At 41.2% G+C, this 48,885-nt stretch carries 46 protein-coding genes, 3 pseudogenes and 1 riboswitch (1 of these 50 running past the window's edge); of the genes and pseudogenes, 42 read left to right on the forward strand and 7 right to left on the reverse strand.

Going from position 1 to position 48,885, the window contains the following annotated elements:
- From HP552_RS26625 to HP552_RS26670, 10 genes and pseudogenes are all read left to right on the forward strand, one after another.
- A protein-coding gene (locus tag HP552_RS26625; protein WP_175398362.1) for a (2Fe-2S)-binding protein crosses the window boundary here: on the forward strand, window positions 1-650 show its 3' portion. The gene continues 127 nt to the left of window position 1, outside the view; only the last 650 of its 777 coding nucleotides appear in the window; its start codon lies beyond the left edge, outside the window; it ends in the stop codon at window positions 648-650.
- Window positions 651-695: 45 nt separating this feature from the next.
- Window positions 696-2,417, forward strand: coding sequence for a helix-turn-helix domain-containing protein (locus tag HP552_RS26630; RefSeq protein ID WP_175398363.1), 1,722 nt, complete (start codon window positions 696-698; stop codon window positions 2,415-2,417).
- A gap of 432 nt (window positions 2,418-2,849) precedes the next feature.
- Window positions 2,850-4,658, forward strand: coding sequence for a serine hydrolase domain-containing protein (locus tag HP552_RS26635; protein ID WP_175398364.1), 1,809 nt, complete (start codon window positions 2,850-2,852; stop codon window positions 4,656-4,658).
- A 45-nt stretch (window positions 4,659-4,703) separates the two neighbouring features.
- Complete coding sequence (locus HP552_RS26640) at window positions 4,704-6,515, forward strand: serine hydrolase domain-containing protein (protein ID WP_175398365.1); 1,812 nt, start codon at window positions 4,704-4,706, stop codon at window positions 6,513-6,515.
- 132 nt (window positions 6,516-6,647) lie between these two features.
- Window positions 6,648-6,851, forward strand: coding sequence for a hypothetical protein (locus HP552_RS26645; protein ID WP_175398366.1), 204 nt, complete (start codon window positions 6,648-6,650; stop codon window positions 6,849-6,851).
- 306 nt (window positions 6,852-7,157) lie between these two features.
- A complete protein-coding gene (gene xerA / locus HP552_RS26650) occupies window positions 7,158-8,273 on the forward strand; it encodes a site-specific tyrosine recombinase/integron integrase (protein WP_246311059.1) in 1,116 nt (371 codons plus the stop codon).
- A gap of 163 nt (window positions 8,274-8,436) precedes the next feature.
- Window positions 8,437-9,519, forward strand: a complete 1,083-nt coding sequence (locus tag HP552_RS26655; protein WP_175398367.1) for a hypothetical protein — start codon at window positions 8,437-8,439, stop codon at window positions 9,517-9,519.
- A gap of 239 nt (window positions 9,520-9,758) precedes the next feature.
- Window positions 9,759-10,244, forward strand: a complete 486-nt coding sequence (locus tag HP552_RS26660) for a DUF6756 family protein (RefSeq protein WP_175398368.1) — start codon at window positions 9,759-9,761, stop codon at window positions 10,242-10,244.
- A 258-nt stretch (window positions 10,245-10,502) separates the two neighbouring features.
- A complete protein-coding gene (locus HP552_RS26665; protein ID WP_175398369.1) occupies window positions 10,503-10,994 on the forward strand; it encodes a barstar family protein in 492 nt (163 codons plus the stop codon).
- Between the two features lie 86 nt (window positions 10,995-11,080).
- Window positions 11,081-11,185: pseudogene (locus HP552_RS26670) on the forward strand (IS30 family transposase); the annotation flags it as partial.
- Window positions 11,186-11,363: 178 nt separating this feature from the next.
- Here HP552_RS26670 and HP552_RS26675 read toward each other — a convergent pair.
- Window positions 11,364-12,062 (reverse strand): CAP domain-containing protein, encoded by a 699-nt coding sequence (locus tag HP552_RS26675; protein WP_175398370.1) that lies wholly within the window; start codon window positions 12,060-12,062, stop codon window positions 11,364-11,366.
- Between the two features lie 716 nt (window positions 12,063-12,778).
- On the opposite strand from HP552_RS26675, the gene HP552_RS26680 reads away from it, so the two are divergent.
- The 18 genes and pseudogenes from HP552_RS26680 to HP552_RS26765 all read left to right on the forward strand — a co-directional run bounded on the left by HP552_RS26680 (window position 12,779) and on the right by HP552_RS26765 (window position 29,110).
- On the forward strand, window positions 12,779-13,162 hold the full coding sequence (locus HP552_RS26680; RefSeq protein ID WP_076290123.1) for a nuclear transport factor 2 family protein: 384 nt from the start codon (window positions 12,779-12,781) through the stop codon (window positions 13,160-13,162).
- Between the two features lie 191 nt (window positions 13,163-13,353).
- Complete coding sequence (locus tag HP552_RS26685) at window positions 13,354-14,106, forward strand: nucleotidyltransferase domain-containing protein (RefSeq protein WP_175398371.1); 753 nt, start codon at window positions 13,354-13,356, stop codon at window positions 14,104-14,106.
- A gap of 363 nt (window positions 14,107-14,469) precedes the next feature.
- On the forward strand, window positions 14,470-15,999 hold the full coding sequence (locus HP552_RS26690) for a PucR family transcriptional regulator (RefSeq protein ID WP_376768989.1): 1,530 nt from the start codon (window positions 14,470-14,472) through the stop codon (window positions 15,997-15,999).
- Between the two features lie 130 nt (window positions 16,000-16,129).
- Window positions 16,130-17,395, forward strand: coding sequence for a cytosine permease (locus HP552_RS26695; protein WP_175398372.1), 1,266 nt, complete (start codon window positions 16,130-16,132; stop codon window positions 17,393-17,395).
- Window positions 17,396-18,499 (forward strand): S-methyl thiohydantoin desulfurase family protein, encoded by a 1,104-nt coding sequence (locus HP552_RS26700; protein ID WP_175398373.1) that lies wholly within the window; start codon window positions 17,396-17,398, stop codon window positions 18,497-18,499.
- Window positions 18,492-20,042: a hydantoinase/oxoprolinase family protein gene (locus HP552_RS26705; protein WP_175398374.1), complete on the forward strand. Its 1,551-nt coding sequence runs from the start codon at window positions 18,492-18,494 to the stop codon at window positions 20,040-20,042. Before HP552_RS26700 ends, HP552_RS26705 begins: the two co-directional genes overlap by 8 nt.
- A 308-nt stretch (window positions 20,043-20,350) precedes the next feature.
- Window positions 20,351-21,355: an RES family NAD+ phosphorylase gene (locus tag HP552_RS26710; RefSeq protein WP_175398375.1), complete on the forward strand. Its 1,005-nt coding sequence runs from the start codon at window positions 20,351-20,353 to the stop codon at window positions 21,353-21,355.
- Window positions 21,356-21,591: 236 nt separating this feature from the next.
- Complete coding sequence (locus HP552_RS26715; protein WP_175398376.1) at window positions 21,592-22,023, forward strand: hypothetical protein; 432 nt, start codon at window positions 21,592-21,594, stop codon at window positions 22,021-22,023.
- A 238-nt stretch (window positions 22,024-22,261) separates the two neighbouring features.
- The gene (locus tag HP552_RS26720; protein ID WP_175398377.1) at window positions 22,262-22,642 is read left to right on the forward strand and encodes a hypothetical protein; all 381 of its coding nucleotides are present in this window, start codon (window positions 22,262-22,264) and stop codon (window positions 22,640-22,642) included.
- Window positions 22,643-22,843: 201 nt separating this feature from the next.
- Entirely contained in the window at window positions 22,844-23,065 is a 222-nt protein-coding gene (locus tag HP552_RS26725; protein WP_175398378.1) for a hypothetical protein, read from the forward strand.
- Window positions 23,066-23,450: 385 nt separating this feature from the next.
- Window positions 23,451-23,681 (forward strand): pentapeptide repeat-containing protein, encoded by a 231-nt coding sequence (locus HP552_RS26730; protein ID WP_175398379.1) that lies wholly within the window; start codon window positions 23,451-23,453, stop codon window positions 23,679-23,681.
- A gap of 304 nt (window positions 23,682-23,985) precedes the next feature.
- A complete protein-coding gene (locus HP552_RS26735) occupies window positions 23,986-24,429 on the forward strand; it encodes a PM0498 family protein (protein ID WP_175398380.1) in 444 nt (147 codons plus the stop codon).
- Window positions 24,430-24,583: 154 nt separating this feature from the next.
- On the forward strand, window positions 24,584-25,237 hold the full coding sequence (locus tag HP552_RS26740; protein ID WP_175398381.1) for a lysozyme inhibitor LprI family protein: 654 nt from the start codon (window positions 24,584-24,586) through the stop codon (window positions 25,235-25,237).
- Between the two features lie 235 nt (window positions 25,238-25,472).
- Window positions 25,473-26,015, forward strand: a complete 543-nt coding sequence (locus HP552_RS26745) for a GrpB family protein (RefSeq protein ID WP_175398382.1) — start codon at window positions 25,473-25,475, stop codon at window positions 26,013-26,015.
- A 214-nt stretch (window positions 26,016-26,229) separates the two neighbouring features.
- A complete protein-coding gene (locus HP552_RS26750; protein ID WP_175398383.1) occupies window positions 26,230-26,823 on the forward strand; it encodes a hypothetical protein in 594 nt (197 codons plus the stop codon).
- A gap of 165 nt (window positions 26,824-26,988) precedes the next feature.
- A pseudogene (locus tag HP552_RS26755) lies at window positions 26,989-27,509 on the forward strand (phosphotransferase-like protein).
- A 143-nt stretch (window positions 27,510-27,652) separates the two neighbouring features.
- A complete protein-coding gene (locus HP552_RS26760) occupies window positions 27,653-28,528 on the forward strand; it encodes an acetamidase/formamidase family protein (protein ID WP_312884349.1) in 876 nt (291 codons plus the stop codon).
- Window positions 28,529-28,840: 312 nt separating this feature from the next.
- Window positions 28,841-29,110, forward strand: coding sequence for a hypothetical protein (locus HP552_RS26765; protein ID WP_175398384.1), 270 nt, complete (start codon window positions 28,841-28,843; stop codon window positions 29,108-29,110).
- Between the two features lie 149 nt (window positions 29,111-29,259).
- Here the strand turns inward: HP552_RS26765 and HP552_RS26770 are convergent, their stop codons facing one another.
- The 3 genes from HP552_RS26770 to HP552_RS26780 all read right to left on the reverse strand — a co-directional run bounded on the left by HP552_RS26770 (window position 29,260) and on the right by HP552_RS26780 (window position 35,080).
- Window positions 29,260-30,939: a type 2 periplasmic-binding domain-containing protein gene (locus tag HP552_RS26770; RefSeq protein ID WP_175398385.1), complete on the reverse strand. Its 1,680-nt coding sequence runs from the start codon at window positions 30,937-30,939 to the stop codon at window positions 29,260-29,262.
- A 328-nt stretch (window positions 30,940-31,267) separates the two neighbouring features.
- On the reverse strand, window positions 31,268-32,875 hold the full coding sequence (locus tag HP552_RS26775) for a response regulator transcription factor (RefSeq protein WP_175398386.1): 1,608 nt from the start codon (window positions 32,873-32,875) through the stop codon (window positions 31,268-31,270).
- A 390-nt stretch (window positions 32,876-33,265) separates the two neighbouring features.
- Window positions 33,266-35,080 carry a cache domain-containing sensor histidine kinase gene (locus HP552_RS26780; RefSeq protein ID WP_175398387.1) on the reverse strand — a complete coding sequence of 605 codons (1,815 nt, stop codon included), beginning with the start codon at window positions 35,078-35,080 and terminating at the stop codon, window positions 33,266-33,268.
- A gap of 278 nt (window positions 35,081-35,358) precedes the next feature.
- Between HP552_RS26780 and HP552_RS26785 the strand changes: the two genes are divergently transcribed.
- Window positions 35,359-36,216, forward strand: coding sequence for an ABC transporter permease (locus HP552_RS26785; protein ID WP_236146791.1), 858 nt, complete (start codon window positions 35,359-35,361; stop codon window positions 36,214-36,216).
- 18 nt (window positions 36,217-36,234) lie between these two features.
- Complete coding sequence (locus tag HP552_RS26790; protein WP_127539550.1) at window positions 36,235-37,107, forward strand: carbohydrate ABC transporter permease; 873 nt, start codon at window positions 36,235-36,237, stop codon at window positions 37,105-37,107.
- 238 nt (window positions 37,108-37,345) lie between these two features.
- Here the strand turns inward: HP552_RS26790 and HP552_RS26795 are convergent, their stop codons facing one another.
- Both HP552_RS26795 and HP552_RS26800 read right to left on the reverse strand, forming a co-directional pair.
- Window positions 37,346-37,984: a hypothetical protein gene (locus HP552_RS26795; protein WP_175398388.1), complete on the reverse strand. Its 639-nt coding sequence runs from the start codon at window positions 37,982-37,984 to the stop codon at window positions 37,346-37,348.
- Window positions 37,985-38,135: 151 nt separating this feature from the next.
- On the reverse strand, window positions 38,136-39,515 hold the full coding sequence (locus HP552_RS26800; RefSeq protein ID WP_175398389.1) for a hypothetical protein: 1,380 nt from the start codon (window positions 39,513-39,515) through the stop codon (window positions 38,136-38,138).
- 911 nt (window positions 39,516-40,426) lie between these two features.
- On the opposite strand from HP552_RS26800, the gene HP552_RS26805 reads away from it, so the two are divergent.
- Window positions 40,427-41,068, forward strand: a complete 642-nt coding sequence (locus HP552_RS26805) for a FusB/FusC family EF-G-binding protein (RefSeq protein ID WP_175398390.1) — start codon at window positions 40,427-40,429, stop codon at window positions 41,066-41,068.
- Between the two features lie 144 nt (window positions 41,069-41,212).
- Here HP552_RS26805 and HP552_RS26810 read toward each other — a convergent pair whose 3' ends face one another.
- Window positions 41,213-41,818, reverse strand: coding sequence for an NAD(P)H oxidoreductase (locus HP552_RS26810; RefSeq protein WP_175398391.1), 606 nt, complete (start codon window positions 41,816-41,818; stop codon window positions 41,213-41,215).
- Window positions 41,819-42,062: 244 nt separating this feature from the next.
- On the opposite strand from HP552_RS26810, the gene HP552_RS26815 reads away from it, so the two are divergent.
- The 11 genes and pseudogenes from HP552_RS26815 (at window position 42,063) to HP552_RS26865 (ending at window position 48,438) form a co-directional block, all read left to right on the forward strand.
- A complete protein-coding gene (locus tag HP552_RS26815; RefSeq protein ID WP_175398392.1) occupies window positions 42,063-42,446 on the forward strand; it encodes a winged helix-turn-helix transcriptional regulator in 384 nt (127 codons plus the stop codon).
- Window positions 42,447-42,504: 58 nt separating this feature from the next.
- Window positions 42,505-43,116 carry a hypothetical protein gene (locus HP552_RS26820; RefSeq protein WP_175398393.1) on the forward strand — a complete coding sequence of 204 codons (612 nt, stop codon included), beginning with the start codon at window positions 42,505-42,507 and terminating at the stop codon, window positions 43,114-43,116.
- Between the two features lie 109 nt (window positions 43,117-43,225).
- Window positions 43,226-43,360, forward strand: coding sequence for a VOC family protein (locus HP552_RS35840; protein WP_376768992.1), 135 nt, complete (start codon window positions 43,226-43,228; stop codon window positions 43,358-43,360).
- Window positions 43,361-43,391: 31 nt separating this feature from the next.
- Complete coding sequence (locus tag HP552_RS26825) at window positions 43,392-43,772, forward strand: DUF5071 domain-containing protein (RefSeq protein ID WP_175398394.1); 381 nt, start codon at window positions 43,392-43,394, stop codon at window positions 43,770-43,772.
- A 138-nt stretch (window positions 43,773-43,910) separates the two neighbouring features.
- Window positions 43,911-44,475: pseudogene (locus HP552_RS26830) on the forward strand (class I SAM-dependent methyltransferase).
- A 127-nt stretch (window positions 44,476-44,602) separates the two neighbouring features.
- Window positions 44,603-44,998, forward strand: a complete 396-nt coding sequence (locus tag HP552_RS26835) for a contact-dependent growth inhibition system immunity protein (protein ID WP_175398395.1) — start codon at window positions 44,603-44,605, stop codon at window positions 44,996-44,998.
- 89 nt (window positions 44,999-45,087) lie between these two features.
- A complete protein-coding gene (locus HP552_RS26840) occupies window positions 45,088-45,633 on the forward strand; it encodes a GNAT family N-acetyltransferase (RefSeq protein ID WP_175398396.1) in 546 nt (181 codons plus the stop codon).
- Between the two features lie 67 nt (window positions 45,634-45,700).
- On the forward strand, window positions 45,701-46,123 hold the full coding sequence (locus tag HP552_RS26845; RefSeq protein ID WP_175398397.1) for an NUDIX hydrolase: 423 nt from the start codon (window positions 45,701-45,703) through the stop codon (window positions 46,121-46,123).
- A gap of 306 nt (window positions 46,124-46,429) precedes the next feature.
- The gene (locus HP552_RS26850) at window positions 46,430-46,912 is read left to right on the forward strand and encodes a hypothetical protein (RefSeq protein WP_175398398.1); all 483 of its coding nucleotides are present in this window, start codon (window positions 46,430-46,432) and stop codon (window positions 46,910-46,912) included.
- Between the two features lie 359 nt (window positions 46,913-47,271).
- Window positions 47,272-47,478: a DUF5316 family protein gene (locus tag HP552_RS26855; protein WP_175398399.1), complete on the forward strand. Its 207-nt coding sequence runs from the start codon at window positions 47,272-47,274 to the stop codon at window positions 47,476-47,478.
- 218 nt (window positions 47,479-47,696) lie between these two features.
- A riboswitch (ZMP/ZTP riboswitch) is annotated at window positions 47,697-47,776 on the forward strand.
- Window positions 47,777-48,159: 383 nt separating this feature from the next.
- Complete coding sequence (locus HP552_RS26865) at window positions 48,160-48,438, forward strand: hypothetical protein (RefSeq protein WP_175398401.1); 279 nt, start codon at window positions 48,160-48,162, stop codon at window positions 48,436-48,438.
- Window positions 48,439-48,885 lie beyond the last annotated feature (447 nt).

Genomic DNA, 48,885 nt, shown 5'->3' on the forward strand with positions numbered 1-48,885 from the left:
GCCGAGAATACATCAGTTGGTTACAAGAGTATATCGATGCGCCTGACATGAAGGTGGCCGCTTCAATGTTAGCCAAGCGGATTGGCTATCTGTGGACAGCTCCACTGGTGACCGCGATGACTTTTCATCATCGGCATGTATCTTTTCAGCTGGAGAACAGCTTCCTCTATCATCCAGCGCTCTCAGCTAATGAGGGCGGTACACGATTTCCTTTTCTAGCGGTGAACGGGCTTCAGGCAGAAGCACTGACGGGGGACAGGGAACTGTGGCGGGAAAAGGTGCTAGAGGAGATGTTTGCGGTACAGCTTACACCGCTGTTAAAGACACTTGCTGCGATTGCGCCTCTTTCGATGAGTATTCTCTGGGAGAATATCATGGTCCGCATTGGCTCGCTGTATACGCCTGATGCAGACGATGCTGGGCAGGAAAGCCAGCACATCCGGACTGATTTTTCATATCTGACGCTAGGTGCGCCAGGGCAGGTGTTCGGTGTAAAACGTAATCCGTTTATCCGATTTACAGAAAATAAGGGCAACGTTCCTGTTGCGAAAAACAAGCGCATCACGTGCTGCTTTTATTATCAGATGTCGGGGGAATATTGCAGAAAATGTCCGAAAATTGACAATGAGAATGAATCTCAATTAAAATGACAGCAGCAACAACCTTACCTTTGCTATTGTCAGGAGATGAGAGAAATGCCGCTGCAAGAACAGACAAGTCTATGGAGCGATACGACGGTCAAGATGCTTGACGTGCATAGTGGTACGTTGCAGCCAGGCAGTATTCTTAGCGAAACCGAATTAACATCGAATCTGTTGCTGCTGGCAGGCGGCGGAGAAGGGGAGCTTGCAATGAATGGTGAAGTTCGCCACATTGGAGCTTCTTTTGCTGCTCATGTGATTCAGGGATCTTCCTTTACGCTGACTGCCAGCTCAGGCAACATGGATTATATCGTGATCATGTATAAGGCAACCTCCATAGAGATAGTCTCCCTTGTTTTGCCTTCGCATCGCAAGCACCCGCTGCGCACTTCGTTTGTTCAGAACGCAGGTCCACAAGCAGAATGGGTTCAGATGGCAGAAAAGATCGCAGCGAAATGGAGTCGGGGCGAAGGGCTGGAACGTTTTCACGCCAATGCGCTGCTGCAGGGGATGCTCTACGAACTAATTATGGAGTATGAACGTGGTCAAGGTGGAGCAGAGTCCGACATGGTGGATGTTGTCGCAGCGTATATAGCGGGGCATTATCGTCAGAATCTGGAGCTCAAAGAGCTGGCTGCACTTGCTGGATGCAGCGTAAGACAGCTGCAGCGACGGTTCAAACAAGAGAAGCAGCTCGGACCGATGGAGTATGTCATCCAGCTGCGTATGGAGAGTGCATCGCGGATGCTGCGTCATACGGATGCTCCCATCGGCGAAATTGCTGACCGAATGGGCTATCGTGACATGTATTATTTCAGCAGGGCGTTTAAGAAATATCATGGAGTTCCGCCGCAGTTCTATAGGCAAACTGCTGCTTCGAGAGCCAGCGCTCTCTCTGTGTATTCCTTGCCGCAGAATCGCATGGCATCTTGGTATGAGTCGTCACATGGCCCCGTAATTTGCCATATGCGAGGTCAATATAATGTCACCATGTCACCAAGGCGTATCGCCGTACTCGATGTTCAATATGCGGATCATTTGCTCGCGCTTGGGATGTCCCCGGCAGGAAGTGTAGGAGCGGGAAATGCAGCGTTCCATTTCCCTCAATACATTCGGGCAAGACTTCAGGATACCGAATTGCTCGGAACGTATGAGTACCCCAATCTGCCAGCTGTGGAACGACTGTCTCCGGATCTGATTATATGTACCGAGGTGCATGAACCACACTATGAACGGTTAAGCCGGATCGCTCCGGTTCTCATGTTTAAGCGCAATGAGAGCTGGCAAACCATTCTGAGCCTGTTTGGTGAATTGACAGGCAAGCGAGCAGAGGCCAAGCGGATACTTGCGGATTATCATCGACGAACTGCATTGCTGTCAGAAGAACTTGCTCCAGTACTGGCGGGTAAGAGCGTGGCATTGATTCGTCCGTTTGAGTCCATGGTTCGGGTACATACGGCCTCTCACCGTACAGGTGCTGTGCTGTACCGCGACCTGGGTCTGCCTGCCCCGTTATTTGTAGCCGATCCTTCCGACACGGCTTATCATATTTCAGTCGATAGACTGCCGGCTGTACATGCCAGCCACTACTTTTTGCTTAGCAGCGAAATCATGCAGGAGGGAATGTCAGCGACAGAGCAAAGTGTCTGGGGCATGCTGGATACGAATGAGCGACAGCATATATACTCGGTAGATGCCGCGACATGGATTGGTTGTTATGGACCCACAGGCATCAATGGCATTATCGATCAGATCGCTCAGGCTTTGTTGGCGTGAGAGGTGGTTTATTTTTGAGGAGAAACACATCCCGCTTGTAGGGCTGTCCCTTAAGGCATCAATGTTAAGAAATAGTTATATAACAGAAACAGCATCTATATTCCGAAAGGATCGGAAGGCCTACTTATTCCCTATTTGGGATGATGAAGGGCCTTCCTTTTTGTTCTTCAGAGATTCAGAGAAAACAATCTGATTAGAATTTACGGTCATCCAAGAATGGATGAGGATACATTACGAAAACGCTTTATTTTGTAATAAAATTACTGTTATACTAAATGAAAGATTCAAGTGATACATATTTCTAAAAATGTTTTAGTCAGCTTAATAATCGTGATGAAATTCACAAAGAACTACTTTATAGACTTACATAGAATTAAGGTTTGAGGAAGGTGGTTAGGTTCGATCTTATTTGATGTTAAAGGAGAGTTGCTGATGCAGAATAATCGTCAGAAAGTTCGTAGTTTTCACACGGTAAACAAAGTAATCGCTTGTATTCTGTCACTTGTATTCGTCCTTGTCGCATGTGCGGTACCTGTCTATGCTGAAGAAGAACAGATTCAGACTACACCATCCAGGATTCCTTTAACAGAGTTAGAGGACACGATTGATTCTTATGTGGCTACGAATCAGAAAAATACCGCTGCTGTTTCAATTGTGGCTATCAAGAATGGTGAAACGATTTTTAATAAGGCCTATGGCTATGCAGATATTGAACAACAGAGAAAGGCGGATAGCTCTACTGTTTTTGAATGGGGTTCAGTCACTAAACTGTTGGTCTGGACGAGTGTCATGCAGCTTGTCGAGCAGGGAAAGCTTGATTTGGATACCGATATTAAGGAATATCTGCCGAAAGGATTTTTAAAGAAGCTGGAATATGATGCCCCCATTACGCTATTAGACCTCATGAATCACCAAGCGGGTTGGGAAGATAAAATGATAGATTTATGGTATCTATCCGAGAATCAAGTTATGGATCTAGGAGAAACGTTGCAAAAATTCGAACCTAAACAGATCTATGAACCGAGGAGCGTATTGGCTTATTCAAACTATGGTGTTGCTATGGCTGCCTACATTGTAGAAGTGCAAAGCGGACAACCTTTTTACGAATATGTTAATGAACATATATTCAAACCACTCGATATGAAAGAAACTACAATTCATCCGTCACATCAAGATCGACCAGACCTCATGCTGAGAAGAGATCAGGTTCAAGGGTATACGGCTAATGTGGAACTCATCCCCAAGACCAAAGTTTATATGAACATATATCCTGCAGGAGGTGCCATGGGCACAGCAGAAGATGCAGCAAAATTTCTTGCGGCCCTGATGCCGATCAATCATGGTCATTTATTATTCAAGAACAAAGAAACCTTAAAGGAAATGCTGTCAACCAGTCTATATTATGATGGAACTTCTATCCCTCGAATCGCTCATGGTTTCATTGAGGTAGAGTACTGGACACCTGCACTGGAACACGGTGGAAATACATTGGGTTTTTCGAATAAATTGGTTTTTGACCCCAAATCTAATTTTGGATTAGTTGTGATGACCAACCAGTTTGAAGAAGAGGTTTATTGTTTTGGTCTTGTCCAGAAATTGTTCGGAAATAATTACAGAACTAGCACTGTTACCTCTGGAAACGATGGATATTATCTCACTACACGACGTTCCGGTTCTGGATTTACTAAGTTCTATGCGTATCTTTTAATGGAAAAGTACTCCACATTTGAGCTTAGTAACTTCACCAATGTTGTTGAGAAGGATGGTATCGTTGAGAAAGTCTCTTTTACATACAATGATTATGTACGTGTAAAAAGTTCAACGTTGCTCTTGATCATTGCCACCTTCATAGCTCTTGCAGTAGCCACTGTTTTCAATTTGAGAGCTATTATTGGCTATATGTTCCGGTTATCCAAATACAAATCAAAAAAATGGGAAAGACCCGGGACAGGGTTTGATAAATATCATGTTGCCATTAATGTTGCTGGTCTGGCATTCGTGCTGAATAATGCAGTTCTATACATGAGAGCAGTGAGTTTAGACTCCTCCTATTCTTCATTACGTATCCATCTTATCTTCAATCTAATATATGTGATTCTAGCTTTAGCATATCTTGTCTTGCTCATCTACAAACTTTGGAAGATAAGTTACAGCAAGAAGAGGAAGGCTGTATACATCATGTCTGGCGTGTCAGCTTTACTATTTGCTGCTTTCATTGTGGGATGGGAGTTATATTTTTAGAACCCAAGAAAGCCGGATTTATATAATGCTGAAGGAGAGTAGCTGATGCAGAAAAATGGCCAAAAAGATCGCAGCTATCACACGGTAAACAAAGTAATCGCTTGTGTTCTGTCACTCGTATTCGTCATTATCGCATGTGCGGTACCTGCCTACGCCGAAGAACAACAGGTTGAGACTACACCATCCAGGATTTCTTTATCCGAGTTAGAGGAAACGATTGATTCTTATGTTGCGTCGTATGAGAAGTATACGGCTGCCGTTTCGGTTGTGGCTGTCAAAGATGGCGAATTCATAGTGAATAAGGCATATGGCTTTGCGGATATTGAGAATCAGCGAAAGGCGGAACCATCCACTGTTTTTGAATGGGCTTCCATCTCTAAACTGTTGGTCTATACGAGTGTGATGCAGCTTGTTGAACAAGGGAAGCTTGATCTGGATACGGATATAAGAGAATATCTGCCAGAAGGATTTTTCAAAAAGCTCAAATACGATGAACCGATTACCCTATTGAACCTGATGCATCACAATGCGGGTTGGGAAGATCAAACAGTTACCGAAGTGTATTATTACGACGAGAATGAAGATTATGATTTAGGAGAAACGCTGCGTAAAAATGAGCCGAAACAGATATACAAACCGAATAGCGTCGTCGGTTATTCGAACTATGGCGTTGGTCTAGGCGGTTACATCGTGGAATTGGTAAGTGGCCAACCTTATTATGAATATGTTAATCAACATATTTTTGAACCGCTTCATATGAACGACACTACGGTTCATCCAACGGGGCAGGATCGCCCAGACCTCGTGCAAAGAAGGAATGAGATTGAAGGGTATACGAAAAATTTGGAACTCATCCCTGAGAACAGAGTATACGTAACGTTCTATCCTACAGGTGCAGCTATGGGGACAGCAGAAGATTTAGGGAAATTCCTTGCAGCGCTGATGCCTGTTGATGATAGCCATGTATTATTTGCTAAGAGGGATACACTAGACGAAATGTTGTCAACCAGTCTGTATTATGACGAGACTTCGATTCCTCGATTTGCGCATGGATTTGCTCAGATGGAATATTGGGTACCTACACTGCTTCATGAGGGGAATTTAAAAGGCTTTTCAAGCAAAGTTGTCTTTGATCCAGTATCCAAATTTGGAATGGTGGTCATGACAAACATTGCGTTTGAGGAAGTCTATTATTATGGACTTATTAGCAAGATTTTCGGTAACAGCACATACGTTAATTCGGTTACTTCTGAGGGAGGAGGATATTTTCAATCCGCAAGGCGGCCCGCCTCTAGATTTACCGATTTATTTAGGCAGCTGGATATAACCAAATTTTCAAAAGCGGAGTTAAGTAGTCTTTATAATGTGGTCGAGCATAATGGCGTTGTTGAGAAAATTTCCTACACTCCTTACATGGATTACTTGCCTGTATCGAGTCTAAAGGTGAACTTGATTGCAATATCTCTTATTCCCGTTGCGCTAGCTATCATTTACAGCTTAGGTGCTTTGATCGGTTACATAATCCGGATGCTTCTTTACAAGCTTAAAAAACGAGGAAATCCTCCAACCCATTTTGATAAATATTATCTAGCCATTAATTTCGTAGGTGGGCTGCTCCTTCTTAATCTTTTTATTATCTTTACCAGACTTCCAAGTTATCCTGCTTATTCTTCATTACGCATCAATTTAGGGTTTAACCTGCTATATGTAGTTTTGGCAGTGGCGTACCTTGGCCTGCTCATTTACAAACTGCGGAAGAGCAGTTACGGCAAAAAGCAAAAGGTGATGTATATCCTGTCCGGCATCTCGGCTTTCATCTTGGCTGCTTTTGTTGTGGGATGGGATTTGTATGTTTAGAAAAGTAGGAATGGATAAATGGATGACTTAAGCATATGGAGAGATGCCATGGTTAGACTTCGTAATGCTGATCTCAGGGTGCGAGATGTAAAAAGCGAGCTATTCATAGATCAGAGATAAGGAGGCCACAGAATGGGAATTAAAATGCTGTTTGGCGTGGGGTTAGTCTTCGATACACCGGAATTCGGAACCATCGTTATGGGGGCCAATGAAGAGTTGGATGAACAACTTCCGTCAACAATCAAAGAGATGATCGGTGACCAGATTATCATAAAAAAATGGACGGGGAAGAGCAAGTGTATGGAGTCATTTCTATTCAAATTAATCATTCTATAGCCGGCAAAAAGAATATCGGTATATGTTTGGGGAAAGAGATATCCCCCGACGAAATATCTGCTGGTTCAATCGTCTACTGTTATTCATCAGGACAAATTGATCAGTAGTGCAGGCTTGAGTAGATGCTATGGAGTAGAGGTTTGTCATTGAACTTGCTATGCTCATCTCTACTTTTACAACATCATAAATGTTCCGAAAGCATCGGAAGGTCATCTGATTCCCTATTGGGGATGAAGAGATCCTTCCTTTTTTTATTTCTCAGAATTTCGGAGAAAACATAACTATGCAAATAAGGGAGAGTTTCCGATGAATGAACATGCTAAATATGAAGAGAAGATTACTATAACGAAAGGTTCCACAGACTCACTGCACATTCGCATCCCATACAACCCAGCATATATTCAGCGTATTCGCCAGATTACGGGCAGACAGTGGGAATCCAAATTGAAAGTATGGATCATCCCCTACACTATCGCTGCTGTTCAGGAGTTCATAAATCAGTTCGATCCAAATGATGTTCAGATTCCCCCGGAGTTGTGGGTTGAGAATGAAGAACTGCAGCAATGGAAAGCTAGTAAGGGAAACAACCAGTGGAGCAAAGAACCGTTACAGAAGGCGCTAAAGTTACGAGGATACAGCCGCAAAACGATTAAAGCGTATTGTAATCAGGTCGAACGTTTTCTGAGTAGCTTTCCACTTAAAAGTATGGATGTGACTACATCCAATGTTCAGACGTATTGTTTAGGTTTGCTTGAGCAAGGGATCTCCCATTCAAGTGTGAATCAGACGATTAGCGCGCTCCGCTTCTATTGCAAACATGTGCTCCTTCAACCTACAGATATCCAGTATATTCGTCCCAAGAAGCAGACCAAGCTTCCACAAGTGCTGTCCGAACAGGAAATTGCTCAATTACTCAAATCCGTAACCAACCCTAAACATAAGGCCATATTGTTTCTGACCTATTCTTCCGGGCTTCGTGTAGGCGAAGTTGTGCGTCTGCGTTGCAGCGATCTGGATATTGAAAGGAAAACAATCATCGTGAGACAGGGGAAGGGGCAAAAGGATCGGAGGACGCTTCTTTCAAATCTCGCCTGGGATATCGTGCAGAAATACATAGCTGAATATAGACCCAATCGTTGGCTGTTTCCGGGGCAATCTTCTGAACGACATCTTACCGAGCGGAGCGTGCAGAAGGTGTTTGAAGAAGCAAGGCGACGTTCAGGAATTGAGAAAAAGGTAAGTATTCATGCTCTGAGACACTCCTTCGCCACTCATTTACTAGAAAACGGGACAGATCTACGATACATTCAGGAGCTACTCGGTCATACGAGTGCACGAACAACTCAGCGTTATACGCATGTTAGCACGAAAAATATCCAGCGTATTCAAAGCCCGCTGGATCGGATGGATTTGGGAGAATAGGGCTACTCTAATTTTCCCTTTTTCTCCAAACTTTTCTTCGCAAATGTAACATTTTGGGTTATCATATACGTAGTTCGGATAACGTACAGGATGTGTGGTATTCACAAAAGTACATAAATTAGATGTTAGGCGAAATTAACTTAAATTCATTAAAGGAGAACATATGAAAGACTTAAAAGAATATTGGGTGTTCTTTCCACTGAAAGGGATTGACATAAGCGCAAAGGATATTGAGATTGAATCGCCGCTCTTCGGAGACGCAACGATTATTTCTAAGAAGAATATAAAACAAATTGTAGAAAAACTTAGGTCAGATAAAGAGAGTAACTTTTCCAATCATTTAGATGAAATTTCATATATGCTTAAAAACATCACCTTTAAAGAAAGTTTTCATTCATTTCTGTGTGTTAAACGGAAGGGTAGTTTGTCAGGTGATAAATATGATCAGATAGCGAGTTTGAAGAGTCATGCGAAAGATAGAGCATACGAGATTACAGCACTTTTAACTTTATTGATTTGGGCAAGTAACTCAATTAATCATTTTGTTGGATTGAGTGAACAGTTTTTACGCAAAACAGAGGTTGCTACTCTTTTTGATTTCAATGAAAAATCTATTTCAATTTCATTTACCGGGGATTCATCGAATATTATATCTGGCAGGCTCGGATTAAATAATGGCAAGGAAGATTTAATAGTCTTTACAAGAGCTGACCTAAATAGTCTTTTGAATGAAGACAGATATAGAACTTTAACAGAGATAGTAATAAATAGAAAGAATAAAACTGTTATCCAGGCTTGCATTAAGATCGTTGAAGCAATTCATTCTTTAAATACATCTACGAAACTATTAGATGCCATAACAGCAATAGAAGTTCTATTATTGGAGCAAGGTGAGAATTACGATAAATTTAAGAAGCGAATTGAAATATTGATAGGCAAAGACAATGTAGGTAGATTTCGAATTGATGAATTATTAAAGGCAAGAAATTTCTACGTTCACCGTGGAGATAGTGTTTCAAATCCTAACGATGCATACGATGCAATAAAATTATCATTCGTATGTTTAATTGCAATCTCTAATATCTCGGATAACTTCAAAGGGAAGCAGTCAATAGTTAAATATCTAGATTTTATTAATGAGTCAGAGAAAGTACAAAGTTATTTTGAGGAAGATGATGTGAAAATACTAAAGAATTTAAATAAGCATAAATTGATTGAACTTAATTTGTATGAAATCCTTAAATGAGAAGTATATTCATGGAAGAAGTTAAAATCGCCTAACACCATATTCACGCTTAGGGGCATTCACCCCTCGGTCTGCCCGATGAGATTGACAGGGAAGTGGATTCAGGCAGACACACCTGCGAGCCTAAGTCCTGTCGGACCCGGCAACTTTGCTGCCTTAAGCCTCTCGGCGTCGTGAATACACGAACGTTATATGAAATACGAGCACAGCCAATACAATAATGACATTAGGAGATTTCAATGAGCTTAAACCAGATATCTGTAAGATATGAAATCGATGAACTATGTAAAAGAAATAATATTACTAAAGAATTTCTATCTGAAGTTAATAAATACCAGTGGGAAAGTATCTTATATAACATTGAAGAACGTTTTCTAACTAAAGCTCACTACTCTCATAACCTTCATTGGGGATGGAACAGATTTAGGGAACCTAACTATGCTTCAGCCTTAAAACCATATAAATGCTTTACAGAAATAATTGAAGATGAGTATATTTGGTTTTTAGCTGAAGATGTGTACGACAAGATATGGATATATGAAGGAAATAGCAAATTCATATTTGAACAAGTCATTCCTGAACTTTGTCAGCTGCGTGAATACTACTTAGTATCGAAAAAGTATCATTGGATTGTTTGTGAAGATCATCATAGGATTTTACATTTTCAAGGAAATGATGTTGTTGAACGAATGATAAGATTTGAAAAGAAATATAAAACAAAATGATCTTTTGAGTGTAAATCATAATATAGTCTATTCGTCGAGGATGGCAGTTTAATTATCGGACATTGCGATAATATTGCTGGATTATTAGAAACGAACATTAGTGAAACTACGGATGAGGATTACTACGATCTCAGTTTTATTAATTTTCATTTCGCTGACTTTAAACAGATTTGCTCAAACCGAAAGTATCCCATAAGTAATTTATACATACTTATTTTAGATCATTGTGGTAATAAGATAGGTAATTATTATTTTGTATTGAATACTCAGAAAGCATTCACCTCTTCAGATTTAAAAGATGGGCGAGATGTTAATATTGCTGGTTATCTTCCAATTGCTCTTTCTATGGAAATTCTAAGACTCTGGGATCTTGGTAGAGAGTTAAAACAAAAAAATATTTGGTCTCAATTTACTAACCACCAACGCGAGATCTGGATGGAGATAATCAGAAATCGCGATAATTGTTGTAAAATCTCCAGTAATATTCAGGACATAACTAATCAAACGTACTATGTTGATGGTCGACATATCACAGATAAGATTTCTTTTTATTTTGCGCTGGGTGAATCCATCAATGGCCCTGGAGGTTATTTTGGCGGATGTCTGGACAGCTTGTCAGATTGCTTGTGCGGAGGTTTTGGTGTGAAACCACCTTTTACGATTGAAATCAATGGATTTGCTAATAAATGCGAAATAATTGAGAATATTTTAGAATTGCTTAACGAACATAATGTTAAAATCAAACTTTAAAACTAAAAATGATTTTTTGAAAGTTGATCGAAGAAGACACCGACATCTTATAACAAAATATTCAAGCAGTAGCTCCTTTCGAGCCAGCATTGGAGCGTTCGCTTCATTTAATCAACCATCGCCCTCGGAAATGTCCGGGCTGGAAAACTGCTCACGAATCTTTCACAGAGGAACCGTCGCACTTGGTTTGACAATCAGCCACATAAAAACGGTAGGTGAAATTAATGCAAATAAGATGAAGGTGGATAATGCTTACAATTTTATTCGGTTCGAGGAAACAAAACTGTGGCGTATGCAGGATCTGTAAGTATCAAAAACCCGACATAAATTGCGGGTTTTTGATACTTTATTGTTGGGAGATGAAAGGCGCTACCCAGTAAATTCCTGGACCCATGTGTTGTTATAATAAGCAATACCGATATGAGTATAACTATTATTCAGTATATTTGCTTTGTGGCCAGGGCTATTCATCCACTCCTTCATAACCTGGGCAGGGGTGGTTTGCCCTTTTGCAATGTTTTCTCCAGCGGTATTATATGTGATCCCGAATTCCTTCATCATATCGAAGGGGGATCCATGTGTTGGCGAATTATGATCAAAGTAACTGTTGTTGTACATGTCCTGTGCCTTGACCATAGCCACATTTGACAATTCTTCATTCCTACTCAAGGAACTTAAGGCCCTTTCTTGATTGACCAGATCCAGCACCTGCTGCTCAAAATCTGTTTTATCCGTAGTATTTTTTTTATCTTCCTGTACTTGTCCTGTTGGCTCCTTTTTTTCAGGATTTCCTGCAGGTGCCTGGTTTACTGGATTTCCATCCGGTGTTCGAATCAGATCCAACAAATCCAATGGAATTCCATTTTGGGCTTCTTTTGTTGTAATAGATCTCTCTTGCCAAGATGTAGCTGTTGATGATGCCTGTGTGAGGACAGGGTTTGGTGCAGCAGCATGATCATGAATTGAAATTTGTTTTTGCTCAGGAGTCACTTGTTTTTGCATCATATTGTTATGGGACGAACAGCCTGCCACCAATAATAATATTGTTAAAACGAAAAACTTTGCCATTTGCCAACCTCCTAAATCCGTTAGTTAATGAAGTTCCCGGATTTATGTTTTCCTGTATGCCATTTACTTATTCCTAATATGGTTCTCTCCTTATCCAGTACTTTTTTATGATCGATACCATTTAGATCGCCTTGTCTTTTTTTGTGTTTCGAGGAAAGCAGAGCGTGTTGCGAATGGTTATGGATAAAGAAGGCCATATCGGGTCATAAATGCATCACGGGATGAATGTTATCTATTTCAATGGGATTCCTGATGATTGGAGTATTTCGATGGATAATTGGGAGAATCTACTCAAACTAATTCACTCATTCATTATTGCCGCGAGATACAGTGTACTTTTTGAAGTCCTGCTTAACTAAACGCCTCCGTTGGTGGGATAGACAATTTTATAGGTTATAAACCATATGCTGCATCATATAAAAAAAACTGAAAGCTAGTATTTGATAATTCGATGAAGTCAGCAACTGCGTTTAACACAGTATTCAAGCTGCGGGGCTATCGCCCCTTGATTGACAGATGTATAATCATGGAAGAAATCTCAGTCAACAAACGCCCCAGCCTAAGATAAGAGCGGAATCAGGCGACAACCACTGAGAGGCAAGTCCTGACGGACCCAGTCGCTACGCTCCTTTAACCCTCTCGGATTCGTGAATACAGCAACGTTATCTGAAATCAGGACAAATATGTAATATCAAAATCTAGGAGTTTGATTCGACATGGAGAACTCAAATTTAAAAGATCTTATTGAAAAATACCTGAGCGCATATAATACGTTTAACATTGATGGAATGATAGGAGTTTTGAATGAAAATATTCATTTTCGAAACATTTCTAAAGGTGAAGTGAATTCGGAAACAAAGGGGATTCAGGAATTTCGCACATTAGCAGAGCAGTCAATTCAGGTATTTTCTCAAAGGCGTCAAGTAATAAAGAACATTATTTTCGCAGGAGATAAAGCAGAGGTTGACATTGATTATGAGGGAATATTGTCCAGTGATCTCCCTAATGGAATGAAGGCAGGAGAAACATTAAAACTTCAAGGGAAATCAATATTTCAAATGAAAGATAAGAAGTTAATACTGATTGAAGATCATAGTTGAAACATTATTGAAAGTTATTCATAGATTACCCTGAAATCAGATAACAATATATTCATTCATCGAGCATACGCCCTCGGTCCGGCAGAAGCATTTCAGGGAAGCAGAGGCTGCCGGACATATTTGGCATACGCCAAGCGTCGTGAATGCGGGAACGTTAGCCGAAGTAAGTTCTTAGTTTAGGAGGAGTCTATATGATACTTGAAAAAGTTATAAATAGAATTGAAATACAAAGTGAATATAAGGATTTGGTTGATAAGTATATAGGTCAGATCCTTACCGAATTTAAAGGTAAGATTCATAGCGTTTATATGTGTGGCTCGATTCCAAAAGGTACCGCTAAACCTTTTAAGTCAGATGCGGACTTTACTATTGTCTGTGTAAATCCCAAAGATATTGATTACGAAAGATTGACAATTATTAAAGACAGGCTTTTGAAAGAATATCCCTTCGTCACTAAGATTGATACGATCATTTGCTCGATTGACGATGTATTAAGTAAACCGAATGAGTGGGGTTTTTGGGTTAAGATCATTTGTGTTTGCGTATATGGTGATGATATTGGTGAAAAAGTACCACCGATCGTTATTTCTCCAGCGTTCATTCTAGACTTAAATACAGAGACCAAGGAAGAAGTAGATCGTGTACGTCGTTCACTTTCTACTGCTAGTGATCACACGATGCAAACTAGATATATTAAAGGGTATTCGAAGAGATTAATTCGTGCATTATACTCTTTGGTTATAGTAGATACAGGTGTATGGCAAGATGACATTATTGAGATGAAGAATGACATAATAAACTATTGCGAGATTGACCCCGCTTTAGTTGAGTATCTGTATGCTTGTTACTTGGATAGTGATGTACTAGTTGAAGAGTTTCTGGGAATTGCAGATGAAGTATATAGCTATTTTGAGAATGCCTTAAATACTATGAGAAAATCATAAAGCAGTTTAAAAATTGCGATATCAGTACGGCTCGATACTCGACTCAGTATCTTAGTGGACTAAGCCGAGTATGCACTAAATTTCATAGTTGGCCAGGAACTCACTTGGTTACTTATCATAGCGAGGGTTATACTAGTATATAATGTTAGCTATCTTAGGCTGCTTCGTTATGCCGCGCATCATAGCCTGGTTTTAACAAGCTCCTATGAAGAGAAGCTCCTTCTGGATGAAATGATCTATTATAGATACAGATTACGTACAGATTGAACAATAGGAGCAGCTTGAATCGAACAAAAAAGTGGTGGTTGAATTGGGGTAACCGTTAAAGATTTACTGCAGCTTCCTTCATTTAGAGGAGCACAGGTGGTCACTGGAACAAGTAGGCTTCATCAGACCGTTTCCTCTTTATCTGTGTTGGAAGTGGCGGATGTCAATTTCTTCTCGCAAATTATCCAAACGGTTCAAGAAGAATGGTATGCTGAAGAGCTGGTCATCAGCTCTTTTTATTCGATTAAGGACAGCGTGGAGCAGCAATGTAAAACAGTTCAATACTTGCATGACCTTGGTGAAATGGGATTGATTTTGTACTATGTTGGCATTGTATTGCCGGATATAGCCGATGAAGTGCTTGAGCTGGCAGAATCGCTGAATTTTATTATCATTTGCATGCCGAGAAACGATTACTCGCTTAGGTATAATGAAGTCATTTATGAAGCCATGGAGGCAATCGTAAGCAATCAGAAGGTGAATGAGCATTTCGTGAATGAATCACTGGAAAAGGTCTCGCTGCTGCCGGAACATTTGCGGAGCGTGGAAATCACCCTTAAACTGCTGTCGGACCGGATGAAAGCGAACATCGTTCTGACAAACAGCAACCTGGATATCATCAATCGTGTCATGTGGCCGCGCAATTCATCGCTTGATGTGACGAGTCTGATCCGGTCCATGGCGCCTTCCATTTTGAACGGCAGAATGGGAGAAGATGAGCTGGATTCGTCCTGCTTTGTTGAATACAAACGGGTTCATCAAAAAAACGGGGAAGTCCTTTACCTGTTTCTCATTAAAGAGAATACAAAGCTGCCTCCGAAGACGATGGATCAAATCAGCGAAGTTGTGCAAGTGGCCATCAATTTGTGGGGAGATAAGCACAATGAGGTCAGCGAGTACGCTTTGGTTAAAGCCATCGTGAATGATGAAAGCGAAAAAATGCGCAGATTGGCCAGTTTGCTCCATATTGACGTTTCCGGGATTCAAATGATGTGGCTCGTGTACATTCGGGATTTGTCGGAGGAAAGAAGGGTAAGGGAAGACTTAAAAGTGCATCTCTTGCAATATTATAAAACCGCGGTCATTCAAACGATCGATCACTGCGTTGTCGTGTTGCTAGGGAATTGTTCCTCTAAATACAATGAGTTTGAAATCGCAGCGGATTATATCGAAACGACGAGCCTCATCGCTGACATATCAAGCATCGTTTATTCTCCGAGAATGCGCAACACACAGGACGTACGTCGAATGTATCAGCTCGTAAACGGAGTCTCTAAAGAGGTTCACCGCATTTATCATAACCGCAAACTATATACCGCGGCTGAAGTTCGTTCCATGAAACGAGCCATAGACCTCAGTAAACAAGGGGAAGAAATCGCTGAAGAATGCTTGTCTGTCATGGAGCCAATTATGGACGACCCTGACGCGTTGAAAACCCTGATGACTTTTCTGCTGGATGCGAAGGGGAATATGGATGATTGCAGCAAGCTGTTGTTCGTCCACAAAAATACGGTAAAATATCGCATTAAAAAAATTTGCGAGCTCATCGGATATGATGTGACCATCAATTCCGAATCGTACGATGTTTATACCGCCTGCATGGTCTACCGTCTCATTCATGACTAAAAAGTTCCGATGTTTTGTCCAATAAGACAAAAACATCGGATTTTTTTTTGTTTTCTGAAAAAGACGCTGACCTACTTCATCTTTTACAATAAGAAAACAATATTCGAACGAACAGGATTGGGGGGATCATATGAAAGCCGTTAAAGAGCATCAATCCTGGTTCAGTCTCGGGATCATCTGGGCTGGCGCAGTCATCAGCATCCCGAGTTTGTTGGTAGGGAATACGCTGATTGCTGGCATGGGAGTATCGAATGTATTGCTTGTCACGTTAGCAGGTTACTCCATTATTGTGCTGCTCATGATTTTGCAGGGGATTCAAAGCACGGATTTGGGAAGGCCGACGGTTCAGGTCGCAGGTCAGGTGTTTGGCAAAACAGGGTCTCGAACGATTTTGTCCATTATCCTCGCTATTGCGTGTCTTGGATGGTTCGGGATCCAGGCGAATGTATGCGGGGAAGCTTTGGCCAATCTGCTAGCCGAGATCGGTATTAATATTCCTGTACCGCTGGCATCACTCATCTGCGGTCTCGTGATGGTCGTTTCGGCCATGTACGGCATTAAAGTGCTGCGGGTGATCAGTTATATTGCCGTCCCTTTATTAATCGGAATCAGCGTGTACGGTCTGATCGAAGCATTGACTGGGGACTCTCTGCAGATCATCCAAAATTATAAGCCTGCGGCCGTTATGAATTTTACCGACGGACTGGCAGTAACCCTAGGTTCATTTGCGCTGGGGGCAGTCATCGCGGGAGATTATTCGCAATTTTCGAGAAAACGGTCTGATGTCCTGAAAGCCGCTCTATTCGGGATTGTCCCGGCAGGCTTGCTGATGATCGGTGCAGGAGCCGTCCTGACGATCGCTTACCAAGCCAGCGATATCACAGCAACCTTTTTGAGCATCATGACGCCGTTTGTTGGCGGTGTGATTTTGATCTTGGCTACATGGAAAACGAATCTTGTGAATGTGATTTCAGGTGGTTTTGCCTTAATTAACGTGTTCAACGTTTCGAAGGAGAAAGAAAAGTGGGCTGTCGGCATTGCGGGAACCCTTGGGACCGTACTCGCTGTCCTTGGCATACTTAACTATTTTACTCCGATCATGTCCATTCTGTCGGCTATGATTCCGCCAGTGGCAGGCGTGATGATTGCTTCCTATTGGGTGCTTGGCAAAGGGGATAAGAGATGCTGGCAAGAGGTTGAGGGTGTGAACGTGTTGGGCGTTGTCTCATGGCTTGTGGGCGCGATCATAGCCTGCACGCCTGTCGTGTTATCCTTGTTCCCCAGCCTGCCGCAGGTACCCAATCAGCCGTTGACCGGAATTGTCATTTCTTTTGTCATATATTATATCGGCTATCGTTTATTTGCTCAGAAGACTGTTATATTGGAGGAATCATAAATGAGATATTTAGATGAAACAGCTGTTGAACATATTGCCGTCGGAGCAGCATTTCTGGGAACGGGTGGAGGGGGAGACCCTTATATCGGAAAATTGATGGCTCTCTCGGCCATTAAGAAGTTTGGGCCTGTCAAACTACATTCCGTGGACGAGATTGGGGATGAGGACTTTTTCATTCCAGCTGCGATGATGGGGGCACCTTCCGTATTAGTGGAGAAATTCCCTCGTGGTGACGAGTTTGTGAAGGTTTTTCAGAAATTAGCGAATTATTTAGGAAAAGACAAGATTGCGGGTACGTTTCCGATGGAAGCGGGGGGCGTCAATTCTATGATTCCTATTGTTGTTGCGGCACAGCTGGGATTGCCTCTGATCGACTGTGACGGTATGGGCCGGGCATTCCCGGAGCTTCAGATGGTGACGTTTAACCTGGACGGCATTCCAGCGACGCCGATGGCCATAACGGATGAGAAAGGGAATATTGGCATCTTTGAGACCATTGACAACAAATGGACAGAACGGCTCGCCAGGGTAGCTACAGTCGAAATGGGGGCCAGTTCTTTAGTCAGCCTGTATCCGGCAACGGGTGCGCAAATGAAGCAGAGTGGTGTCCATCATATCGTAACCCTGTCCGAACAGATCGGAGCAATCATTACCTCGAAGAACCGAGATGCCAAGGACAAGCTTCAAGAGCTGTTGAAACGGGTATCCGGCTATGAGCTATTTCAAGGAAAAATTGTGGATGTTATCCGTGAAACCAAGGGCGGATTTAATCTCGGCTGCATGCATCTTGAAGGCATTGAGGCGTTTAAAGCCGGGGAGATGAAGGTTCATTTTCAAAATGAAAACCTGATTGCTGAAAAAAACGGTCAGGTGGTAGCGATGACCCCCGATTTGATCTGTCTGGTTGATTACGAAACCTTGTTGCCTGTGACCACAGAGAGCCTGAAATACGGTAAACGCGTACGGGTTATTGGATTGCCCGCTCATGAGAAGTGGAGAACGGATAAGGGAATCCAGACGGCAGGTCCAAGATACTTCGGCTATGATTACGATTATGTACCACTTGAGGAAATGGTGAAAAAGGCGGTGGCTGAGAATGTATAGAATCGGGATCGATGTAGGCGGCACCAACACAGATGCCATCATTTTGAATGAGGATCATCAGTTGATCCATGCGGTGAAATCCCCAACAAGCCTGGATATTCGCACAGGGATTGAAACCTCGCTCCGGCAGCTGCTGCAGGGGGCGAATATTGATAAAAATCAAATCACACATGCCATGTTAGGCACAACACAATGCACCAATGCCATTGTTGAACGAAAAAAGCTGGCCCAAGTCGGTGTCATTCGTCTGGGGTACCCGGCAACGGCTTCCGTTGCTCCGTACACGTCCTGGCCTGAGGATATGGTTCTGAAGCTGTCGGGTAAATATGCTCTCGTACAGGGCGGATACGAATACGATGGCCAATTGCTTGGAGAAGTCGATGAAGGCGAAATCACAGCACTCCTGGAGGAGTGGCGCGGTAGTATTGAATCCATAGCGGTCATCGGCGTATTTTCATCCCTTAAAAATGACCAGGAGTTCCACGTTCGCGATCTCATCCATCAAATGTACGGACCCGAATTTCCTGTTTCCTGTTCTTCATTAATTGGTTCGGTTGGTTTAATTGAACGGGAAAATGCGACCATCCTCAATGCGGCATTGTGCAAGGTCATTGAAACGACAACCGAGGGGTTTGTGCAGGCACTAGAAGAAGAAGGCATATTGGATGCAGCGGTGTTTTTATGCCAAAATGACGGTACCTTAATGTCAGTAGATTACGCTAAACAGTTTCCGATCCTGACCATTGCCTGTGGACCTACGAACAGCATACGCGGTGCCTCTTATTTGGCAAAGATCAAAGATACGATGGTTCTCGACGTGGGCGGCACGACATCGGACATCGGCGTTTTGCAGGACGGATTCCCGAGGGAATCATCGGTTGCAGTCGAGGTGGGCGATATCCGCACGAATTTCCGCATGCCGGATATTATCTCAGTGGGTCTGGGCGGCGGTAGCATCGTGCGCTCGGAGAATGGCAAAATTACAGTTGGCCCGGACAGCGTAGGATACAGGATTGGACAAGAGGCGCTTGTCTTTGGCGGGAATACGCTCACGACAACGGACATCGCCGTTCGTCTGGGTCTTGCAGATGTCGGGGATCAGAGCCTGGTAGCGCATCTGGATGAAGACTTTGCTAAACAGGTGCAGGACGAAATTGCAGCTATCATTGAACAGACCATTGATAAAATGAAGACATCTTCAGGTGATGTCGAGCTTGTGTTGGTAGGCGGAGGCAGTGTCGTGATTCCGGACACCATACGCGGGGTATCCCATATGATTAAGCCTAAGAACGGGGGCGTGGCTAATGCCATTGGTGCGTGTATTGCCCAAATCAGCGGACAATATGAGCAGATTTACATCTATTCTACAGAGCCCCGTGAGGCAGCATTAAGAGATGCTCGGGAAAAAGCCGTGAAACAGGCGGTACTTGCTGGTGCCGATCCGGCGACGGTTGAGCTCGTGGAAGTGGAGGAAACCCCGCTCGCTTATCATCCAGGAAATGCGACGAGGCTTCGAGTGAAAGTCGTAGGAAACATGAAGTAGAAGAGGGCTTCACATGAGTTTATACAACTTGTGTGGGGCTCTTTTTTGTTATCGATGAGGCGCAAGTTGATGAGCGGAAAAGAATGAGCAGCGAAGCAAAGCCCGCTGGATCATATGGACATGGGAAATACGTATTATGCTAACATCCCCTTTTTCACAGAATTTCCTTTCGTAAATGTAATATTTTGGGTTATTATATACGTAGTTCGGATAATGGATAGGATGAGTGGCAATTCACGAAGTACATTAATTAGATGTTAGATGAAACACTACGGAATAGATTATAAGAAAAGAGGATATTGATAGAGATGTATGAGTATTTACCAACTTTAAATAAAACAGCAGAAAAGTATCGTACTAAAGCACAAAGAGAACTAAAATACTGCGTTACTTGTCAGCCTTATGATGGTGGCAGTTATGTTTGGATAATGGGAGAAGAAACAACTGTAGAAGAGATTTTTGACAGTATTGATTGTCCAGAAAGATATAGAGATGATATTGTAGAACATCTCGGATGCCCTAATTGTGGAAATAGTTCGTTTGATCGTTATGATACTGTTGGTACAGAGGACAACTATAGAATACGGGTTGAAAGTCATTACAACAAGGCACTCAGTAAATATAATAATAAGATCCAAAGCTTTAGAGAGCATCTTGAACAATTCCCCTCATTAGCAGGATCCCATCCTCTAGGTAGAAAAATTTTTAAAGAAATAAGAGAAAAGAAAGTAGACTCGATAAATGTTGGAGTTACTTCATGGTATAGAGCACGTGGTGTAGACCACTCAAAAGTGTTTGATAGTAAGGATTTGCATGCCCCCCCAGTAGGGAAATCTTCTGGAGGAAGATTTCATCATTCAGGACAAAGTGTATTATATCTTGCTGATAGTAAGGACTTAGCTATGACGGAAGCACTCGAAGATCCATCTGTCCCTTCGATTATTTGGATACAAGAATACAAGTTGATAGAAACGATCGATAATGTATTGGATTTAAGATATGACTGGGATAATTTTGGTCAATTATCTAATCTGACAATGGCAGCATTACTTGCTTCAGGATGCATTTTTGAACGTGTTCAAGATAGAAATAATAAATGGAAACCACAATACTTCATCACTAGTTTTATTGCTGATTGTGCAAGATCAGCAGGTTACAGTGGGATACTTTATTCCTCAAGCAGAGATAGTGGTTTTAATTTGGTACTGTTTAATAATAATGACAACATACAACCAGTAGGTAAGCCAAATATATTTATTTATGAAGGAAGAGGCAGTGTTAATTTCTTTGATGATAGTTTTATAGATTTTTAGTATTTCTATGAAGTCGTGGTGCATCATCTAACATCATATCCACGTATCGGAGCCTGACGGCTTCTCGGTCCGCCCTAAGGGGATTGGCAGGGAAGTGGAATCAGGCGGACACATCTGCACCGACTAACCGCATCGCAACTGGCTCCTGGCGGTGTCTTAAGTCGGTGAGACGTCGTGGATACAGGAACGTTAGCAGAAATCGGTAAAATGACAAATTATTTATCTGGGGTGTTTCGGTGAAGTATACACATTTAAAAAATCTGATTCATGCTGATTTAGTTGAATATAAAGAAGTAGAAGGTATGAAACTTATTTTACGTTTTAGAATTCATAGAGACTCAAATGAACAAAATTATTCTGAATTGATTGATGTTAAAGGTGGTTCATTAATTGACCAAGACGATGAAAGATTTCCGTTAATTGAAATTGAATTTGATTCTTATATAGGTTTTTCAATAAGGAGTGAAAGTTACACATTAAAAGATGAATATGAAGAGTTTGAAGGGAAGATTTTCAGAACTTTCAAGAGATCCAGATATTTAGATTACATTAAATTAGCGACATTTGCATCAGATGAACACCCGGGTCCATATAAACATTATGGAGTTGCTGGATTAAATCATATTGTTGACATTATATCCTCTGATGTACCTTACATAAGAATATAATCAGTAGGTATTTCTAGGGAGTCACGGAATTAGATAACAATGTATTCACGCATCGAGTCGACTTCGTCGACCCTCGGTCCGCCAGATGAATTTCGAGGAAGTGGAATCAGGCAGACACACTTACGAGGCTAACAGCGCTGGCGCGCAGCTGGCTCCACCGGAGCCTTAAGCCTCTCAGCATCGTGAATACGGGAACGATATAAGAAATCCCTAAAAGAATAAAAAGGATGGTAGCTTAATGAATTCAGTGCATGATAACGAAGTGATTTCTTATGAAGTGAATTTAAAGAACGAGTATATTGTTGTACATACAGAAAACAGAGACGAGGCAGTAAAGATTAAATTCTATAATGTGATGGCCCACCTATTTGAAGATCATTTATGTGGCAGTATTCTATTGGACATTACAGATTATGAAATTAACCGATTTGTAGATGAAAGTAAGGAGATATTTGAAAAGCACAAACCGTATGGCTGGCCGATCAGTTACGAGAGCATAGATGAATTGAAAGAGGTACTGATCCAAGGGCAGTATAAGTGCTATATAATCTCCTCTTCATACGGATTTAACGGATGGATACTGGCTAAAGAACTAAGTATAACTAAGGGCAAGGAATGAAAGTCTAAGAAAACAATTAAAGGTAGGGACATCTTATAACATAATATTCACGCTGCGGACATTCGTCCTGGGTCCGGCATTCGCCGGACACCCAGCATACGCTGGGTCGTGAATACAGAACGTTATTAGGAAATCAACACAAAGGTTTAAAGCATAAAGCTGAAAAAGCTACTCCTAAAGCTTAAAGAATAGAGGCTTAGAATGATGAAAAACAGTAGAATAAGAATGCTGATAATATTATTTTTTGGAATAACATTCATTGTTTCTGCTGGAGCAATTCTTTATGTATTGAAGAAGGATAAAAATAGCATGGATTTAGGGCTATTACTGACTATTAATTCATTCTCATTTTTAATTGTAGGTCTAAACCTCATTGTCCTAATTACAAGAAGAATTCAAGGGCAGATGAAAACTGGTGAATAAAAAAAAGAGTAACTCTTGGTATTGTAGTCGATTCAAAGAGGAGGCTGACATCCTACAACAACATATTCACGCATGGAGGCTTATTGCCCTTCGGTTGTCAGATGTATAATCATAGAAGGGGCTCAGACAACAAACGCCCTGCCTAAGATAAGAGCTATCTAAGGCTGTGGCGTTTCGTAAATGCAGAGACGTTAGATTAAATTTGGCGAAGTGCGAAAGTGAAATTTAAAGAGGAGTAATTTATGATAATAGAAACTGAAATGACAATCAAAACATTAAAAGAGCTTGTTAGTTCAGGGGAAAAGCATTTTAAACGAGTCGAAATAACGGAGTACGGAAAAATTCGGAATTTTATTTTAGTGAAGTGATATTTGAAGAATGCATATTGTCATTAGATTTTACTGGTTCTTCATTTAGAAGTGCCAAGTTTATTAATTCAAACATTAAAGCTTCAATTTTTAGTGAAACAGATCTATCTAATTCGGAATTTATTAATAATAGTATTGATGCTTGTGTGTTTAGGAATGCAAATATAGAAGGAATTATTTTTTTGAAAAACACTCAATACTCAAGTGAAAATACAATTGAAGATTTAAAAGAAATGGTGAAAAAATAAGAGAATTAAGGTGATAGTAATTCAAGAAGGCCCAACATCATCTATGAGAACAAGGTAAGCTATTTTCAGGAGCATTATGGTGCTCACTTATGTAAATCAGTTCAAATTAAAATTGGAGGAAAAGTCCTTAATGAATTGATTTATGAATGGGATTCTAGGTTAAGCGTTTCAGCAGCAAGGAAGGAATTCAGCCGGACACATCCACACCGAAATAGGTGTTTTGCACCCGAGGCTTTGCCCTTAAGTCGGTGAGACGTCATGAACACAGGAACGTTATACGTAATATTTCGAAAGCAGGAATAGTATGAAAATAAACAAGGCGATGAAAAATTTATTGAATGGGTTAGCTCAGCCAAACGAATTGATAAGTTTGAATCTATTCAACCCCGATTTTTGTGTATGGGATAATTGCATTGTAATTGATGCTTCAAGTTTAGGAGAGAGAGGTTCTATTGAAGAAACCATTTATCATGATCGTACGGATTTGGAAGCCTCAATTAATCATTACCATCTAGACAACCTAAGAACTGGAATAAAACTCATTTCTAATTGGGAAGAGAATTTAAAGTTGAGCTATCCAGAAAGGGACTTTATTTTAATTTTAAGTTCTACAATTGAAGGAGAAGATGTCGTTATTAGGTTCTATCAATTCAGAGATAATGAACCTGAATGGATTAGATTAAACGATCTTGAAGGATATAAAGAAGAAGCCATTTTAGTAATTGAGATTTTGAATAAAGTTCAATGATGCGGATTGCTTTGTATAACATAATGTTTACGCAGCGGACATTCGTTCTTGATCCGGCATACACCGGATACTCAGCATTGGCTGAATCGTTAATACAGGAGCGTTATGCGCCATTACCTGTAAATATTAAAGATAATATTTAAGGAGATAACTTATGAAAACTAAGATACTCTTATTATTTTTTATGACGATAATGTGTTCATCTTGTCAAGATAGTAGTCAACCGACTACTTTAAACAGCGAAACTAATTCAAAAATGAATATTGAACTGCCTCCTGACGTAGTGAGTACAAGTGATGGAACAGAATCAAAAGAGATAACGGAAGGTCGATTAGATCCTTCTAATAATACAGGGTTACCCATGAGCATTGGGAACCTTGATTTGAAAGGAGAATTTTATGATGAAATGCTTCGTAACCCTATAGATCATGATTATGAATTGGAATTTAATGAATTTCAAAATTCCAAAGAGATTATTACAACATTGGAATGGGGGGCATTTGAAAGCAAATATACAGAGATTTGGGATAAAGAGTTGAATCAAATATATAAAACGCTTCTTTCTAAGTTGGATAGAGAACCAAGAGAAGCACTAATTGAATCGCAGAAAGAATGGTTACAATATCACTTAAGGGAAACAAAATTTGTAGAGGAGACATTTATTTATAATGGTTATCTTGGATCAACAGGACCAGTAAGCCTAACCAAAGTTATATGGGAGAGAATTAGGGAAAGAACAATGCAATTATTTGAATATCGATATTTGCTAGATGGTGAAGTTGAGTTTGTATACCAAAGTGAAAAATAAAGTTGGAATCTTGATCAAAGGTTTTCAGATGATGCTTCGAATGCAGTAACGGCGTATATCTCTGTATTCAAGCTGCGCGATACCACCCTTTGGTTTTTAGATGTATAATCGTGGAAGAACACTCAGACAACATACGACCCAGCCTAAGATAAGAGTTATCTAGAGCTGGGTCGTTTCGTGGATACAAGAGCGTTATGAGAAATCTTCGTAAAATAATTACGCAAGGAGCATTCCAATGAAGATTCAAAAACAAGTGATTATTGAAGGATACAATAATGAATGGCCAAGAGCGTTCAATATAATAGAATCGATTATATCTAACAAATTAAATAGACTGGTATTACGAATTGAACACGTTGGAAGTACGTCAATCCCGAGTCTTTCAGCCAAACCAATTATTGATATAGATGTAGTAATTGAATCTATGGACTGCCTGCCACAGGTAATCAAAAAACTAGAAGAATTGGGATATATTCATGAAGGTGATTTGGGGATTAAAAGCAGAGAAGCATTTGCAAGAAGGGACGTTTATGTACCCTACACTAGTGAAGGCAATGAGAAGCACGAACATCATCTATACGTATGCAATAGGGAAAGTGAAGAATTGAAAAGACATATAATGTTTAGAAATATACTAAGAAAGCATCCTTTATTAGTATCTGAGTATGAGGAGTTAAAGTTCCAACTAGCTAATAAATACAGAAACAATCGCCAAGCCTATACTACTGGAAAGACAGAATTTATTACGAGAATAATGAATGAATACCAAGATATTTAAGTGTATTTCAGGTATACGGTTACATCTGATAACAAAGCTTCTTCGCTGCAGTCCATTCGGCCCTTGATTTGCAAGCTGAGGTAACCAGAGAAGCGGATTCATCTTATCACCCTACGGGGCTAAGTCTGTCGCTTCTTAAAGTCTCTTTGGTTCGTAGATAAAGTAACGTTAGCTAAATTCCCTAAACTACCTATTTAGAGGTGTACATTCAGAGATGTCTTATACAAAACCGGTTATTAGAGAACCTTATTATGATTGTCCAAAGTGGTTTGATAATGATGTGTATCGTTCTGAGTATCTTACGCTCTCGGGCAAGTGCACATCTTCTGAAGTTGAACTCTTTTTAATACACTTATTTGGATATAGCAATACAAACATAGATCAATCAATGGAAGATACTTTTAATGAACTACTTGCGAATGAATCTGTAGCTATTTTGGGTGGTATTGCTTTTTATGAAAGTGAAGAAAAATGTATTATGCCAAGTTGTTGTTGTGGTCTAGAACAATTTAAGGAGATTTATAGTTCTATTCTTAATAGAGAGAGTCCCTGGCTTGGACATGATCCTTCACCGGAAATAACTTTTAAGGATAACATGGCCATCGTCTGGTCTAATGATCCAGATTCTAATGGTAGATCGGACGTTTTCCATATTGATTTTAAGTTTGAAGAAATTTTATCATGTCTTGAGCAATCTAAATATGACTTGAAAGATTTTATTGATAAACCGCTCTTTGAATGGATTTATCGAAGAGATCAAGCTACAGCTAATAAAATGAAAGATAGAATGTATGAGTGGTTTCTTTAGGAATTGTAATTATTAGTATTTCTAAGAAGGTAGAAACAGCAGCTATCATTATATTCACCTACGGATCGGCTGTAGCTGCCATAAAATTTTCGGGTTGGTGAACACATAAAGTTATCCAGTCCCGAATCTTTTAAAAAATAACCGACGCAAAGGAAGATGAGAAATATGGATAAAGGGAGAATTATATTTTTAAATGGTGTAACAAGTTCAGGTAAAACCTCAATAGTAGAAGCTATGCAAACTTACTCTGAACCGTTTTTTTATGTTGTGGCCAATGATCTTTTGAAAATACGATTGGTGATAAACACCTACAAGATAATTACTGGAAGCATCTAAGTGAAGCAATAATAATGATGTATCACACAGCAACATTATTTTCGGATCGTGGAAAGAATATCTTAATCGATGGCATACTTGTTGAAAGACCTGAGTTAAAGCCACATTACGATAAGGTCATGGAAATTTTTAATGGGTACCCTTTGGATATCGTCGAAGTGTATTGTCCTTTAGATATCTGTCGTAAGAGAAATGTAGAACGTGGTGACAGAAGGGAAGATCAATCTGATGAGCAAAACAAAATAATGTCGCAAAACATTCGCTATAGTTGCTCAGTTGATACAAGTTTAAATTCACCAGAAGAATGTGCGGACATTATTATTACATCATTATTTCAAAAAAATAAATAATCTCAAACATTTTATTAATTCAAAAGATCAGAGCTATCTAACGGGGAATTGACATCAGGAACAGAGGAACGTTATACGAAATTAGCGTAAATCAGAAACCTTGGAGGCGATTTCATGAAAGTACATAAGATTGAGTTAGCGAAGTGTCTCCCATTTTTAAAGCAACCTCAGGAGATTCCATCCGATTCGAAACGCTTGACGCTGGTTGGGGAATGGGAGCGAGTAATTCTGAACGAAAAAAACCTTTCTCGAGAAGGGAAAAGATAGATGGGGGACACGCATTAGTAGGCCCTATTTTAATAGAAAATGCAAAACAAGGAATGACACTAGAGATAATATTTAATGATATTATACCTGGTCATTATGGATTCACAGCTGCTGGACAATACCCTAATTGGCAGAACCAAAAGTTACACTTAACTGAGTACCAGGAAATTAGCCTTGACTGGAAACTTGATAACAAATTGATGGTGGGAAATTGCGATATTAATGGGAAAACATTCACAGTATCATTAAAGCCGTTCATGGGTGTCTTTGGAATGCCGCCAGAATCAGGCGGAGTACATTCCACGTGGCCACCACGATATTGTGGAGGTAACATAGACTGCAAGGAGTTAGTAAAAGGCAGTAAGTTGTATTTACCGATATCTGTTGATGGAGCTTACCTCGCAATTGGTGATGGCCATGCCCTACAAGGAGATGGCGAGGTGAGTTGCCAAGCAATTGAATGCCCAATGGAAGTTGTTGATATAACGGTTAACGTAATTGAAAACATGAGTTTGTCAAATCCAAGAGCGAATACACCAGCTGGATGGATCACATTCGGATTTCACGAGGACTTGAACGAAGCGACGGTTCAGGCGCTTGATGGTATGCTCAATTTATTGGGTGAATTATATGGATTGAATCGTGTGGAAGCTATTGCATTAGGAAGTTCAATTGTAGACTTGCGAATTACGCAAATCGTCAATGGGGTTAAAGGGGTGCATGCTTGTTTACCTCATGGAATTTTAAAGTAACTCAAAGGGGACGCAAAATTCTTAGAACTCCAAATTCACGCATTGAGCCTATCGTCCCTTGGTCCGGCAGAGGGATATCAAAAAGAGGAAGCGGTTGAGAAAAGAGCTATCTAATCTTCAAGAAGGTGCAAAATGAATAAATGGATCGTAATCTTAGTTTGTTTCCTTCTATTTGCAACAGGTTGCAGTACTACACACAATATCAACACCGATACAACCAAAGAATTAACAAAAAGCTTGAAGGAACTTTCTCCGTCAATCGAAAGAGTCCAATTTACATTTACTCGTCCAAACCTTTCTTGCAGAATAGATATGCGCAACGAACCGAGTAAAGAGGAACTGGAATCCATTCTTATGGAAATGGACGAATTTTCAACTGTAGATAACATCAACGAAATTGCTCGAAGTGTCAAATGGGGGTTGGAAATATCCAATATCTATCTGGATATCAACACGGATCAAAATAAAAAAACAATTGAACATGCGTATTATGCTAGGTATTTCAAGACATCCGACGCCAGTGACCACTCAGATACAAACATTGAGGGGTACGGGACGTGGTATGAGTTGACCGAACAATAGAAATGGGTATCCTTCTTAAAACCACTCAGAGGTTCTCATAAACAAAGGGTGGTTATCCTAATCTTGAACGAATAGAACAAGCCGAAGCGGAATTACACGCTTCGGCTTGTTCTTGTTTGTTTACTTTTTACCAAAACCCTAACCCAATCTTACTTCCCACTTACCGACTTAAACCAGTCGTTCACTTCTTGCGTGATCTGATCTCCGCCATTGGATTTCCAGTTGGCGACGAATTGGTCAAAGGCATCGACCGGCAGTTTGCCGTAGATGATTTTGTTGAAGGTTTCCATCTCGGACTGGCGAAGCAGGTTCCATTTGGAGACCATCGTTGGCGTTGCTGCGCCGGTGAAGTAGTTTTGTTTGCGAATGTCGAGCTGCGACATCACGACTTTGGCAGCAGCCCAGTTTTCGGGTTTGCGGAACTCGGCCATTTGTTTCTCGTATGGGGTTTCGGGCTTCTCGCCGTCAGCCAGTTTTACGAGTGTTTTCATGTACAGATCCGGAATACGGGCCGGGCCGGTCAGGAACGGGAATTCGTTGGAAAAGTCTTTGATCTTCTCTTTGTCACTGGTTGGTTTACCGTCAATGATATCCCAGTCGTATCCTTTGGCAAAGCCGTACTCATATGGACTGCCCGCAGCCGGGTTGGCCAGGTTATCGAGCAGGTAGTTGTAGTATAGGAAAATGGCTTCCGGATGCTTGGCATCCTTGTTGATCATGATACTGGCGTTGACGCCAGAGTTCTGCCACTTCGTACCGATCTTGCCGTCTGGACCTGCTGGAATCGGATAGGCTTTGTATTTCGCGCCAGGTACGTTCTTGAGCAGGTCTGGTGCTGGCCAGTCTGGTACCCAGTTGGCTCCAGGCAGGATGCCAGCGGTGCCAGCGGTCCAGCTTTCGGCGGATTTACCTTCATCCCACAGGGCAGAGTCTGTATGGATATACCCTTTGTTCATCCATTCATTCAGCTTGGCAAGGGCTTGTTTGGCACCGGGATTAATGGAGCCGTACTCCAGATTGCCATTCGCGTCTTTGTTCCATTGTTCCTGGATCGTGCCGTAAGCGCCGAATAACCAGTCGAGCGAGCCCATCCAGGTGTTGGTGTTATTTTTCAGCGAGATCGCCAGTGGGAATACTTTATCCGGAGACAGGCCGTCCGGGTTTTCGTTTTTGAATTTGTCCATGATATTCTCAAGATCTGCGATGGTCTTTGGTGCTTCAAGATTCAGCTTTTCCATCCAGTCTTCTCTGAGCCAGAGCAGGGTATCGTCGTTATCGGTGTACTCCAGGATTGGCATGTTGTATTTCTTGCCGTCCTTGGTGAACGGGTACCACAGCTCGGGATGTGCTGCTGCGTGATCTTTCAGAATTTTGTTGGCGTACTTGTCGAAGAGTTCATCGATGGCGATGAATTGACCAGAGTCGATCAGTTGATTGGTGAGTACCGCGTTCGTCGGAACGGATACAAAGTCAGGAAGCTTCTCGCCTGAAGCAATCGCCAGCTGCAGCTTCTGTCTGTATTGATCGTCATTGGCCGGATACCATGAATCCTTATGCTTCATGCCCAGCGTTTCGAGCATCCAGCGATCGTGTACGTTGTTTTCTTTGGTGTCACCTTGCACATATTTCTTCGGCATACGCACCGAACTGAACTCAATGGGTGGGTCGTATTTTCCTTTGGCAAAAGCAGCTTCAGCCTCGGCTGAGCCGACAGTCGCCGGTGTATCGTCGGTACCATTCTCACTGGCTGAGTCGCCACTGCCGCACGCAGTGATGGTGATAAGTGCGATGACCATGAGCAAGGACCACCATGTTTTGAATTTGATCATTGTTCAATCCCCCTACGGTGTATGATCTTTACAAGTGTAACTGTACCAAGCCGGGCGGGAGGGCATCTATATGAGTTTGTTAGTTTTGATAGGACTCTATTAGTGAAAGTTCAAAAAGATCGGTTTTCAGTACCGAGAAGATGGGATAAAGCTAGAAATGGAGTAGCGGAGCGTAGGAAGCTACGTGAGCAACTACAATGTTTCCAAAGGAAACATACTTCGTAAGCCTCCCGCTTATTTCGGCTGAATCCCATATTCGACGCTGATGATGCCGTGAGGCATGATTCGTAATCAAAAGCGGACTTTTTGAACAACCTCTTTAAGCTGTTTAATGCTGGTCTCGATATTCCTGAGGGGTGACGCCGAACTGACGCTTGAACACTTTGATAAAATATGCCGGGTCCATATAGCCAATCTCCAGGCTGATTTCATATACTTTTTTGGTGGTCGTGACCAGCTTGTGGCAGGCCCGATCCATACGCAGGCGTGAAATATAATCACTGATGCCTTCGCCTGTTTCGATCTTGTAAATCTTGGACAGATGGGTAGGATGCAGGTTCACATGGTCGGCAAGTACACGCAAAGACACATCCAGATGCAGGTTTTTATCCGTAAACTCCTGAATCTTCTTCACATATTCGGACCGGGTATCCTTGACCTCATTGGACGTGCCTTCCTTGAGTTTGGCGAGTACACCAAGTGACCATTTGCGCAATTTGCTGATAGTGGAGAAGGCTTCGCCGCTCTGAAGGTACTCGATATCACTTCCCATAAGGTTCGTCAGTGTCAGCTTGTTCCGGTGGGCAAGATTGGTGAACGAAGCGGTAATGAGAAAACCTGCCTCCATGCAATGCTCCCACGATTCGGACCATTTCTCGTCCAGTTCCGCGCAGACGGCACGTATTTTCTCCTCGGCGGCATCCCATTGTCCGCTCTCCAGCAGATGAATGAAGGTCGGCGGGGTGTAAAGCACGTCCAGTGGACCTTGGGCCGCAGCCGTCTCCACATCGCTGACCCGCATCACGAATTCGCGTTCGTCTCCGACGATCTGCCGGAAATAGGCGGATGCCTGACGGAAACGATCGTAGAGCTGGTCCGGAAAGGTGAACCACTCGGTAATGACGATGGAGAGGGAGCCTTTCAGAAACTGTTTTACTTTGGATTGAAGCTGAATGGAGAGCTTCTCCAGAATGGTTTCTTTGCCTATATCGTCATTCCGTTCTTTCAGCTGCAGCAAAAACACTACATATCCGTGCTCCTCCTTCACACCCCACACGTTCATAAACTCACCCATAATCTCTTCCGCCATGTTGATGATGGCATACTCGATCAGGGTCTGATCATGGCTGTCATAGTGTCCGAATTCTTCATCTAACCGAACGAGCATGAGTGCGGCGTCCCCGGCGTGAAAAGGCAGATCGTAATTGGCGAGTTTCCGCTCCCATTCGCTGGATGAATAGCGATGTCCCTGCAAAGCTTCCAGAAGCAGTCGCCCGCGCAAGTGCGGAAGGTTCTCCCTCAAGGTAAACTGGGTTCGACTCAGTGAACTGACGAGTTCCCATTCGTTGTTTAATTGGTCCATGGCCTTCTGCACGGCGCCCATTAATTCATCGTCTGTCGGCGGTTTGAGCAGGTAGTCTACGGCCTCGTACTGGATGGCTTTTTTGGCGTAATCGAATTCGGAATACCCGGATAACAGAATGCATTTTATTTTTTTGTCCCGGATCCGGATGCGTTCAATCAGTTCAATGCCTGTCATTTCCGGCATCTGAATGTCCGAGATCACGATATCGATGGGGTGGGTGTCGATCAGTTGTAAGGCTTCATGCGCGGAGTACGCTCTATGTACCTGTTCGATCCCCAGGGTGTGCCAGGGCTTGGTCATGGACAGGTTATCGACCCAGTGTGCTTCATCGTCTACGATCATCATTTGCATAATTTTTAGTCTCCCTTGGTGGTGTAAATATAAGGCCTAGAATGAAAATCAATGGATACTTCTTGTGAACCCGAAGTCGCTACGGATTCGAAGGGTTCTTCCGATCGCTGTTCAAGCCCCATTTCCGGATTAGATGATAGCAAGGTTGAAATGGGGCTTGAAAGGCGAACACTTCGTTTCTACAGAATCCCTTCAATCCTTCGCTTTGGTCCACATAACGTTTAACCCTTTATTTATAAACAAGGCCCAACATAAAGATGGAATTGTAATAAAAGTGCAGCGTATGCTTCTTTCCAATGAAGCTTTCCTGTAGCAATCCTTTAGCTTCGCTCTTCAGATTTTTTCTGTCCTCTACGTTAACGTGTAAATGTTTTGTTCAAATGAAATGGCTCAACTTATATTAATGTCGGTGTCACGCTCAGAATCTGTATCTTCACTGGGTATCTCCCAGACGATTTCGGTGCGGAATCCGCCAAGTGGGGATGGGCCGAATAGAAGATAGGACTGACTGCCGAACAGGTGCATGATTCGCTGGTTCGTATTCCAGAGGCCGCAGCCCATTTCCTCCTGGAGCGGCTCCTGCATTTTCAGGTTTAGTGCTTCGTATTGTTCCGGGCTTAAGCCGGGGCCGTCGTCATCGATATAGATTTTGCCAAAGCCGTTCGAGCTCTCCCCGGTAATGCGAATCTCCCCGGATGAATAGGACTTCGCCACACCATGTATAACGGAATTCTCAACCATAGGCTGAAGCATTAATCGCGGTACAGTCTGGGCAAGCATGTCCTCAGGGATATCGATGTGATACTCAATTCGCCCATTGCGCAGCTTCTGGATATCCAGATAGTTGATCAGCAGCTTAATCTCTTCCTGGAGTGAAGACGTCTCCCGTTCCATGCGGGTGGTGTACCGATAATATGCACTTAGGTTATGCGCCATGGAGACAACAGCTTGTTCGTCCTTCATCTGGGCCATGTTGATGATATAGCCTAGACAGTTATATAGAAAATGGGGATTGATCTGCGCCTGCAGCTGCTTAAGCGTCGCTTCTTTGGCTCTAATTTTTTCGTGAAATACATTCTCGATCAGGTCTTGAATCTGGTGGGACATATCATTGAATCGATGGAATAGGAATGAGAACTCATTCTGATCCTTGCTATGAAGACGTACGGAATAATCACCTCGCTGTACGCGGCGTAAGCCCTGGATTAATTTTTTGATCGGATATTGAATGTTTCTGTACAACAGAATCGAAGCGGAAATGCCCACTACAAACAGCAGGGTCATAAAGAGATAGAACAGATTCCGGCTGAGTGAAATCGGCTGCAGAATCTGATACAGCGGGACCACGTCGACCAAATGCCAATCCAGGTAGGAGGATTTTACAGCGCTAACCAGATACTTTTTGCCGTTCAGATTCACAACATCCTGTGTAGTATCCTCCGGGGAATGTGTATCCAGATAACGAATAAGTTCCTCCGATAACTGCTTGTCTGCACTGCGATTCATAATGGGGTCATTGCCCTTGTGATAAAGGAAGGGATCCCCCTGCCCACCTGCCTTGTACGTATCGAGCATGTTCTGAATGTTCTCATAACTGAAGCTGGCCTCAATAACGAGATTGCTGCCAGTCAACATCCCCGGTTGAGCCAAGGAATCGGTGTAAAACCAGTAAAAGGACTGCATGCCCTCCTGCGAATCCGCCCCTTGATCCCCGTATGTCCATTGTCCGCTCATATTGCGTTTCAAATAATCCTCGTCATACCCGGACGAGCGATTGTAGTTGGCGATAACATCCTTGTTCTGCTGTGAGTATACGGCATATCGGGTGTTCCATATATCGGTGACGCCGGATTGGAGCACCATCTTTTCCTGGATGGCATAGCGGGTCTGCATCTGATCGTATCGGTCATCCCATATGTTCAAGCCGTTAAAAGCCCGGACATTGGGATCTCTTGACAGGATCAGACTGAAATCCATCATCTGATTAATGCGGGAATCGATCTGACTGGCTAGAAACGTGAGCTGTTTCGTATTTGAAATCTGCAGTTCTTTGCTGACCACGTTATAGGTGACGTTGTTCGAGTAGGTGTACATGATAATAATGGGGATGAACAACAACACGATTAAGCAGTTGATTTTGGCAAACAGGCTAAACCGGGAACGGGCACTTCTTTCGAATAATATAAAGCGCTTCCATATATGCATGAAAAGTCTCCTTTAATTTCGTTTTCAAAAAGGCTGGTAATCACGAGATCCCTAACAAAACCCTATCCGGCCTAACAATGTTATATAGTCAGAGCTCAGAATGGCCTGATACTATTTATAGCAGAGAACCCCATTACACACAAAAACTTTTTTTGGGAACAGGAGAAGGCACTATGGAGGCTAAATTGGAGGGTCAACGGGTCCCACAGGCGAATGTGGGGAACAAGCTGGAACAGAAGAAAAAGAAACGCTACAAACAGCCGTGGGTACTGCACTTCATGGTGCTGCCGGCGGCGATTATGGTTTTTATTTTTTCTTATATTCCGATGTCGGGTATATTGATGGCATTTCAGGATTACAAGCCTGCGCTTGGATTCGCGGGTTCGGAATGGGTGGGACTGAAGCACTTCAGGTATATGTGGGAAAATGATTATTTCCTGCAAATTACGTGGAACACGCTGTTCTTTGCCTGCTCCAAAATCATCATGAATCTGATTATACCGTTTGTCTTCGCGTTATTGCTTAATGAGGTACGGAAGATGGCGCTCAAAAGAACCATTCAGACACTCGTGTATCTGCCACACTTCTTGTCTTGGGTAACGCTGTCCGGTATCCTGATCGACATTTTGGCACAGACGGGCATTCTCAATCAGTTCCTTGTCTCGGTGTTCGGCATTAAGCCGATTTTCTTCCTGGGAGATGGCAACTGGTTCCGATTTACGATCATTGCGAGTGATGTTTGGAAAGAGTTTGGTTTCAACACGATTATCTTTCTTGCGGCATTGTCCGGCATTAACCCGTCACTGTATGAAGCAGCCGAAGTGGATGGGGCGGGACGTTGGAAGCAGACGATCTATATCACCATTCCGGCGCTGATTCCTATCGGAATTGTAATCGCAACCTTGGCACTGGGTAATGTGCTTAACGCCAACTTTGACCAAATCTTCAACTTATATAGTCCATTAATTTACCAGCAAGCGGATATCATCGATACGTTCGTGTATCGTGAAGGTCTGCTGAGTGGGCAGTTCAGCTTCGCTACCGCGGTAAATCTGTTCAAATCGGTCATCAGTCTGATCCTCATCGTGATCTCTTACCGACTGGCCTACCGATTCGCCGGATACCGAATTTTCTAGAAAGGATGATGACGAGCCATGTATCATAAAACGCTGCCCTACCGTATATTCAGCATCTTCAACAATGTGTTCCTGACCATCCTTTCGGTGCTCTGCCTGCTGCCTCTTTATCACTTGCTGATGGTATCGCTTAGCGCGTCCGCACCTGCGAATGCCGGTCTGGTGACGTTCTGGCCGATTGGATTTACGCTCGAAGCATACGCCAAGACGTTCGATAACGCCAATTTTCTGTCCTCCCTGTGGGTGTCCGTGGAGCGGACGGTGCTGGGAACAGGGCTTGCACTCATCGTGAATACAATTGCTGCCTATGCTCTCTCCAAGGAGACGCGCGTGTTCCGCGCACGCAACATCTATCTCTGGTATTTTGTCGTCACGATGCTGTTCAGCGGGGGCCTCATTCCGGGGTATATCCTCATTCTGAAGCTCGGGCTGATGAACACGTTATGGGCACTCATTCTGCCGGGACTAGTGGCGGTGTTCAACATCATTCTGCTGCTGAATTTCTTCCGCACGGTGCCGAAGGATCTGGAGGAGGCCGCTTTTATCGATGGAGCAGGGCATTTTCAGTCGTTTATCAAAATCTATCTGCCCGTCTCCGTGCCTGTTATCGCCACCGTCTCTTTGTTTATGATGGTTGGACATTGGAACGCATATTTTGACGGGATCATCTATATCCGTGATTCGGAAAAGCTGCCACTCGCGACATTTATGCAAACGATCATCGTGCAGGCCGACATGACGAAGCTTGATCCGGAAGCGATTGCGAACCTGTCGCAGCGGACGATTCGAGCGTCCCAGATTTTTATTAGCGCGCTGCCAATCCTGCTCGTATATCCGTTCCTGCAACGTTATTTTGTGACCGGGATTGTGGTTGGGGCTGTGAAGGAGTAGCCGCGTGGAGCGGAATGAATAGGGTTGTGAAAAAGGAGCTGTTGAACTGGCCTCAGGCCAGGGAGGTGGCTCTTTTTTCGAAGTCTCTTGGAAAGCGAGGGGAAATAAGAGTGGAAAATGCTTTTAACCTTTGATGGAAAAGGAGGCTATTGTTTGAGTAGTCCAAACCCAGCTTTTGAATCTCGATTTAACCAATGACAACCTTGCTATGAAAAAGAAAATAGAATGGCTTATTGTTTTAGATATTACCTGTATCATATTTTTTCAAAAAAACACTGGTTTGAGCCTCCAGGTCCTTAAATAAATTAGCCCAATTCAACTCATTGATAGTTAAATTGTTCCCGTTTCTAAAACTAATTTCCCCATTCTCCTTAACTATAAGGAGCTCACTCTGTTCGATTATTTTTAGCCATTCAGAATTTAAAGAATAATATTTTTCCAAAGCAACTTTGGTTTTTGAGTCGATTGGAGCATCACTGTTGACTAATTCTTGTAAATAGTTCATCTGTTCTAGAGCAGAACTTGAAAAATTCTTGATATTCAAAGAGTTAGATTCTTTAAAACCCTGAAATTGATTGTACATTAAAGAATAAGTATCAGCTATGGGACCTATTGATCTATAGTTGTTGTAAAGCACATTGAGTCCATTATGATAAGAATTTGAAGTTGGATTTGTCTGTAATATTTGTTCATATATCTTATTATTAGTCTGAATGGCCTGTGCCAGCGAGATGATATCATGGGATAAGTTTTGTGATAAATAATCTTTATACAAAGTTTGAAGTTTGTATTGATGAATAGAGAACACAGTTAAAATAATTAGACATAATGTTAATGACACATTAATTATAATGGAGATATTCCTTTGTAATCTCATCTTAGGCCCTCACAATAATTATTATTTTGTTTATTCATACAGTAATAAATTATGAGATAAGTGAATTTGTAAGGAGAAGTGGTGCATTTTATATGGTGTATAATGCCCACTTCTCCTTCTGAATTCTATTCTTTAATAAAGTTCAAAATGCTTAGTTATTTACTCTATATTGGAACTCAAGCGTTTTTTCACCTGAATTATATTTTGAACCATTAAAATAAACATCCCAGCTAACATACATTACACCATTGGCAGCAGAGGAGGATTGCCCCGAATTTCCATTAAACTGTACATCACTTTGAAGTGTCAAGTAGTGCCCGGTATTACTACCTGTATTTTTATGAAGGGTATAACTGTCTGAAGAAATACCAGAAATAGCCGCTGGACTGGTGTTTAATCTGACATTTGTGCTACCTAAAGTAACATTTTTACTAGTTAGTGCTTGGTTTGATGCAGTAATCCAGCTTTTTATGTTACTTAACGAAGGAAGACCAACAACATTAATTTTGGACCAAAGTGTTTCAGCAATTTTCATTGCTAAAGCTGATCCAGATCCTTTTCCGACCATACTCCCATCAATGAATGATCTATCAATGGAAGAATATGCCCCAACCCCGGTAGTAAGTTTAACATTTTTGTATGTGAATAGGTTTTGAGCATTTGTAGTCTTTCCATTAACCGTAACATGCTCGGCTATTTTAAAGCTATTTATCCAAGTAGAGGATGGTGTTACATTTAATGATTTCCACGAACCATATGGAAGTGAAAAGTTTTTGATTTCATCGCCTGCTACATAATATGTATTGGTATAAGTTGTTGGATGCACCCAATCTGTAAAACTACCAACTGCTGAAGGAGATACGAGACTTTTTTCGTTTTCAGCTATTATGTTGAGCATGGTCTCATCTACCGGAATCTCTTTTTGTTCAGTTGGACTTACTACACTGACAAACCAAAACAAATCGTGTTGTGCATCAGATGGAGTTAAGTTATTTGTTTCAATATTGAGTAAAGATTCTGGAATTTTAAATTCAAACAGCAAGATATTTGATTCCCTATCAGTTAGATATAATTTAACATGTGGTTGAGTTTCAAGATCTTTATTCACTAAATTTTTTGTCAGATGATTGTCGTTATAAATCTCAAAAAGTAGAATGTCAAAATCATTACTTTGATCAACCATTTCTCCGATTACACTGTTAATGCCTTCTTCTTGCTTGTAACTACTACGTAAATTACCTTCCGCATTTAATAGCTTGGTAGAGTTGTTATACTCAATTTTAGCATTAAAGCTAATGTTATCTTGATCAATGATTATATCCCCAAGAGATAGTGATGCACCTGAACTTTTTAAATCATTTACATGAGAAACACTATTTTTGTTACCATAGACTTCATCGAATTGTTTAATTGGCATATAGGTTCCAAAGTGTTTTGTGAGTGCACTATCATTACTACTTTCGGCATAAACAGGAATACTTAACATTAGAAATAAAGAAAAAGACAAAAGGATACTTGTTACTTTTCTCATAGATTTAAATCCTCCTTAGATAATAGTTTGAATCTTTTTTGTCCCTCTTACCTCCTTTATAGGGAAATATATCCATAATTATATAGTGTTTACGCCTACCATTCAATAAATTTTATGGAATAATGTGTTAAAATATATCGAAGGATAGTGAAATGAATGAAAATTTCCATATATAGAAACATATCTGTCGAGATTGTTACTAGAAAAGATATCAATTAGGTCCAATAAATACGGAATAGGAGAGAGCTTAAGGAAATATCAGAACAAAAATCGATGCCAGCTAACAGGTATCTATTTTTTTCGCATTAGGGTACATAGCGGAGCCTAAGATTAGAGGGAAAGAAAATCAAGAATTTATAGATGAGGTCGCTGTGATTATTCCTGTAAGCGGTGTAGAAGCCACCCGAGAATTCTTAAATATATGATTAAAACCTTAATCTATCATACTTCCAAGGACCAATTTATTGTTAAGGTACAGAATATTTTAAGTTAAAGGGGCTATACCTTGCTTTACAGGATGAAGTAGACAGTATTGCAATTGTAGTTGAGGTAGAGAATGAGATCATAACAAATTCATATAGATTCAGAGAACTTTAGACTTTGTCATTTGTGAACCTAAGATTTGTACATATGTTCTGAAAAGTGCAGATGGAACGAAGCCCGTTGCCCATACACTCCCAATCCTGTTATAATTCCGGTATATCTATTGCATTGGGGGTTATACCGTGGCAATATTGGCAGTGCCGGATTGCTCGTTCGCTAGAACGGCCTTACGCAAAGCCTGAATAGGGGCGGACTTTGTGTAGGGCGCGACGACAATAAAATCGATCGCCCTGAAAGCATCATTATGTTTCACCCTGCAGGCTTTGCACCTTATTTGTTTGTCCAATAAAAATAAGGGGCTGAACGCCATGCAAACACCATTTATTCAAAATCATCAATTTAATTTTATTCAAAAACAAGCTGATTTCCTGCTTAAAACGCTTCGCTCGGTCGTGGATCGAAAAGTATTGGAGACCGTCCGTTATACAGTCGGTACGAATGCAGTTGGCAGCTTCAACGAACTCACTCCGGATGAGAAGGAGCTGCTGGAGCAGTTATCCACGTATGATACGCCGCATGACGTGCAATTGTACATGAACCAGCTTGAGGAATATCTGATTCCATTTCCGGAAGTGTCAGCGAAGCAGATTCAGAAGCTGTTTCCGAAGGCCAAAAAGCTCAAATTGCCCGATCTGGAATCCATGGATTATGCACACACGACCTATCTGAGATGGATCGACATTGCGACGAGCCGCTTGTTCATTGTGTATCCACACGAAGGCAAGTTTCTCGGGATTGAGGGACGGATTACAGCCACGAACAAGAAGGGGTACTGCATGTTCTGCCATCGCCATCAGGAACTTGGGTTCTTCAACGTAAAGATGAAGGGGCATTCGGCGGATAACTTTGCATCGATCGGCCAGTATGTATGCATGGATAACAAGGCTTGTAACGATAGCATCACCGATATCACCATGCTGGAGAAGTTTCTTTTCTCGACAGTAAAATAATTTCTAAGTACAGAACAGGGTCGCTCTCCGGAGCGACCTTTTTGCTTGGATAATGGAAATTCAATTCTCATGCCATTCTTGTTAGTGTTTAGCATGATATAAGGTTGACCCATTTTCTCAATAGCACTCAGGAATAGACTCGAATCAGATTCTTGATACCCCATCTTGGAGCGTATGGTTCTTGGCATAATTCAGACCCAACTGATGCGCTTGGTTGAGCAGCATCTCATAATGCTCAGGCTTGGCATCCAACGTCTCATATAAAAATTCAACGCTGGAATGAGACACACCGCAGTAATCGGCAATACCGACATTGAGCAGATTCGTGATCGATTCGCCATAGTTGCGCTTCTGCATCTGTTCTTCGGTAACTCCCGCAAGTGCGATCCACAATATCTGCTGATGGTGCAGTTTGTTCGTACCGTAAGCAAAACTGTTGTTCATGACACGATCCACGTACCCTTTCAACATGGCTGGCAGATGCCACCACCAGAGAGGAAACACAAAAGCCACAGCATCATGCTTTTTCAATCGCTCCATCTCCGTTTCAATCTCAGGGGAGAACACCTGATGTTCTTGGGTATAGTCTGGTTCATCCATGCCTCGAAGAACAGGGTCGAAGCTGACCTCGTGCAAATCCAATATCTCATAACCGTGACCAGCCTCGGTAAGACCCTGCACAAAACGATCGGTAACCTGAAAGGTCAGGGAATTTTTTCTCGGATGCGACACAACCACTAATACGTTCATAATGTATTTCACTACCTTTCTACAACGCTGTTTGGTAGCCATGGCTCCATGGCTGATGCTATTATAAACAGGTATGAAATAATCTGGAAGTACGCACTTTGATGTTCTATAGGAAGAATGAAGTGCCATAGGAACATGAAAGTACCCTAAATTGATGCCTCAAAGTTGGCTTAAATAAAGAAATGAAAAAAGTAAGAGGGGTATGTATTTTCTCAGACATAGCCAGATCTTGGAGGGATACAAAATGTCGAAACATGGAACGAACACTCCCAAAAAATATAAAGTGGGTGTGGAGGCGGCCTTGGAGGTCATGGGCGGAAAATGGAAGCCTTTGATTATCTATCACTTGATGACTGGACGGAAACGCACGTCAGAGCTTAGAAAGTTAATACCTGAAATTACGCAGAAGATGCTGACAACTCAGCTAAGAGGTTTGGAAAAAGACGAGATTGTGCAAAGGAAGGTGTATTCGGAGGTTCCCCCTAGAGTGGAGTATGAGTTAACGGCCTACGGCTGGGGATTAAAGCCTGCCCTAGACCATTTGTGTTACTGGGGGGAAGAGCATCTGGAAAAGGTGTACGGAGACAAGTCTAAGGTGTTGGAGGATTTTTCAGAAGGTAGCGAATAAGAGCTTGTGTGTTTCAAGAACAGACAAGAATCAAAATTATAAAGAGGGTGAGGAGTTAATGACAAACAGATATAAAATTATCAGTATAGCTATCATACTGATTCTAGTTCTAACGAATATTTTAACCTTTACGAATTACAGGGACGTTAGACAAGCAGAAACAGAAACCTATCGTTTGTTAGTTAATCGATTTTATTCATATGGGATATTACTTAGTTACGACTACACACATTTAATTAATGAAAGAATCAAGAATGAAACAATGGATGAAGAAGGGATAAGAGTCTGGCTTAATGAAGTTGTCACTAATATGAAAATAGCTGAAGAAACATCATCGATTGCGGCTACTCATTGGAATAATACCACAGGAGATCAAAATCGATATGATTCGGTAAGTGAAATTTCACATTTTTATAAAAGTATTCACACTAATTTACTTGATATTATTAACACAGAAAAAGATTACTCTGTACTTGTTAAGAATGTAATGGAGTTAGAAGAGATATTAGAAATTATTAAAAATAATACTAGTGAGCAGAGAATAGTTGATGCTGATTATAATGAAATTAAAAAACAGTGGAGAGAGCTGATGGATTTGGTTTATGAAGAAAAAGCAGATTCACGATTGCTAAAATCATACTTTTCTACTTATTATTCAAACGAGTCATAGTGTTTGAAGGACACATGTTTTCTAAATATGCCTAATGAAGCAGGTTAAAAAGACCAATAAAATCAATAACGGAGGTCGGTATCTTATGAAAAGTCCAATAATAAATAGAATGGACACAATATTTGTGCATGTATCGGATCTAGAGAAATCAGTTGAATGGTATGGCAAACTTCTTGGTGTAGATATTAAGGGTGAGGTCCGTAGATCCAGATGGAAATATGATTATGATATGTACTTGTTTTAGTTAATCCGAGAACATGAAAGGATCTAAAACCATGAGCGATCTCCATACTCTCTTACCAAGAGATAAACATGATTTTGAAAGAGTAAATGATTTAAAGAATATAGATCAACTAGACCTTATAAAACTAATACCAGAATTATTAGAGTGGCTGCAGGACATCAACTGGCCAATTGCTATAGAAATATCAAAATTACTATTAACTGTCCCTCAGGAAACAATACCGTATATAAGAAATGTTATCGCTGGTGAGGATGATATCTGGAAAGAATGGTGTTTAAGATATTTTGTAATGGAATTACCAACTGAATTAATACAGAGCTTACAAGAAGATATTGAGAGAATTGCATACAGACCAACGAAAGGAGAAGAACTTGAAGAAGTAAATATAACTGCTCAAGAGTTATTAAAATAATTGGATTTTGCAAGCGCAGTCAGTACAACTGATTCTACTCTTTTACTTATTGGGCTTCCTTTATTATGGACAAATTCATAAACAACTCATAAGAAAATAACTGCCAGTGTAACAAACCTTTTAGAGGAGGTCATCAGGATGAACAAGCACAGTGTTTATGAAACAAACAGCCACTATTGGGATACGATACCAAAGGAAAGGACTTTTTAAAATCAATCGTACTTCCCTTATATGGAGCATTCACCTCAGAAGAGAAGTGCCAACTTTTTGGTGATGTTTCAGGGAAAAAGCTTTTGATTTTGTCTATTCGATCTATGCCATAGGCTGGACAACCGATCTTGAAGGTACGTTCTGCCGGATTGCTTCTTATTTAAAAAAAGACGGCGTATTTATCTTTAGTTGGTCTCATCCTATACATAAATGTATTGTGGAAGAAAATAATAGATTTGTTTTTACCAAGTCTTATTTCGATGAATCCTGGTATTCGGTATCTCCTGAGTTTGTTCAAGGCGAGCTAACCTTATCTGATCGTAAATTATCCACCTACATCAATGAATTGGCCAGAGCAGGATTTGTTATAGAGCAGATGATTGAAGAAACCGACAATGACATATTACAACTGCATGATGAAAATAATAATAATCTATTAAAAAGAGCGAGGATGTTTCCCGTAACCTTCGTTATTAAAGCAAGAAAACTTTAAACTCTAAGAGGCCTCGGGTCCGTAAGTTAATGACACGAAACAGCAACGTATCTGCCCTGCGCCAGGCATCAAGTGCATTATAACTTTCGTGAAACACCAGAAAATAATTATTTAGGAGCGGGAAAGCATGGGGCCAATCGATTTAACGAGAACCCTCGACGAATTGGAAGGAGAAAGTTGGGGTGAACCGAATTTTAAATCTAGATTAGTGATTCGTGCACATGCATTAAGAAAGAAACCACTCTGTGAGTTCAGTAATGAAGATTTGAGACTTTTAATACGACAACAGATCAGCTTGGATTTTCTTTTACCTCTAGCGCTGGAGCGGTTAGGGGAGAATCCGTTGGAATCAGGAGATTTATATGTTGGTGATTTATTTTGCTCCATCCTTGAAGTAGATAAGGATTACTGGGATAACAACATAGAATTAAAAAACGAATTAAATGAAGTCATAGGGATATATGAAGATGCCAGAGAAATAGTAGGAAAACATATTAACAAATACAGAAGCAGTGGCCGGTAAGTAAATTTTATGAAGCCCGGTATATCTGATACATTACATTCACGCATCGAGCATGCGCACTTAAAATCGAATATAGAGGAGGACGAATCATGTTCAAATTTGAAATAGATCATTCCTTACACTTATCCTTACTGAAGACCAAAGATGCAGATCAATTGTTTCATCTGATTGACAGAAACAGAGACCATATTGGGAAGTGGCTGAAGTTTCCCAGTATGACTGTAGAAGTGGCTGATTCTAGGGCCTTTATAGAAAGAACGCGCATAAGATACGCCAAGGACGAGGGTTACTGGTTAGGAATATGGAGTGGGGATCATCTAGTGGGTTCTATTGGATACTTATATTTAGATCAAGAGAATAAGAAAACGGAAATGGGATATTGGCTAGGTCAAGAATATGTGGGAAAAGGAATTATTACGAAATCGATTAAAGTACTTATCCATTACGCTTTTGACGAACTTCAATTCAATAAAATTGAAATCGGAGCGGCCACAGATCATGCCAAGAGCCGTGCGATCCCTGAGAAATTAGGGTTTACACTTGAGGGCCAAATAAGAGATTACGAGTACATTAATGGAAGGTTTCTGGACCGAGTAATCTATGGATTAAAAGCTGCTGAATGGAGAGCGAAATAGCACTTCTGGATGGAAAAGTACGCACTTGCAAATTAATCTCAAAATAACTGCCGAGGGAGAGAACTAAATGAGAAGAGTTGACGTGTCCTATGCGTTAATCCTGGATGATACCAATTCCAAAATCTTAATGGTCAAGAATAAAGGCAATGCCAGTTGGTCGCTACCTGGTGGTGCGGTGGAAAGAGAGGAAACATTGGATCAAGCAGCCATCAGAGAAGCCAAAGAAGAGACAGGACTTGATGTAAGAGTCCATGGGATCGTTGCCATCAATGAATGTATATTCGAGAAAAAGCAGGAGCATGCCATGTTCTTCACTTTTAGATCTGAGGTCATTGGAGGAACCCTAGAGATTATAAGGCCTAATGAAATATCTGAAATTGCCTGGATGGATTTGGACAGAGCCGATGAGCTAATGCCCTATTATAAAAATGGAGTACGAAGTCTAATCGAAGGAAACGAGATCCCTCATTATGATCAAGGGAGAATGTAATTGAAGTGACACATCTCCTCATTTAAGCCAATAAAGTCAATGACGGAGGTCGGTATCTCATGAAAAGTCCAATAAGCGTCCATCGTTATGTATTACATAAGGAGTACGAGTGGATATTACCACAAGCTATTGAACTAAGTTAGTCAAAAAAGAAAGTAGTTGACCAACCTGATCAGATGCATTAGTGCAACTAACGGACAGGTTGGTTTGCTATAGACATTTCAGATGGTCCCATCTAATTATATTAAAACTGATCGGTTACAGAGACTGATCGCCTAAAATGAACGTATGAACGATGGAGGTAATATGAAAAAAACAGACTGGATTAAAGTACTCCTCGTAGTGTCACTGTTCGGAAATTTGGCGTTTTTTCAAAATCATGAACGTGCAAGCAGGAAACAAGATATTAGATATGAATTATTGAATTCAAACATTTACAGAGATTTAGCTCAACTGGAAGAGACTATACAGTACCAGATAGATAATAATTGGAAGAACGAGCCTCTTGTTACACAGAAGCTTGATGATGCCATTGATTCAATTCTCTTGAGCCATGTAATGGAGGAAGACAAGAATAAAGAAGATATCCTCTGGGAATTGCACGAGTACTTGTATAAGTTTAAGTATAGTGAAGAAACTTTTGATGTTATTTTAAACGATGAACAACGTTTTAATTTCATTTATTTAGGCGATAAGCTCCGTTCAAGTGGGTGGAACTATGGGGTAGGGGATGATTTAAAATGGAGTGTTTTTAAATCAAAAGTAAAGGAACTAGTAGCGGAAACATAAAAAAATAATTCCATATGAATTAGGATTTAACTGATGCGGAAAAACTATAAATCTATAACGTTGATACCTCTGTTAATTAAACTGAAGACCACACAACACCACCGATCATATATTTACCCATAAGAATATTTGGAGATTCGTGATATTTTAAATGTATTTAGAAGCATAAGTTTGCCGTGAGTCCCGATTATGACGATGTATGATAATTAAATTTAGACAGCCAGCAAGTTGATCGGCTGTCTTTTTCGTTAAACTAACAGGCAGGTTAATGTAAATAGAACTTCACTTCTTCGCTTGCAACCTTTCCCTGTAATAAACGTTTTATTAAAAACTAGGGTGATTGGGAAGGAAGATGAAATATGAATTTTTTTATTTATCTAGGGATCATTCTCATTTTTGTTTCTGGACTTTGCATTGGAGCATGGACGACTGGTTACCAACAAAGAGGTAATTTTTATTCAGAGTCTAAGGAAGACCGTAAAATAAAGAAGAAAGTTGCGACATGGTCTGCTCTAGCAGGTGTCTGCTCGTTTGCAGTTGCTGGATTGATGTATTTACTCAGCTAACGGGCAGGTTAGTTCAACAAAATGTAGGAAAATAAATATGCTTATCTTAATTTGCAGAATCTTCGAATACTGTAAGGAGTGAAAGCAGATTGTCTAGAAATAAATGTTTCAAGATAGGAATTAAGCTCGAGATCAAAACCAGATAAAAGTGAAAGCATGTATAAATTTTATATATATTTACAAATAGAAAAGATGTCATGTATATTTAGTGTTAAATATCTGATATGTGTAACTGGCGTAAACGTGGAGTGAACCGGGGTGGCACATATTTTATATGCCGTACGCCTGGGCGAAGTGTTTGATCTCTTGATCAAACACTTTATTTATTATTCAGGGAATGAAAGGAATGGTGGCGGCAATGAAAATGGCGTTTGTGTTATTCGATGGAATGACAAGCATGGACTTTGCTGGATTTTATGAAGCGGTGACTTGGCTAGTGATTCTAAAAACGAAGGAAAACGTATCATGGACATTCTGTGCAGACAAGGATGAAATTACAGATGATCGGGGGTTGAAAATGAAATCCGACGAAGTGTTACCTGATCTAGGTGATTTTGATCTAGTGTTTTTCCCGGTGGATTATCAACTAGAATGCTTCGATTTGATGAGGATTTCTTGGGCTGGGTCCGAACGGCAGAGTACGTACCGTATAAGATTTCTATTTGTACAGGGGCTTTGCTATTGGGCGCAGCAGGTTTCCCGGCAGAAGTGGGGAAATCCACTACTTCAAAAAAAATGCTAGTTCAAGCCCTGAATAAAAATGTGTATATTTCTGGTGATGATGTTAGTCATCTTCCAGTTAAAGGACGAGGTAAACCCTGGTTAGATAAAGAAACAAACGACTTGACCTGGAAAAACGTATTCAGTTTGACAAAGAATTTGATGGATTCTGGCTATGATGTAGTTGTTGACTACGTGGCTTTTCCAGAAGACATTAATAAAAGAATTAGCAGATTATGATGTGAGAATAATTTATGCGGGTATTAATGGTGTATCGTCTACCCATTATGTATAGCGACGGTTTAAGAGCTGCAGAAAATCAAATGAAAGAAATACGCCAAATCTACTCTGGTATATTCATGAAAATTCAACTAATTTCTTCTGGTAACAACAGCACTACCCATGATGCACATGCGTCATGGGTAGTTTTTAATCATTTTCATATGTTCAGGAGGGGGCCGTGGTGAAATAGCGATGTCCTAATCACTTCGTTGGACAGACAGAGTGGAAAGACAGAGTTTTGTGTAAAAATGGCCACCGACCGGGAACGGCCATTCTTCGTATACATTTCCGAACCGACTTACTTGACCGGCCCCATCCAGGTTGAAATCGTCTTCTGCTGGTGCGGCAACGGCGGTTTCAACTTCCCGTTATCGATCAAATGCTTCAAAATATAAGCGACCAGCC

This window comes from Paenibacillus xylanilyticus (genome assembly GCF_013359935.1).
Classification (GTDB): domain Bacteria; phylum Bacillota; class Bacilli; order Paenibacillales; family Paenibacillaceae; genus Paenibacillus; species Paenibacillus xylanilyticus.

Excerpts from the sequence above, each read along its gene's own strand:
- HP552_RS26630 (WP_175398363.1), top strand. The coding sequence starts at position 696 with ATGCCGCTGCAAGAACAGACAAGTCTATGGAGCGATACGACGGTCAAG.
- HP552_RS26635 (WP_175398364.1), top strand. The coding sequence starts at position 2,850 with ATGCAGAATAATCGTCAGAAAGTTCGTAGTTTTCACACGGTAAACAAA.
- HP552_RS26640 (WP_175398365.1), top strand. The coding sequence starts at position 4,704 with ATGCAGAAAAATGGCCAAAAAGATCGCAGCTATCACACGGTAAACAAA.
- HP552_RS26645 (WP_175398366.1), top strand. The coding sequence starts at position 6,648 with ATGGGAATTAAAATGCTGTTTGGCGTGGGGTTAGTCTTCGATACACCG.
- xerA (WP_246311059.1), top strand. The coding sequence starts at position 7,158 with ATGAATGAACATGCTAAATATGAAGAGAAGATTACTATAACGAAAGGT.
- HP552_RS26655 (WP_175398367.1), top strand. The coding sequence starts at position 8,437 with ATGAAAGACTTAAAAGAATATTGGGTGTTCTTTCCACTGAAAGGGATT.
- HP552_RS26660 (WP_175398368.1), top strand. The coding sequence starts at position 9,759 with ATGAGCTTAAACCAGATATCTGTAAGATATGAAATCGATGAACTATGT.
- HP552_RS26675 (WP_175398370.1), bottom strand. The coding sequence starts at position 12,062 with ATGGCAAAGTTTTTCGTTTTAACAATATTATTATTGGTGGCAGGCTGT.
- HP552_RS26680 (WP_076290123.1), top strand. The coding sequence starts at position 12,779 with ATGGAGAACTCAAATTTAAAAGATCTTATTGAAAAATACCTGAGCGCA.
- HP552_RS26685 (WP_175398371.1), top strand. The coding sequence starts at position 13,354 with ATGATACTTGAAAAAGTTATAAATAGAATTGAAATACAAAGTGAATAT.
- HP552_RS26695 (WP_175398372.1), top strand. The coding sequence starts at position 16,130 with ATGAAAGCCGTTAAAGAGCATCAATCCTGGTTCAGTCTCGGGATCATC.
- HP552_RS26700 (WP_175398373.1), top strand. The coding sequence starts at position 17,396 with ATGAGATATTTAGATGAAACAGCTGTTGAACATATTGCCGTCGGAGCA.
- HP552_RS26705 (WP_175398374.1), top strand. The coding sequence starts at position 18,492 with ATGTATAGAATCGGGATCGATGTAGGCGGCACCAACACAGATGCCATC.
- HP552_RS26710 (WP_175398375.1), top strand. The coding sequence starts at position 20,351 with ATGTATGAGTATTTACCAACTTTAAATAAAACAGCAGAAAAGTATCGT.
- HP552_RS26720 (WP_175398377.1), top strand. The coding sequence starts at position 22,262 with ATGAATTCAGTGCATGATAACGAAGTGATTTCTTATGAAGTGAATTTA.
- HP552_RS26725 (WP_175398378.1), top strand. The coding sequence starts at position 22,844 with ATGATGAAAAACAGTAGAATAAGAATGCTGATAATATTATTTTTTGGA.
- HP552_RS26735 (WP_175398380.1), top strand. The coding sequence starts at position 23,986 with ATGAAAATAAACAAGGCGATGAAAAATTTATTGAATGGGTTAGCTCAG.
- HP552_RS26740 (WP_175398381.1), top strand. The coding sequence starts at position 24,584 with ATGAAAACTAAGATACTCTTATTATTTTTTATGACGATAATGTGTTCA.
- HP552_RS26745 (WP_175398382.1), top strand. The coding sequence starts at position 25,473 with ATGAAGATTCAAAAACAAGTGATTATTGAAGGATACAATAATGAATGG.
- HP552_RS26750 (WP_175398383.1), top strand. The coding sequence starts at position 26,230 with ATGTCTTATACAAAACCGGTTATTAGAGAACCTTATTATGATTGTCCA.
- HP552_RS26765 (WP_175398384.1), top strand. The coding sequence starts at position 28,841 with ATGCGCAACGAACCGAGTAAAGAGGAACTGGAATCCATTCTTATGGAA.
- HP552_RS26770 (WP_175398385.1), bottom strand. The coding sequence starts at position 30,939 with ATGATCAAATTCAAAACATGGTGGTCCTTGCTCATGGTCATCGCACTT.
- HP552_RS26775 (WP_175398386.1), bottom strand. The coding sequence starts at position 32,875 with ATGCAAATGATGATCGTAGACGATGAAGCACACTGGGTCGATAACCTG.
- HP552_RS26780 (WP_175398387.1), bottom strand. The coding sequence starts at position 35,080 with ATGCATATATGGAAGCGCTTTATATTATTCGAAAGAAGTGCCCGTTCC.
- HP552_RS26785 (WP_236146791.1), top strand. The coding sequence starts at position 35,359 with ATGGTGCTGCCGGCGGCGATTATGGTTTTTATTTTTTCTTATATTCCG.
- HP552_RS26790 (WP_127539550.1), top strand. The coding sequence starts at position 36,235 with ATGTATCATAAAACGCTGCCCTACCGTATATTCAGCATCTTCAACAAT.
- HP552_RS26795 (WP_175398388.1), bottom strand. The coding sequence starts at position 37,984 with ATGAGATTACAAAGGAATATCTCCATTATAATTAATGTGTCATTAACA.
- HP552_RS26800 (WP_175398389.1), bottom strand. The coding sequence starts at position 39,515 with ATGAGAAAAGTAACAAGTATCCTTTTGTCTTTTTCTTTATTTCTAATG.
- HP552_RS26805 (WP_175398390.1), top strand. The coding sequence starts at position 40,427 with ATGCAAACACCATTTATTCAAAATCATCAATTTAATTTTATTCAAAAA.
- HP552_RS26810 (WP_175398391.1), bottom strand. The coding sequence starts at position 41,818 with ATGAACGTATTAGTGGTTGTGTCGCATCCGAGAAAAAATTCCCTGACC.
- HP552_RS26815 (WP_175398392.1), top strand. The coding sequence starts at position 42,063 with ATGTCGAAACATGGAACGAACACTCCCAAAAAATATAAAGTGGGTGTG.
- HP552_RS26820 (WP_175398393.1), top strand. The coding sequence starts at position 42,505 with ATGACAAACAGATATAAAATTATCAGTATAGCTATCATACTGATTCTA.
- HP552_RS35840 (WP_376768992.1), top strand. The coding sequence starts at position 43,226 with ATGGACACAATATTTGTGCATGTATCGGATCTAGAGAAATCAGTTGAA.
- HP552_RS26825 (WP_175398394.1), top strand. The coding sequence starts at position 43,392 with ATGAGCGATCTCCATACTCTCTTACCAAGAGATAAACATGATTTTGAA.
- HP552_RS26835 (WP_175398395.1), top strand. The coding sequence starts at position 44,603 with ATGGGGCCAATCGATTTAACGAGAACCCTCGACGAATTGGAAGGAGAA.
- HP552_RS26840 (WP_175398396.1), top strand. The coding sequence starts at position 45,088 with ATGTTCAAATTTGAAATAGATCATTCCTTACACTTATCCTTACTGAAG.
- HP552_RS26845 (WP_175398397.1), top strand. The coding sequence starts at position 45,701 with ATGAGAAGAGTTGACGTGTCCTATGCGTTAATCCTGGATGATACCAAT.
- HP552_RS26850 (WP_175398398.1), top strand. The coding sequence starts at position 46,430 with ATGAAAAAAACAGACTGGATTAAAGTACTCCTCGTAGTGTCACTGTTC.
- HP552_RS26855 (WP_175398399.1), top strand. The coding sequence starts at position 47,272 with ATGAATTTTTTTATTTATCTAGGGATCATTCTCATTTTTGTTTCTGGA.